Source organism: Pseudomonas sp. C32, from assembly GCF_030417915.1.
In the GTDB taxonomy this organism is placed as follows: Bacteria; Pseudomonadota; Gammaproteobacteria; order Pseudomonadales; family Pseudomonadaceae; genus Aquipseudomonas.
Map to the genome: position 1 here is coordinate 1 of NZ_JAUHUK010000031.1, position 50,045 is coordinate 50,045.

Here is a 50,045-nt window from a genome sequence, read left to right on the forward strand (position 1 = left end):
AAAAAAAAGCCCGATCTCGCTAAAGCGTTCAATCGGGCGGGAGCACTCAGGAGCAACAAGTGCGAAGGGAGGTTCGATGCGCGTGCAGCCTTGAAGGGTTGCGCCAGGTCACTAGACCATGCAGCGATTATCTGGCGATTAACGGGTCAGGCCACCTGGGCAAGCTTGGCGTTCGCCTGGTTCAGGCCTTTCTCCTGGAAGTCGCCACCCAGGTTCATGCCTTCGGCGTGAATGAACGTCACGTCGTGAATCCCGATGAAGCCCATGACCTGGCGCAGATACGGTTCCTGGTGATCGGCCGTGCTGCCGGCATAGATCCCGCCACGAGCCGTCAACACATAGGCGCGCTTGCCGCTGAGCAGGCCTTGGGGACCGGTTTCGGTGTACTTGAAGGTCACACCGGCACGCAGCACGTGGTCGAGCCAGGCTTTCAGGGTGCTGGGAATCGCAAAGTTGTACATCGGCGCAGCCATCACCAGCACATCGGCGGCGAGCAATTCATCGGTCAAGTGGTTGGAGCGTTCCAGAGAGACCTGTTCGATGTCATTGCGCTGCTCGGCGGGCTTCATCCAGCCACCCAGCAGGTTGATGTCCAGGTGCGGTACCGGATTGACGGCCAGGTCACGCACTGTGATCTGGTCGTTCGGGTGGGAGGCTTGCCACTGCTTGATGAAGGTCTGGGTCAGCTGACGGGAAACCGAGTCTTGCTGACGGGCACTGCTTTCGATGATCAGAACGCGGGACATTGGATGTAGCCTCCATCTGAGAATGCTGTAGGTCGATGGAGTGAAGGTTAAACAGAGTCGTATCGATGAAAAAGCGCAAATAACTGCTATAACCCATCAATAAATTCGTTTATAAGAAAACCCTGTCCTCTGCCCTTTGCAGGAGCGAGCTTGCTCGCGAGGGTGTAGCAGACACGGTGATATCGATTAACCACCGCATCGCGAGCGAGCTCCCGCACAGGGCTCTATTTCGGGGCGCAGGTCAGCTCGATACGCAGTTTGATGATGTTGCGGCTGAATTTGGCGGTGGCGGATTTATGTTTGCCGGCCGGGACCTCGAATTTACGTGTGCGCGGAGCTTCCGGACCATTACTGAAAACTGCCTTGCAGCTCGCATCGACATCGCCGTAGTTGGCCACTCGAATGGAGCCAATATCGCTATCGGTATCGAAGGTTTCGAAGTCGATTTTCATGTCGTTGAGGTTTTTCTTCACATCGATCGGATAGGCAAACGCGGTCAGCGGCAACATCGCCAGCAGCACACAACAGATTTTCTTCATTCGGCAGCCTCCAGTAAGGGCTGCCAGCTTAGGACAAGAGGAGCTCAACATGAAAGCGCCCCGCGTGACCCTTGATCAATGGCGAACGCTTCAGGCCGTGGTCGATCACGGCGGCTTCGCCCAGGCCGCCGAGGCGCTGCACCGTTCGCAATCGTCGGTCAGCTACACCGTGGCGCGCATGCAGGATCAGCTCGGCGTGCCGCTGTTGCGCATCGATGGGCGCAAAGCGGTACTGACCGAGGCCGGCGGCGTGTTGTTGCGCCGCTCCCGGCAACTGGTGAAACAGGCCAGTCAGCTGGAGGACCTCGCCCACCACATGGAGCAAGGCTGGGAGGCCGAAGTGCGTCTGGTGGTCGATGCCGCCTACCCGAGCGCCCGCCTCGTGCGCGCGCTGACGGCCTTCATGCCGCAAAGCCGTGGCTGCCGCGTGCGTCTGCGTGAAGAAGTGCTGTCGGGCGTGGAGGAAGTGCTGCTCGAAGGCGTGGCCGACCTGGCCATCACGGGTTTCAGCATTCCCGGTTATCTGGGTGCGGAATTGAGCGACGTCGAATTCGTGGCGGTGGCCCACCCGGAGCATCCCCTGCACCGCCTCAACCGCGAGCTGAATTTCCAGGACCTGGAAAGCCAGATGCAAGTGGTGATCCGCGACTCGGGCCGCCAGCAACCTCGGGACGTCGGCTGGCTCGGTGCCGAACAGCGCTGGACCGTCGGCAGCCTGGCCACCGCCGCGACGTTCGTCAGCAGCGGTCTGGGGTTTGCCTGGCTGCCTCGGCACATGATCGAGCGGGAACTCAAGGAAGGGACGCTCAAGCTGCTACCGTTGGATCAGGGCGGAAGCCGCAACCCGAGCTTCTACCTGTATTCAAACAAGGACAAACCGCTGGGGCCGGCCACGCAAATTCTCATCGAACTGCTGCGCACCTTCGACACCGCGCCGCTGGATGCACCGTTTGCCGCCCCTGAACAAGCCTGACACGGAGTGTATGCATGGCCTATTTCGAACACGAAGGTTGCAACCTGCACTATGAGGAATACGGCCACGGCGCGCCGCTGCTGCTGGTCCATGGGCTGGGTTCCAGCACGCTGGACTGGGAAAAACAGATCCCGGCGCTTTCAAGCCGCTATCGGGTCATCGTCCCGGATGTACGCGGCCACGGTCGCTCGGACAAACCCCGGGAGCGCTACAGCATTGCCGGGTTCAGCGCAGATATGATCGCGCTGATGGAGCATCTGAACCTTGGTCCGACACATTATGTAGGCTTGTCGATGGGTGGCATGATCGGCTTTCAACTGGGCGCGGATCAGCCGCAACTGCTCAAAAGCCTGTGCATCGTCAACAGCGCGCCCGAGGTCAAACTGCGCACCCGCGACGACTACTGGCAGTGGTTCAAGCGCTGGAGCCTTATGCATGTGCTGAGCCTGGGCACCATCGGCAAAGCACTGGGCAGCAAGCTGTTCCCGAAACCCGAGCAGGCCGATTTGCGACAAAAGATGGCCGAACGCTGGGCAAAAAACGACAAACATGCTTATCTCGCCAGCTTCAATGCCATCGTGGGCTGGGGGGTTCAGGAACGACTTTCGAAGGTATCCTGTCCAACGCTCATCGTCAGCGCCGACCGTGATTACACACCGGTTTCGCTGAAGGAAAACTACGTAAAACTGCTGCCTGATGCGCGGCTGGCGGTGATCGCCGATTCACGCCACGCCACACCATTGGATCAGCCGGAAGCATTCAACCAGACGCTGCTCGAGTTCCTCACCGCAGTCGACACCACCACTCAGGATCATTGACCCATGCTGAAAAAAATCGCCCTCGCCGCTGGCTCCGTTCTGTTTGCCGCCAACCTGATGGCCGCGACGCCTGCAACAGCGCCGCACGTTCTGCTGGAGACCACCAACGGCCAGATCGAAATCGAACTGGACGCGGTCAAGGCCCCGATCAGTACCAAGAACTTCCTTGAGTACGTCGACAAAGGCTTCTACAACAACACGATTTTCCACCGTGTGATCCCGGGCTTCATGGTCCAGGGCGGCGGTTTCACGCAACAGATGCAGCAAAAAGACACCAACGCACCGATCAAGAACGAATCGAAAAACGGCCTGCACAACGTGCGCGGCACCTTGTCCATGGCCCGTACCTCGGTGCCTGATTCGGCCACCAGCCAGTTCTTCATCAACGTCAAGGACAACGACTTCCTCGACCAGGGTGATGGCTACGCGGTATTCGGCAAAGTGGTCAAAGGCATGGACGTGGTGGACATCATCGTCAACTCGCCAACCACCACGCGTGGCGGCATGAAAGACGTACCGGCCGACCCGGTATTCATCAAGTCGGCCAAGCGCATCGACTGAGACTAAGCTGGACAAGGACGTCCGAGCCGTTGCCGGTGCTGCCGGCAACGCTCAAACCGTTTAAAGGAGAGCCCCTTTGTGGGCGAAAAAACAATGCTTTATCGCCGCTTTGAAAAACTGATCGATATTTTCCGTGATGCACCGACGGCGTCCCCGCCGGACCGGGTCTTCCCTTTTTATACCTATTACCTCAAGCAGGTGTGGCCAAGCTTTGCCGCCCTGTTGATCGTCGGACTGTTCGGTGCCTTGATCGAAGTGGCGCTGTTCAGCTACCTGAGCCGCATCATCGACCTGGCCCAGGGCGAGCCGAACGTCAATCTGTTCAAGGAGCATGGCCTGGAACTGGCGTGGATGGTGGTCGTGGCACTGGTCCTGCGCCCGATTTTTGTCGGCCTGCATGACCTGCTGGTGCACCAGACCCTGAGCCCCAGCATGACCAGCATGATCCGCTGGCAGAACCACAGCTACGTGCTCAAACAGAGCCTGAACTTTTTCCAGAACGACTTCGCCGGGCGCATCGCCCAACGCATCATGCAGACCGGCAACTCACTGCGCGATTCCGCCGTGCAGGCCGTGGACGCACTGTGGCATGTGCTCATCTACGCCATCAGCTCGCTGGTGCTGTTCGCCGAAGCCGACTGGCGCCTGATGATCCCGTTGCTGACGTGGATCATCGCCTTCATCGGCGCGCTCTATTACTTCGTGCCACGGGTCAAGGACCGCTCGGTGCTGGCGTCCGACGCGCGCTCCAAACTCATGGGACGGATTGTCGACGGCTACACCAACATCACGACCCTGAAGCTGTTCGCCCACACCAATTTCGAACAGCAATACGCCCGCGAAGCCATCAGGGAACAAACCGAGAAAGCCCAAATGGCCGGCCGTGTCGTCACCAGCATGGACGTGGTCATCACCAGCATCAACGGCCTGCTGATCGTCTGCACCACCGGTCTGGCCCTGTGGCTGTGGACGCAGTCGCTGATCACCGTGGGCGCGATTGCCCTGGCCACGGGCCTGGTGATCCGGATCGTCAACATGTCCGGCTGGATCATGTGGGTGGTGACCGGCATTTTCGAAAACATCGGCATGGTCCAGGACGGCTTGCAGAGCATTTCGCAACCGGTGTCCGTCACCGACCGCGATCAAGCCAAACCCTTGGCCGTGGCCCGTGGTGAAGTGCGCTTCGAACACGTGGATTTCCACTACGGCAAGCAGAGCGGGATCATTGGTGGTCTCAACCTGAACATCAAACCCGGCGAAAAAATCGGCCTGATCGGTCCGTCCGGCGCGGGCAAATCGACCTTGGTGAACCTGCTGTTGCGCCTCTATGACGTTGAAGGCGGACGCATCCTCATCGATGGCCAGAACATTGCCGACGTCAGCCAGGAAAGCCTGCGCGAACGCATCGGCATGATCACCCAGGACACGTCGCTGCTGCACCGCTCGATCCGCGACAACTTGCTGTACGGCAAACCCGATGCCACCGACGCCGAACTCTGGGAAGCCGTGCATAAAGCCCGGGCCGACGGGTTCATCCCGTCGCTGTCGGACGCCGAAGGCCGTACCGGTTTCGATGCCCACGTCGGTGAGCGCGGGGTGAAACTTTCCGGCGGTCAGCGCCAGCGCATCGCCATCGCCCGGGTGCTGCTCAAGGATGCGCCCATCCTGATCATGGACGAGGCGACCTCGGCGCTGGATTCGGAAGTTGAAGCGGCGATCCAGGAAAGCCTCGAAACCCTGATGCAGGGCAAAACCGTGATCGCCATCGCCCACCGTCTCTCGACCATCGCCCGGATGGATCGGTTGGTGGTACTGGAAAACGGCAAGATCGCAGAGACCGGCAGCCACGCCGAACTGCTGGCCCACGGCGGTTTGTATGCACGGTTGTGGCAACACCAGACGGGTGGGTTTGTCGGGATCGACTGATCCAGCGAGCACCACGCTTTCCCTGTAGGAGCGAGCTTGCTCGCGATGATGGAGTGTCGGTCGACATCAGTTCGTCTGATTCACCGCCATCGCGAGCACCCTCGCTCGCTCCCACAGGGGAGCCAGTAAAGACAATCGTGCACAAAAAAAACCGCCAGAACCTGTCAAAAACGGGCTCTCGCAGTTCTTAGCACGTGGAAATCTCAAAAAACCGTGCTGTACTCACTTCAACGTTCTGGAGATGGTTCTGCGGTCCATCGGCTGGATGCACAAGGCAGCATAATTTCGATAAGGCACTTTCTCATGTCTCTGTTCAAACGTTCCGCTACAGAGTTGGTAGGTACATTCTGGCTGGTGCTGGGTGGTTGCGGCAGTGCGGTGCTGGCCGCGGCTTTTCCGGACGTGGGGATCGGCCTGCTGGGGGTTTCCTTCGCGTTCGGCCTGACCGTGCTGACCATGGCGTTTGCCATCGGCCATATCTCCGGTTGCCACCTCAACCCGGCGGTGTCGTTGGGCCTGGTGGTCGGCGGACGTTTTCCGGCCAAAGAACTGCCCGCCTACATCATCGCCCAGGTGATTGGCGCAGTGATCGCAGCGGCCCTGTTGTACTTCATTGCCAGTGGCAAACCCGGTTTTGAACTGGCCTCGGGCCTGGCGTCCAACGGCTACGGCGAACACTCGCCTGGCGGATACTCGATGGCGGCGGGGTTTGTCACTGAACTGGTGATGACCGCGATGTTCATCCTGATCATCCTCGGTGCCACCGACAAACGCGCCCCGGCAGGACTGGCTCCGATTGCCATCGGCCTGGGCCTGACCCTGATTCACCTGATCTCGATCCCGGTGACCAACACCTCAGTCAACCCGGCGCGCAGCACCGGCCCGGCACTGATCGTCGGCGGTTGGGCGATCCAACAACTCTGGTTGTTCTGGGTCGCGCCGTTGCTCGGTGCGGTGGTCGGCGGTGTGCTTTATCGCTGGCTGGGTAAAGAAGAGAACTGACCGGTAACTGGATCAGCCTTGCCGATAAGGCAGGGCTGATCTCGCTTCTTCTGCGTAACCCAGTACGCCAAGCCGCTCCTGTTCCAGAAAATCCTTCACCGCCGCTTTCAAACCCGGATGCCGCACGTAGTGCCAGGAATGCGTAATGACGGGCTCGAAGCCGCGAATCAACTTGTGCTCCCCTTGCGCCCCGGCATCAAAGCGCTGGAAACCGTTGGCAATCGCATAGTCCATACCCTGATAGAAACAGGTCTCGAAATGCAGGCGATCGTACTCCGCCAGGCATCCCCAGTAGCGTCCGTAAAAGCTGTCGCCCCCCACCAGACTGAACGCCATCGCCACCGGGCGTGAGCCTTGCCTGGCCAGCACCACACGAATCGATTCCGGCATGCGCTCGGCCAACAGGCTGAAAAAGTCGCGGGTCAGATAAGGTGCTTGCCGACGCACCGCGTACGTATTGGCGTAACAGGCGTAAACAAAATCCCACTGCGCCTCGCTCAGTTCTCGGCCTTCGAGCCATTCAAAATCGATGCCCTGCCCCGCTACCTGCTCGCGTTCCTTGCGCATCTGTTTGCGCTTGCGCGAACTCAATACATCGAGAAAATCCTGAAAATCCCGATAACCGCGGTTCTGCCAGTGGTACTGGCAGCCGATGCGCTGCAGCCAACCTGGCTGTTCACTCAAGGCAGCGTCGGTGAACGGGTCGGTGAAATTGATGTGGGCGCTGGAGAGTTGTTCGATTTCGAGGTAGCCCGGCAGGCTTTTGAGTAGTTCAAAACCGTCCTCAATAGTGGCCGCCAGCAAACGCGGCCCACTCACCGGACTGAACGGTACGGCGCTCAGAAACTTGGGGTAGTAGTCGATGCCGGCACGTTCACAGGCATCGGCCCAGGCGTGATCGAACACGTATTCGCCGTAAGAGTGCCATTTACGGTAACCGGGCAGCGCGGCGATCAGGCGATCACCTTCTATGTGCAGCAAATGCTCGGGCTGCCAACCGGAATGGGGACCGACACTGCCACTGTCTTCGAGTGCGCTCAGAAAGGCATGGCGCAGAAAAGGCTGCGTCTCGGGCACCAGCGCATCCCACGTCTGCGGGGCGATTTCTGACAGTTTTTGCAGGCGTTGCAACGGCATCACCGTCCTCACTCTTTTATGGCGTGAAAGCCTCGCGAGTATCGCTTATCGCTCCCCTTTTCACACGGGCATTCGGCCGACAAGGCTCTAACTCAATAGTTCAGGGTGACTTCGTATCGTCACCGACATGACATCACATTGCCACTGCCTTGTAATAAACCATCGCGATACTGGCGCCAGTTTTTAGAGCGTCGGGTTCTAACCCGGCCACTGTTTTCCGTCCATCAATGGTCGGTTGTGCCCTGGATGGCTCAGTCATCCACTCTCATCTTCGGAGATTGATATGCGTCTTGCTTCCACGAAAACTGCGGCGGCCCTCTGCGGCAGCCTGATGCTGGCCATGAGTGTTTCGGCCAACGCCGCAGTCGACGCCAAACTGCTCGACATGCTCAAGGCTAACGGCTCGATTACCAACGCGCAGTACAGCGAACTGCAGGCCGAACTGGCCCGGGATCAGAAAGATCAGCAAATTGCCCGTCAGGCTCAACAAGAGACCAACGAGCAAATCACCGCGACCGCGAAGAAAACCGAAGCCCTGAGCACCTTCGACCAGAAACTGGCGTGGGCTGCCAAGACCCAATTCAAGGGCGACATGCGTTTCCGTCAGGAATCTATCGAGAACAACGACGCGCCCAACAACAAAGACAAGAACCGTCAGCGTATTCGTGCCCGCCTGGGTGCCTACAGCGAAATCAACCCGCAAGTCGACACCGGTATTCGTATTGCCACTGGCAGCAACGACGACGCTCGCTCCACCAACCAGGACTTGGACAACTACTTTAACAAGAAGGAGATTTGGCTGGACCTGGGTTACATCGACTACCACCCCGACGCCATCAAGAACCTGCACCTCGTTGGCGGCAAGATGCCGCAGCAATGGGTGAGCATGGGCGACATCATCTGGGATAGCGACGTCAACCCGGAAGGACTGGCAGTCACTTACAAGTACCCGCTGGGCGGCAGCACCGAGCTGTTCGGTAGCGCTGGTCACTACACCCTCAAGGACAACGTCGACGGCGAAGGCGTGCAATTCAAAAATGACCTGCGTCTTTACGCAGGTCAGTTGGGTGGGCGCTTCGCTCTCACTGACAACCTGAAAATGACCCTGGGCGGCAGTCTCTACGCCTACGACAACGATGAAGACAGCGCTTGCCCTACCTCCGGCAGCACCACTGCGCCGTGTGCGCTGGCCGTCAATGGCAACAGCCCGGGCGAAGAATTCAACTTGTACGAAGGTTTCGGTCAGTTGGACATCGGCGGTCTGCCAATGCCGCTGTCGCTGTACGGTCAGTACGTCAACAACACCGACGCCAGTAATGACCAGGACACTGCTTGGTTGGCCGGGGTCAAGACCAAGTTCTACGGCGTTGCACTGGACTACAACTACCGTGATGTACAACGTAACGCGGTGGTCGGCGCCTTCACCGACTCTGACTTCGCCTACGGTTACACTGGTTCGCGCGGCAGCAAGTTGAAAGCGAGCTACGAGTTGGACAAGAACTTCACCCTCGGCGCCACGTACTTCATGGCTAACTCTGACTACACCAACGCCAGCACCAACAAGAAAGATTCTGACATCAACACCCTGCAACTGGATGCTGAAGCGAAGTTCTGATTCACCGCGCCATACGACTCCAGCAAGGATGCCTGAGCCCGTTTTACAGCCTCGCGTTGATGTATCGGTCCCCATCATCCGCCGATACTTCAACGCTGGGCTTTTTGTTTTTCAAAGCCTGGAAAACCGGACATTTGTGGCGAGCGAGCTTGCTCGCGCTGGACTGCGAAGCGGTCCCGAAAGCAGCCATCGCAGACTGTCGGACACACCGCACCGCTGTATTGCGACGACTGCGTCGTCGAACGGGGGCAAGCCCCCTCGCCACAAAACTCTCACCGCCACAAAACACGCGATCTTTTCAGTTACAGCAACACAATCAACGCTTGCGCAGCAACACGCTACCAATCGAATACCCGGCGCCGAACGAGCTCAGTACCGCCAGCGAGCCGGCAGCCAGATCGTCCTGGTTCTTGTGGAATGCAATCACGGAGCCTGCGGAGCTGGTGTTGGCGTACGTGTCGAGAATCACCGGCGCTTCCTGTTCGGTCGCATCGCGGCCGAGCAGTTTCTTGACGATCAGGTGGTTCATGCTCAGGTTGGCCTGGTGCAGCCAGAAGCGCGTCACGTCGCTGATGTTGAGCTGGTTTTCTTCCAGGTGCGTAGCGATCAGCTCGGCCACCATCGGGCAAACATCGCGGAACACCTTGCGGCCTTCCTGCACGAACAATTTGTCCTTGGCACCGATGCCCTCTTCCGCCGCGCGGTTGAGGAAGCCGAAGTTGTTGCGGATGTTGTTGGAGAACTTGGTCAGCAATTTGGTGCTGACGATGTCGAACTGGTGCTTGGACGTCGCCAGATCGGCACGTTCGATGATCACGGCGGTGGCGGCGTCACCGAAGATGAAGTGGCTGTCGCGGTCGCGGAAGTTCAGGTGACCGGTGCAGACTTCCGGGTTGACCATCAGGATCGCCCGGGCCTGGCCCAGTTGCACGCTGTTGGCAGCGGTCTGGATGCCGAAGGTCGCCGAGGAGCACGCCACGTTCATGTCGAAACCGAAACCCTGGATGCCCAGCGCTTCCTGGACTTCGATGGCAATGGCCGGGTAGGCGCGTTGCAGGTTGGAGCAGGCGACGATCACGCCGTCGATGTCCGCGGCGGTCTTGCCGGCGCGTTGCAGGGCTTGCTCGGCAGCGCCGATGGCCATCTGGCAAAGCACCGACCATTCGTCGTTGGAACGCTCCGGCAAGCGCGGTGCCATGCGTTGCGGATCGAGGATGCCTTCCTTGTCCATGACAAAGCGGCTCTTGATGCCGGACGCTTTTTCGATGAAGGCTGCGCTGGATTCGGTCAACGCGTCGACTTCACCGCGCGCAATGGCGTCGGCGTTATCGGCGTTGAATTGCGCCACATAAGTATTGAAAGACTGCACCAGCTCTTCGTTGGAGATGCTGTTGGCCGGGGTGTACAGGCCGGTGCCGCTGATGACGACGTTATGCATGGTCGTGTCTCTAATAATCTGTTCAGGCAGAAAGCATTGGCACCGACGTACCAACACACAAGGGGTCTATTCCCATCCGGGGAGGCAAACCTGGCATCACTTTATCCGTCCTGCTCACGGCGCGAAGGCTCAAAACCGCGGGGTCGGCATTTATAGGCGCGAAGTTTGCCATAAACCTTGGGTTTTCGCCCTATTTGCGAGATGACTTGACCTCAAACGGCGTTTCGGAATGGGGATGACCTGTAGGAGCCGGCTTGCTGGCGAAAGCGCCTTGAAGAACGCCATCGCCAGCAAGCCGGCTCCTACAGGGGGCCGTTTCAGGGTTCGACCTGGGTCCACTGCTTGTTCAGGCGCTTGTCGGAGATCGGGACCTTGGTCCCCAATTGCTGGGCGAACAATGAAACCCGGTACTCCTCGAGCCACCAGCGATACAGCTCCAGCTGCGGATCGCGCTTGCCTTCCTGGGCATGCTTGTTGGCGCGGGTCTGGTATTGCGTCCACAGGCCGGACAATTCGCCGCTCCAGACCCGATCCCGCTGTACCTGGGCGCCGATTTTTTCGAAGCGTTGTTCGATCGCCTTGAGATAACGCGGCAGTTCCTTGAGCCACTGCATCGGCGTTTCCCGGACAAACCCCGGGTACACCAGATGACTGAGCTGTTGCTTGATGTCGTTCAGGGCCACGGCTTGGGCGAGGTCGATCTTGCCCTTGAAGCGTTTTTGCAGGCCATGCCAGAGCTTGAGGATTTCCAGGGTCAACTTCGCCACGCGCTCGGAGTGCTCGGTCCAGGCGCCACGCTTGCGCTCGGCCAGCGATGCCAGACCGGCGCCGTCACGGGGTAACGGGTCTTCGCCCTCGAGAATGCAGCTGTCGAGGCTGGCTAGCAGAATGTCTTCCACCAGCGCATCGACACGGCCCATGTCGCGGTACAGCAGGCCCAGCTCGGTCAAGCCCGGCAACTTGCCGCGCAGGAACTTGGCGGGTTCAGCCAGTTGCTGCATCAGCAGGCGTTGCAAGGCGCGGCGATGCTGGAACTCGGCTTCGGCCGGGGTCGAGAAGCGCCCTTCCTTGACCGTGCCACCCTCTTCCACCAAGGCAGGGTAAACCGTCATCGACAGCCCGGCGATCTTCTGCTGGGTTTTCTCGGCCACGGCAGCGAACACTTTCGGCTCGACCGGTTGCTGGTTTTTTGCGGTTTGCGGTACGGCCAATGCCGCCTGGCTGGCTTCGGCAAAACGCGCCGTCAGTTCAGCCAGATCGCGACCTTCGCCGAGGAATTTGCCCTGGGCGTCGACGATTTCCAGGTTCATCCGCAGATGGCTTTCGACCTGCTGCGCCGCTTCGCTCCAGGCTTCGTCGCTGACGCGGGCGCCGGTCATGCGCAACAGTTCACGGCCCAACGCCTGGGGCAGCGAGCCCTCGGCAAACGTCATGCGCTGCAACGCCGCTTTGACGAAGTCCGGCACCGGCACAAAATTCTTGCGCAAGGCCTTGGGCAGGTTGCGCACCAGGGCAATGCACTTGGCTTCGATCAAACCCGGCACCAGCCATTCCAGGCGCTCCGGTGGCAGCATCGGCAACAGCGGCGCCGGCACACGCAGGGTCACGCCATCCCGTGGATGGTTCGGTTCGAAGTGGTAGCTCAGCGCCAGTTCCAGATCGCCGATGTGCAGCGTGTCCGGGTAATGCTGGGCGGTGACTTCACTGGCTTCGCGGGCCAGCACGTCTTCTTCGCGCATGATCAGCAGTTGCGGATCTTTCTGGCTGTTGATCCGGTACCAACTGTCGAAAGTCGCGGTCTGGTGGATCTCTGCCGGCAATCTCGCGTCGTAGAAGGCGTACAGGGTTTCTTCGTCGGCCAGAATGTCGCGGCGACGGGCCTTGGCTTCCAGTTCGTCGAGTTGTTCCAGTAACTGTTTGTTGGCCGTCAGGCATTTGGCTTTTGACTGAATCTCGCCGCGCACCAGCGCTTCGCGGATGAACAATTCGCGGGACACCACCGGATCGACCGGACCGTAATGCACCGGACGACGACCGACCACTATCAAGCCGAACAAGGTGATCTGCTCGAACGCTACGACCTGACCACGCTTCTTCTCCCAATGGGGTTCGAAGTGGTTTTTCTTGATCAGGTGCCCGGCCAGCGGCTCGATCCAGTCGGCATCGATCTTGGCGACCATGCGTGCGTAGAGCTTGGTGGTTTCCACCAGTTCGGCGGTCATCAGCCATTGCGGGCGCTTCTTGCCGATGCCCGACGACGGGTGAATCCAGAAACGTCGCTGACGGGCGCCAAGGTAATCGCCGTCTTCGGTCTTCTGGCCGATCTGGCTGAGCAGGCCCACCAATACCGCTTTGTGCAGTTTCGGGTAATCGGCCGGCTCTTTATTGAGGCTCAACTGCATGTCGCGGCAGATCAGGCTCAACTGGCGATGGGAGTCACGCCATTCACGCAAGCGCAGGTAATTGAGGAAATTCTTGCGGCACCAATTGCGCAGTGGACTGGCCGTCAGCGCCTGGCGCTGCTCTTCAAAACCACGCCACAGATTGACCAGCCCGGCGAAATCCGAATCGGTGTCTTTCCATTGAGCATGGGCCTGATCCGCTGCTTGCTGGCGTTCCGGCGGACGCTCGCGCGGGTCCTGAATCGACATGGCGCTGGCGACGATCAGCACTTCCTGCAAGCTGCCAAGCTTGGCCGCTTCAATCAGCATGCGCCCCATGCGCGGGTCCACCGGCAGCCGCGCCAACTGACGACCGAGCGGGGTAAGCTGGCTGTTGCGGTCGACTGCCGAGAGTTCCTGCAGCAGGTTGTAACCGTCGCTGATGGCCTTGCCATCCGGCGGCTCGATAAACGGAAACGCGGTGACCTCGCCGAGACGCAGGTGCAGCATCTGCAAAATAACGGCGGCGAGGTTGGTACGCAGGATTTCCGGATCGGTAAATTCCGGGCGCCCGAGGAAATCTTCTTCGCTGTAGAGGCGGATGCAAATGCCCGGTTCGACGCGCCCGCATCGACCCTTACGCTGGTTGGCGCTGGCCTGGGAAACCGCTTCGATGGGCAGGCGCTGAACCTTGGCGCGGTAGCTGTAGCGACTGATGCGTGCGGTGCCGCTGTCGATCACGTAACGGATGCCCGGTACGGTCAGCGAGGTTTCCGCGACGTTGGTCGCCAGCACCACGCGACGCCCTGGGTGTGACTGGAAAATCCGCTGTTGTTCGGCCGGCGACAAGCGCGCGTACAACGGCAGAATTTCGGTGTGCTTGAGCTGGGCCTTGCGCAGCATGTCGGCGGCGTCGCGAATCTCGCGCTCACCGGGCAGGAACACCAGCACGTCACCGGGACTGCGGCGTTCGCCGCGCTCAAACGCGGCGATTTCGTCGAGGGTGGCGAGGATCGCCTGATCCACCGTCAGGTCATCCTCGACGCGGTTACCTTCTTCGTCCTGCTCCAGCGTCAGCGGGCGATACCAGGTGTCCACAGGGAATGTACGCCCGGACACTTCAACGATTGGCGCGTCGTCGAAATGCTTGGAGAAGCGCTCCAGGTCGATGGTTGCCGAAGTGATGATGACTTTCAGGTCCGGACGACGCGGCAGCAGGGTTTTCAGGTAACCGAGCAGGAAATCGATGTTGAGGCTGCGTTCGTGGGCTTCGTCGACGATGATCGTGTCGTAGCGTTCCAGATACCGGTCGTTCTGGGTTTCCGCGAGCAAGATGCCGTCGGTCATCAGTTTGATCAGGGTATTGGAATCGCTCTGGTCCTCGAACCGCACCTGATAGCCGACCAATGCGCCCAACGGCGTGCCCAGCTCTTCGGCAACGCGACTGGCCACGCTGCGCGCCGCGATCCGGCGTGGTTGGGTGTGACCGATCAGGCCATGCTGGCCGCGACCGATTTCCAGGCAGATTTTCGGCAACTGGGTGGTTTTACCCGAGCCGGTTTCGCCAGCGATGATCAGCACCTGGTGCTTTTCCAGTGCCTTTTTGATTTCGTCGCGCTTGGCGGCAATCGGCAAACTGTCGTCGTAACGAATCAGCGGCAGGCTGGCGCGGCGGGCCAGCACCTGATCACAGGACACCTGCATCCGCGCCACCCACTGGGCCAGCTTGGCCTCGTCGGGTTTCTTGCGCAGCTCAAGCAACTGCCGCCGCAGCCGGTGGCGGTCGGCGAGCATGGCGTGATCGAGGTTTTTCAGCAGTTTGTCGATGGAGGGCGATTCGTCGGTCATCGGGTATGCAATTCGGTCGTCTAGTGGCGCAGGGTGCGGATTGTCGCAGATTTAAAGGATGAACGAGATCCCTTGTAGGAGCCGGCTTGCTGGCGAAGGCGTCCGCACTGGCGATGCAAGGCTCAGGATGGCCTTCGTCGGCAAGCCGGCTCCTACAGGGGGGTGGGGTTATTCGGTATCGTGGCCCTTGCGCCGATACGGGAACACATCAATCACCTTCCCCGCCCGAATCGCCTCTTGCAGGCTTTTCCAGTAATCGGCGTTGTACAACTCGCCATGCAGTTGATCGAACAGCTTGCGCTGGCCGAAATCGGCAAACAGGAACGGCGGGAACTCTTCGGGGAACACGTCCAGCGGCCCGATCGAATACCACGGCTCGGAGGCCATTTCGTCTTCCGGGGTGCGCGGTAGCGGGATGTGGCGGAAGTTGGCTTCGGTCAGGAAGCAGATCTCGTCGTAGTCGTAGAACACCACCCGACCGTGACGGGTGACGCCGAAGTTCTTCAGCAGCATGTCACCGGGAAAGATGTTTGCCGCCGCCAGTTGCTTGATCGCCAGACCATAATCCTCCAGCGCTTCACGCACCTGCGCCTCGTTGGCGTTTTCCAGGTACAGGTTAAGCGGAGTCATGCGTCGTTCGGTCCAGCAGTGACGGATCAGCACCGTGTCGCCTTCCACCGACACCGTGGACGCCGCGACTTCCAGCAATTCTTCGAGGCACGCCGGATCGAACTTGCTCAACGGAAAACGGAAGTCGGCGAACTCCTGGGTATCGGCCATGCGCCCAACGCGGTCGACGCTTTTTACCAGCCGGTACTTCTCGATCACCGTGGCACGGTCGACGTTTTTCGACGGCGAGAAACGGTCTTTGATGATTTTGAACACGGTGTTGAAACCCGGCAGGGTGAACACGCTCATCACCATGCCACGCACACCGGGGGCCATGATGAACTGGTCATCGGTGTTGGCCAGGTGATTGATCAGCGCCCGGTAGAACTCGGACTTGCCGTGCTTGTAGAAGCCGATCGAGGTGTACAGCTCGGCGATGTGCTTGCCCGGCAGGATGCGCTTGAGAAAGCCGATGAACTCCGCCGGCACCGGCACATCCACCATGAAATACGAACGGGTGAACGAGAAGATGATCGACACGTCCGCTTCGTCGGTGATCAACGCATCGATCTGAATGCCGCGACCTTCGAGGTGCAGCAGCGGAATCGCCAGCGGCCATTGCTCGTCGGCGGTGTAGATGCGCCCCACCAGGTACGCGCCTTTATTGCGGTAGAGCACCGAGGAAAACAGTTCGACGCTCAGCTCCGGGTCCTTGCACACCCAGTCCGGCAGGTTCTCGCGCAGCTGCGCTTCCAGGCGCGTCAAGTCACCGGACAGGTCGGCGTACTCCTCGCTGAAACGGTAATCGGCAAAGATGCTCGCTAGCATGCCGGACAACTGGCCCTGGGGTTTGTAGGTGCGGGTTTGCGCAGCGCGGGCCCGACGCAGGCTCGGCCGGGTGGTATGGATAAACATGCAGCCGTCGCTGATCAGGTCGTGGCTGAACAGCCCGCAGAAGATCGAGTTGTACCAGGTCTCGGACAATTCATCGTCGAAACGCAGGTCGATCAGGCTGATGTAGGCGCTTTTCACCAGCGGCCAGCAGCTGACGTCCAGCGTGTCTGCGTCAAACGCAGTGCGCAGTTTCTCCACCGTTTCGCTGACTTTATCTTCGTACAGATTGATCCGCGCCGCCGACGCCGTTTGCGTTTCCTGCCACTTGGCTTGTTCGAAACGCGCCCGGGCGCCATCGGTGATCTGGCGAAAATGCTCGCGGTAATCGTCAAAGCCATCGAGGATCAAGCGGGCGATATCGGCGGCTGGCCATTGCTGCGGCATGGGTGAGACCTCTGCGGGAATTCGTGAGCCCTGAGCTTAGCCAGTGAACCGGGTGCAGGAGAAGCGTAATTTTACCGGGGAATTAAATGCCCGTTTTCCGGTTGCCACGGACAAGGCTGTCAGCAACACTCTCGCCCTCATCAAGGAAGGAACGCGCTGTGAACCCCGTCGATATTTTCCGTTTACTGTCCCTGGCGGCCATTTGGGGTGCGAGTTTTCTGTTCATGCGCATCATCGCTCCGGTGATTGGCAGCATTCCGACCGCTTTTTTCCGTGTATCGATCGCCGCAGCCGGACTGCTGGTGATTCTTGGGCTGATGCGCATCAGTTGGGATTTCAAGGGCAAACTCAAAACCGTGATGCTGCTCGGGGTGATCAACTCCGGGATTCCGGCGACGCTCTATTCGGTGGCCGCGCAGGTGCTGCCGGCTGGTTACTCGTCGATTTTCAATGCCACGACCCCCTTGATGGGCGTGCTGATCGGCGGCCTGTTTTTCCATGAAAGGCTCACCGGCGCCAAACTCGGCGGCGTGTGCCTGGGGCTGTTCGGCGTGGGCGTGCTGACCCGTGCCGGCCCGGTGGCGTTCGATATGGAGCTGCTGATGGGTGCCGTCGCCTGCCTGCTCGCGACCACTTGCTACGGATTTGCGGGGTTTCTGGCCCGCCGCTGGCTCGATCAGGCCGGAGGTCTCGACAGCCGTTTGTCGGCACTGGGCAGCATGCTCGGCGCGACGTTGTTCCTGTTGCCGCTGTTCGGCTACAGCGTGATCAGCCAGCCACCCGCAAGCTGGGGCGGCTGGAGCGTGTGGCTGTCGTTGCTGGGGTTGGGCCTGGGATGCACGGCGTTTGCGTACATTGTTTACTTCCGGCTCCTGAGCTCGATTGGTCCGGTGAAGTCGATGACCACAACCTTTTTGATCCCGCTGTTCGGTGTGTTGTGGGGGGCGATGTTTCTCGATGAGCCGCTGTCGATGGCGCATGTCTATGGCGGGTTGTTGATTGCGCTGGCGTTGTGGCTGGTGTTGAAGCCGGCTGCTGTGAAAGTGGCTGAGGTGACTGCCAAGTAGTTCGGTGGTGCTGCTGATGACGCCATCGCCGGCAAGCCAGCTCCTACAAGGACGCGTATAACCCTGTAGGAGCTGGCTTGCCAGCGATGGCGTCAGATCAGACACCAACAATCACAAAGCTGACTGAGTGACCTCCCCATCCACCAACCGCCGAATCCCCAACGGATTACTGTTCTGCAACGCTTCTGGCAACAACGCATCCGGGTAATTCTGGAAGCACACCGGCCGCAGGAAACGATCAATCGCCAGGGTCCCGACGGACGTGCCACGCGAATCCGACGTCGCCGGATACGGCCCGCCATGCACCATCGCCTCGCAGACTTCGACTCCGGTCGGATAGCCATTAAGCAAGATCCGTCCAACTTTCTCTTGCAGCATTTCAGCCAGCCAACGGTACTCCAGCAACTCATCGGCCTCGCCGATCAGCGTCGCCGTCAATTGCCCACGCAACCCCTGCAACGCCGCCGTGAGCTGCGCCCGGTCCTCGACTTCGATAACGATGGTGGCCGGCCCGAACACTTCCTCCTGCAACAGCTCATCACCCTTGAGCAACAAACCGACATCGGCCTTGAACACCTGCGGCTGCGCCTGATTGCCCAGTTGTGGCTTACCCGCCAAATGGGTCAGACCCGGATGCTCGTGCAATTCCCCCAAGCCTCGGCTGTAGCTGGCCAGGGTTCCGGCATTGAGCATGGTTTGTGGCGGTTGCTGGTTCATGCTCGCGCAAAAGGTTTCCAGAAAGGTGCTGAATTGCGGCGAGCGCAAACCGATGACCAGGCCGGGATTGGTGCAGAACTGACCGCACCCCATCGTGACCGAACCGGCCAGTTGCGCTGCGATCTGCTCACCGCGCACCGCCAACGCCTCGGGCAACAGGAACACCGGATTGATACTCGACATCTCGGCGAACACCGGGATTGGCTGCGACCGAGTCGCGGCCATTTGGCTCAAAGCATTGCCGCCCTTGAGCGAACCGGTAAAACCCACGGCCTGAATAGCCGGGTGCTTGACCAGCCACTCGCCGACACCGCCGCCGTAGATCATGTTGAACACGCCCGCTGGCATTTCCGTGCGCTCGGCGGCGCGAATGATTGCGTCTGCCACCCATTCGGCCGTCGCCATGTGCCCGCTGTGAGCCTTGAACACCACCGGGCAACCGGCAGCCAGTGCCGAAGCGGTATCGCCACCGGCGGTGGAGAATGCCAGCGGAAAGTTGCTGGCACCGAACACCGCCACCGGCCCGAGCGCGATGCGGTACTGGCGCAGATCAGGACGCGGCAATGGTTGGCGATCCGGCAACGCCCGGTCGATGCGCGCACCGTAAAAGTCGCCGCGGCGCAGTACTTTGGCGAACAGACGCAGCTGGCCGCTGGTTCGCCCCCGTTCACCTTGAATACGCCCGGCTGGCAGCGCGGTTTCGCGACACACGGTGGCAACGAACTCATCGCCCAATGCATCGATTTCATCGGCAATGGCATCGAGGAAAGTGGCGCGTTTTTCCGCGCTCAGGTTGCGGTAGATCGGGTACGCCGCGGCAGCGGCATCGGCAGCGGCATTCACTTCGGCTGCGGATGCCTGAAAGAAGTGTCCGGGGAGCGGATCGCCCGTCGTTGCATCGAAACTTTGCAGTTGCGTCGTGCCATTGGCACTGCGGCGACCGCCGATGTAGTTGTGTCCGAGTAACGTGGTCATGTCGAATTCCTTGATCAATTGCCAACCTGTAGGAGCCGGCTTGCTGGCGATAGCGGTGTGTCAGGCGCTATCAATGTTGATTGATGCGCCGCTATCGCCAGCAAGCCGGCTCCTACAGGATCAGAGTGTGCGCACCTGGCCGATGGCTAACGGCTGGGCGCTCTCGCCGATGCCGTTGACCAACGGCGCACCGAACGCGTCGAGGCTGATCTGGAAGCGATCCCCCGGCTGGGTTTTCACGCCGTCGGCAAACGACAGCGTGGCGGTGCCGAAGTAATGCACATGGACATCGCCGGGACGCAAAAACTGCGCGTATTTGAAGTGGTGAAATTCAAGGTTGGCCAAGCTGTGGCACATGTTGTCCTCGCCGCTGAGAAACTCCTTTTCCCAGATCGTTTCGCCGTTGCGCTTGATCCGGCTGGTGCCGACTAAATGCCTGGGCAACTCGCCGACACGCAGCTCCGGACCGTAGGAACAACTGCGCAGTTTTGAATGGGCGAGGTACAGGTAATTGCGCCGCTCCATGACATGGTCGGAGAACTCGTTCCCCAGCGCATAACCGACGCGATACGGCTGGCCATCGTCGCCAATCACGTAGAGGCCGGTCAGCTCCGGTTCTTCACCGGCGTCCTCGGCAAACGGCGGCACCGGGAAGTCCGCACCGGGGCGCACGACAATGCTGCCATCGCCTTTGTAGAACCATTCCGGTTGCGCGCCGACCTGCCCCGCTTCTGGCTTGCCGCCCTCAAGGCCCCACTTGAAGATGCGCATGGTGTCGGTCATGCCGGCTTCGACGGCGCCGTCCTGCTGGTGCATCTTGTCTCGAGTCGCGGCGCTGCCCAGATGCGTCAGGCCGGTGCCGCTGATCAGGCAATGAGCCGGGTCTTCGTGATCCAGCGGTGGCAGGACTTTGCGCTGCTGCAACAGAGTGGCGTAATCCGGGCCGGGGTCTGTGCCGCGCAAGGCGACTTCTTCCTGCAGATTGCGTTGGCTGCGGATCGCCGCCAGCGCCAGTTCTCGAGTGCTGCGGGTGTCGCGCACGACCAGAATCTGCGCGCCGGCGACCAGCCCGACCTGACGCTCGCCGTCAGTGTTTTCAAATTGAATCAGGTGCATGTTGTGTCTCCGACAAGTCAGCCGGGCGCCGCCCGAAAGCGGCGCCTGAAGGTCATTCGATGATGTTGAAATCGCTCAGGTACTCATCGGAGATTTCCAGGCCCAGGCCCGGTTTGTTGTCATCGAGCTGGATGTAGCCGTTGACCGGTTGCGGCTCGCCCTTGAACACGTAGTAGAAGAGCTCGTTGCCGACCTCGACGTCGAACACCGGGAAGAACTCGGCCATCGGCGAGGCGGTGGTGGACATGGTCAGGTGGTAATTGTGCATCTGCCCGGCGTGGGGGATGACCGGCACCGACCAGGCCTCGGCCATGGCGTTGATCTTGCGCGCAGCGGTGATGCCGCCGACGCGGTTGGTGTCGTACTGGATCACGTCGACGGCGCGGCGTTCCAGCAGGTCCTTGAAGCCGTAGGAGGTGAACTCGTGTTCGCCGCCGGAGATCGGCATGATCCCCATTTTTTTCAGCTCGATGTAGCCTTCGATGTCGTCGGCGATCACCGGTTCTTCGAGCCAGCGCGGTTCGAATTCGGCCAGTTTCGGCAACATGCGGCGCGCGTATTCCAGGGTCCAGCCCATGTAGCATTCGAGCATGATGTCGACATCGGGGCCGGCCAGCTGACGCAGGGCGCGCACCTGTTCGATGTTGCGGCGCATGCCCGCAGGGCCGTCTTTCGGGCCGTAGCCGAAGCGCATTTTCAGCGCGGTGAAACCCTGGTTCAGGTAGCCCTGGGCTTCTTCGAGGAACAGGTCGAGGTTGTCGTTGGCGTAGAGCTTGGACGCGTAGGTCCAGATCTTTTCCTTGGTGCGCCCGCCCAGCAACTTGAACACCGGTTTGTTCACCGCCTTGCCCATGATGTCCCAGATGGCAATGTCGATGGCCGAGATCGCGGCCATGCCGATGCCTTTGCGGCCCCAGGCGTGGCTCTGGCGGTACATTTTCTGCCAGATGTATTCGTTGTCGAACGGGTCTTCGCCAATCGCTATCGGCGCCAGATAGGTGTCGATGATTTCCTTGGCCACGCGTGGTGCCAGGGCGCAGTTACCGATGCCGACAAGACCGGTGTCGGTCTCGACTTCCACCACCAGCCAGCCGTGGAAACGGAACGAGCCCATGGCATCGCCGCGCTCGAACAGGATGTCGCTGGCGTTGGTGCAGAAGTGCGCTTGAGGGGGAACGACTTTGCCTTTCCACTCGAAAACGCGGGTACGGATCGCTTTGATTTTCATGAATACAGTTCCTTGGGCTACCGGCCTTCTTGTCATTGTGGGTCGTGTGCGCAGAGCCTCTGGATAGTTGGGCTTTGGCATTCGATGGACCGACTTTAGCCAGCGCCCGGGGGCTGCGGATAATCACTTATGCGTATCCGGCGATAACCTGGGGTGATAGGAAAAAGCAGTTACCCCGTAGATCGAGTTATCGGGGCAATACCTAAACCTGTAGGAGCTGACTTGCCAGCGATAGCGGCCCGACAGTCACTTCAAGGGTGTCTGTCAGGCCGTCATCGCTGGCAAGCCAGCTCCTGCAAGGGGTTGCGTGGGTCTGAAAGTCAGTAGCGGTTGCCACCCATCCGGCAAGCAATCTCGAACGCCTGGCGAATCGCGCCCACATTCGCCGTGCCCTGCCCCGCGATATCAAACGCCGTGCCGTGAGCCGGAGTAGTGATCGGGATCGGCAGACCGCCCTGCACCGTCACGCCGCGAGAGAACCCCATCAACTTGATCGCGATCTGGCCCTGGTCGTGATACATCGTGACGACCGCGTCGAAAGCACTGGCATCGCCCTGGACCTTGAGGAAAATCGTATCCGCCGGATACGGCCCTTGCGCCGCAATCCCCAGCGCCTGAGCCGAGCGCACGGCCGGGCCGATAATGTCCAGTTCTTCGCGGCCGAACGAGCCGTTATCGCCGTTATGCGGATTCAATCCACACACGCCGATGCGCGGTTTTTCCAGACCGTTGCGCTTGAGCGCGGTGTCGATCAACTGGATCGCTTCGACCACCCGCTTTTCGCTGAGCAGCCCCGGCACATCCTTCAAGGCCACATGGGACGTCACCCGTGAAGTCCACAGATTGTCGAGCACGTTGAATTCGCAGAACGGTCCGTGGAAATCCAGCAGCTCGGCGAACCAGTGCAACTCATCGCTGTGGGCCATGCCGGCCATGTGCAGCGAAGTCTTGTTCAACGGCCCGAACAGCACCGCGTCAGTCGTGCCGGCCTCGGTCAGGCGTAAAGCGACTTCCAGGGTATCGAGGCTGTAGCGACCGCCGACGACGCTGGCTTCACTGCGCGGGAACTCACCAACGGCATCGCCGCGAAAGTCGTAGAACAGGGGCGTGTCATCAATAAAGGAAAGTTGCTCCAGCGAATCCACGCGTCGATACGGAAATTCCATCCCGGCGATGCGCATGCCGCGGCGCATTTCCGCTTCGTCGGCGATCAGGATCACGTTGGCCTTGCTGCGCACGTCGGGCTCACCGAGCAAACGTGCGATCAATTCCGGACCGATGCCCGCGGGGTCTCCCAGGACCATCGCGATGGTGGATTTTTTCATGCTTCACTCCTCAAGGGTTCAGGCTGCGCCCGGTCAATGGCGCAAGGCTCGCAGCGATAAACGCGCTGCGCGTTGCTGTAGAACAGTCGCTCCTGATCGGCCCAAGGCAGATCGGCGACGATGGATTTGAAACCGCTGTAGATGTCATCGAACGAGCCGCACAGGCTGTCGACCGGAAAGTTGCTGGCGAACATCGCCCGGTGGCTGCCGAACATGGCGATGACTTCGCGCACGATCCACGTGTTGTCCTTGGCGCGCCAACGCTGGCCGCCCTGGCCCAGTCCGGAAATCTTCACCACGACGTTCGGCCATTGCGCCAGCCGCGCCATCGCCAGGCGCCAACCGGCGAGGCCTTCGGCGCTGCGGTCATTGGGCAACCCGGCATGGTTGAGAATCAGCGTGATGCCAGGGAAATCCCGAGCCAGGCGTTCGGCCTCGTGCAGGTTCCACCAAGGCGTCTGCAAATCGAAATGCAGGCCCAGGCCTTCCAGCGCGGCGTAGCTGCGACGCCAGTGCTCATCGCTCATCAAACTGCGCATGTGTCCCACCTGCGACGCCGTGGTCGGCCCGCCCGGTTTGTGGCGCACGCTGCGCACATGCTTGAAGCGCGCCTGCTCGGTGAGCACGTCGATGGCGTCCGGGTGATCGAGCCAGGCTTGCGCGACGACAGCATTCGGCACGCCGTAGCGGGCGGCGAGTTGCTCGATGAAACGGGTTTCGCCAATCGGATCCTCAGGGTTCCATTCGGTCTCGACGTACACCGTTTGCACGACGTTGTGCGGACCTGCATCGGCGAAATAATCCTCAGGGAAATATCGGCGTTTGATCGCGGTGTAATCGCCGTAGCGAAACGGGATGCTGGCCTCGGGCGCGAGCCACGGATGGTCGTTGACGGTCGGATCCCAGAAATGATGATGAGCGTCGATGATCGGGCCGTTCCAGGCTTTTTTCAGTAAGGGCTCAGTCATGACGCACCTCGTCGAGGCTGATGAACAACGTCGCCAGCACAAACACTGCCGAACACGCCGCGAAGAACCCGAGCACCGGGGCAAAACCACCGGTCGCTTGCAGAATTACCCCCACCAGAATCGGCACCGCAATACCGCCGGTGCTGCCGGCCATGTTCATCACACCGCCGATCAGGCCGACCCGCGCCGGGGCTGCCAGCAGCGCCGGGAAGCTCCAGTAGAGGCTGCCCCACATCAGGAAAAACGCAGTCATGGCCAACAACGCCACGGCCGCGTAGGGATTGGTCAGTGTTGGCAGCATCAGGAACGCACCCAGTGCGACCAGCCCGGAAAACGCCAGCAGGCTCTTGACCGTGACACCGCGGCTGACACCTTTGCGGATCAAACCGTCGCACAGGAAACCACCGGTCAACGAACCCAGCGCACCGCAGATGAAAATCACAAACGTCGCGGCACCAATGCCCTTGATATCAAAGCCGCGAGCCTGAGACAGATAACTCGGCCCCCAGGTCAGCAGACCGAAATACACCATCGCCCAACTGGCCCGTCCGATCAGCAAACCGCTCAGGGAACGGGCGGCGATGCCCAGTCCTTTGACCGGAACCCGCGCTGCTTCGGCGGCCGGGGTTGCACGACCGGCGTTGATTTTTTCCAGCTCCGCGTCGTTGACTTGCGGGTGGCTGGCCGGGTCATCCCGCAGATAACGCCGGGCCACCCACGCCAGCACCAACGTGGCAATGCCGGCGATCACAAAGGCCAGGCGCCAGGAGTCCAGCGACGCGATCAGGTACGCAATGATCAACCCGCCCAGCGCCACACCCAACGGGCTGCCACTGTCCATCAACACCGCGCCACGACTGCGTTCGCTCGGGGCCAGCCACAAGGAAATCAGCTTGCCACCCGACGGGAACAACGGCGCTTCCGCCGCACCCAGTGCCACCCGCGCAAATAACAGCGACAAGCCGCCGGTAGCAAAGGCCGCCAGCACCTGGAAGGTTCCCCACAATCCCGTCGACCAGCTGATGACCCGATGCGGGCCGAAGCGATCGATCAACCAGCCGCCGGGAATCTGCAACAACGCATAGGCCCAGAAGAAGCTGCTGAGGATGAGCCCCTGCAGACTTGGTGACAGGGAGAACTCATGGGCGATGGTCGGCATCGCGATAGACAGCGACACCCGGTCGATCAGGTTGACCATGGTCAGCGCGAAGATGATCGCGAAGATTTTCCAGCGCACACCGCTGGCTTTGGCACTGGCTTGCGCGGGCGCAGCGGTCTGCTTCTGGACACCTGCGTCGGGCAGGCTCAGGGAAGCACTGGATCGAGCCATGGTGCGTACCTCGTTTTATTATTTTTGTGGAGATGCAAACGTCGATCTGTAGGAGCCGGCTTGCTGGCGAAAGCGGTGTGTCAGTCGCAATCAATGTTGATGCGCCATGATCGCCAGCAAGCCGGCTCCTACGGGATTGGCGTTGTGACGTTGTTGAACACTATCGAAGGCTCACTGATAACCGTCTAATCAAAACTTGAAATCAGGTGATAGCCACGGGTTATGTCATGTCGTGCTTTCAATGACCTTTCAACTCAGATCCTTGTAGGAGCAGGCTCGCTCCCATTGCTATAACCCCAGGCTATCGGTGTATGTATTGTTTTGACTAGACGCCACGCCTGGACCTTCACACACTCAGGCCAGGCTTGCAGCTTTCGAGCGCAGACAAGTCACTACTCATAACAACTACAAAAACGAGGCCCTTCCATCATGCGAAATGCATTCGTCCGTCGCACATCCCGTCTGTTTCTCGGTTGTACACTGGTCGCCGCCGGCGCCCTTCCCGCGCTGGCTCACGCCTGGCAACCGGACAAAAATGTCGAAATCGTTGTCGCCGGTGGCCCCGGAGGCGGTACTGACCAACTCGGTCGCCTGATCCAGTCGATCATCACCACGCACAAGCTGCTCGACGTCAATACCATCGTCCTCAACAAGGGTGGCGGCAACGGTGCCGAAGCCTTCCTCGACATGAAAATGAACAAGGGCGATGCCGAGAAACTGGTGATCGGCACGAACAACATCTACCTGTTGCCGCTGGTCTCCAAGCTCGGCTACCAATGGCAGGAGCTGACGCCGATTGCCGCCGTGGCCGAAGATGACTTCATCCTCTGGAGCTACAAAGGCGCGCCGTGGAAAGACGCGAAAAGCTTCTACGAAGCGGTCAAGGCTGACCCATCGAACCTGCGCATGGGTGGCAGCCAGTCCAAGGACGTCGACCAGACCCTGACCCTGCTGCTCAACCAGACCAACAACAGCAAACTGGTGTACATCCCGTTCAAGAGCGGCAGCGAGGCCGCGACCCAACTGGCCGGCAAACACATCGCCGCCAACGTCAACAACCCCAGCGAAAGCATCAGCCAGTGGCGTGGTGATCAGGTCGAGCCGCTCTGCGTGTTTAGTAAAGAACGCATGAGCTACACCGAAAAAGTCGCCGGCGACAAAGCCTGGGCCGACGTGCCGACCTGCCATGAACAGGGCCTTGGGATCGATCAGTATCGCTTCCCGCGCACCGTGTTCATGCCCGGCGATATCAGCGCCGAACAACGGGCGTTCTATGTCGAGCTGATGCGCAAAGTTACCGAAACGCCGGAGTTCAAGGCCTACGTGAAACAGAACGCGCTGGTGCCGACCTTCCTTGAGGGCGAGCCACTGACCGCCTACATCGAAAAAGACACCGCCCGCGTCACCCCGGTGTTCAAAGAAGCCGGCTGGCTGAAAAACTAAGTTGTCGCGGCCGCTCGCCTGCGGGCGAGCGTCTCCTGCTGGAGGTGTTTCATGTCCCATTCTTCGGATTCACCGGCGCTGGTCGGCACCCGTTGGGTCGAACTCGGCCTGACGCTGTTCACCACCCTGATCGGCGCCGTGGTGATGTTCGGCAGTGTCGAACAAGGCATCGGCTGGGGTGATGCCGGCCCCGAGCCGGGTTACTTCCCCTTTTATATCGGCCTGCTGCTGAGCGCCGCGAGCGTGGGCAACGCCGTTCTGACGCTGGTGCGCTGGCAGGCCATGAGCGTGGCTTTTGTCAGTCGCGACGCGTTCAGGCAAGTGTTGTCGGTGTTCATTCCAATTGCACTGTTCGTCGGCGCCATGCCGTTCACCGGCATCTACGTGGCCTCGGCGTGTTTCATCGCCTGGTTCATGTGGCGTGACAAGGTTCGCGTCAAGCCGTACGGCAAGTTGATGATCGGATGCGTATCGCTCGGCGCGGTGCTCGCCAGCTACCTGATTTTCGCGTTGTGGTTCAAGGTGCCGCTGGATGCCGGCCCAATGGGCGACTGGATTGCCCTGGCCGGGAGAAATTTCAAATGAGCGAGTTCGATTCCCTGCTGCAAGGCATGAACCTGATCCTCACCCCAGGCCACATCGGCTTGATGGTGATCGGCGTGCTGCTGGGCATTCTGGTCGGCGTTTTGCCCGGCCTCGGCGCCCCCAATGGCGTGGCGTTGCTGCTGCCGCTGACGTTCACCATGTCGCCGGTGTCGGCGATCATTCTGCTGTCGTGCATGTATTGGGGCGCGCTGTTCGGCGGTTCGATCACCTCGATCCTGTTCAACATACCCGGCGAGCCCTCATCGGTGGCCACCACGTTCGACGGCTACCCCATGGCCCGCGAAGGCCGCGCTGCCGAGGCGTTGACCGCCGCGTTCAGTTCGGCCCTGATCGGCGCGTTGTGCGGGGTGCTGCTGTTGACCTTTCTGTCGACCAAGATCGCGGCGTTCGCCATGTCGTTCAGTTCACCGGAGTTCTTTGCGGTGTACCTGTTGGCGTTCTGCACCTTCATCGGCATGAGCAAGAACCCGCCGCTGAAAACCGTGGTGGCGATGATGATCGGTTTCGCCATGGCGGCGGTCGGCATGGACACCGTTTCCGGCAACCTGCGCCTGACTTTCGACCAACCGATCCTGATGACCGGTATCAGTTTCGAGGTCGCGGTGATCGGCCTGTTCGGCATCGGCGAAATCCTCTGCACGGTCGAAGAAGGTCTGGTGTTCCGTGGGGAGCACGCGCGCATCACGCCGATGGTGATTTTGCGCACCTGGGCAAAGCTGCCGCGCTACTGGTGGACAATCGTGCGCAGTACGCTGGTCGGTTGCTGGATGGGCATCACACCTGGCGGCCCAACCGCTGCGTCCTTCATGAGCTACAGCCTCGCGCGGCGCTTCTCGAAGAACCGTGACAATTTCGGCAAAGGTGAAATCGAAGGCGTGATCGCCCCGGAAACCGCCGACCACGCCGCTGGCACCAGCGCACTGTTGCCAATGCTGACCCTCGGCATTCCGGGTTCGGCCACTGCCGCGGTCATGCTCGGCGGCTTGATGATCTGGGGGCTGCATCCCGGGCCGACGCTGTTCGTCGAGCAACACGACTTTGTCTGGGGCCTGATCGCCAGCATGTACCTGGGTAACGTGGTGAGCCTGATCGTGGTGTTGGCCACCGTGCCGCTGTTCGCTTCGATCCTGCGCATACCGTTCTCGATCATCGCGCCGATTATCATCATGGTCTGCGCCATCGGCGCGTACTCGGTGCACAACTCGTTCTTCGATGTGGTCCTGATGCTGGGCTTCGGTGCGCTGGGTTACCTGTTCAAGAAACTCGGCTATCCGATTGCGCCGCTGGTGCTGGCGGCTGTGTTGGGAGACAAAGCGGAAGACGCCTTCCGTCAGTCGATGCTGTTCTCTGACGGGCAACTGGGGATTTTCTGGTCCAACCCACTGGTGGGCAGCCTGACCACGGCAGCCCTGCTGATGCTGTTCTGGCCGTTGATTTCCAAGGCCTTGGGCCTCTTGATCGGCCTGCGCAAACCTCACGTCGCCAAGCCAAAATCGGTGCTGTGACACAGCAATGCTGGCAACGCCTGACATTTGTTGTCAGGCTTGCCGCAGACTTTCTTGCGAGCACGGCCCATGACCCGAATTCCTGTTGCCAATGTCATCCATAGTCGTCTGCGTTTGCGCCAATTGCGGCTGATGCTGGCGTTGCAGGAATTCGGTTCATTGCGCCGCGCTGCCGACCACATCGGCATGACCCAACCAGCGGCGACCAAGATGCTTCACGAAGCCGAGGACTTGCTCGGCGTCGAACTCTTCGAACGCCTGCCCCGGGGCATGCGCTCTACCCCGTTCGGGGAAACCGTCATCTATTACGCGCGCATGGTCTTCGCTGAATTGAGCGGCATGCGTGAAGAACTGGTCGCCCTCGAATCCGGCAACCTGGGCCGGGTCGCGGTCGGCGCCATTCCGGCACTCGCCTCAGGGTTGTTGACCCGCACCATCGCCACCTTGAAAAAAAGCCACCCGCGCTTGTCCATGAGCATCCAGGTCGATACCAGCGACGTGCTGGTACAGGCGCTGTTGCAGGATCAACTGGACATCGTGTTGGGGCGAATTCCCGCAGGTGCCCGCGCCGAAGAATTGCTCTTTGACAGCCTCGGCGAAGAAGCCCTGTGCGTGATTGCCGGTGCGCAACATCCACTGGCCAAAGCCACGCAACTGAGCTGGGCCGAATTGCAGAACATGACCTGGGTGCTGCAACAACACCCAAGTCCGATGCGCGCAATCATCAATCAGGTGTTTCACAACGCCCGCGTCGACATCCCGAGCAGCATCGTTGAAACCACATCGATCATGACCTTGCTGTCTTTGATTCAACAAACCGACATGCTCGGTGTAACGCCGGTGTCAGTGGTCGAGGACTATCCCGGCCGGGATCTGCTGGCGGTGTTGCCGATCAAATTCGAAGCGCGACTTCCGCCTTATGGGTTAATCACCCGCCGACATCGTATTCAGTCTTCGGCGATGCAGGCGTTCATGAATTCGGTGCGGGCTGAGCATACTCAGGTTAAATAAAAAATCGCTCCCAGAGCGCGGTTTCTTCATCAGAATCACCCAAACAGCCAATACCCCAACAACGTCAGCACCACGACCGCCAACACCGGAACGCCTTTGCGACAAAGGATAGGTCCACCTACAACTACCCGACATCGCCAACCACGGGAATAACCCGCCTGACCCGACATTCAGTCTTAACAGTTACGCAACAAAGCCGTTGCTAACATGAAGCACCTGAACGCTCGCTGACCTTGAATCTCCTTGATGAAGAGGCGGTTGCCCCGCCCCTTCATTGTCCTGCACCCGACTGTTACTGCTGGTTCTCCTGATCGGTAAACAGATCGCTGAAGAGCATGCTCGACAGATAACGTTCGCCCGAATCCGGCAGGATGACCACGATGGTCTTGCCCTGCATTTCCGGGGTTTCGGCCAACCGCACCGCTACCGCCATTGCTGCACCGCAGGAGATGCCGCACAAAATCCCTTCTTCCTGCATCAACCTCAGGGCCATCGCCTTGGACTCATCGTCGCTGACCAACTCGACACGGTCGACCATCGACAAGTCCAGGTTCTTCGGCACAAATCCGGCACCGATGCCCTGGATCTTGTGCGGGCTCGGTTTGATTTCCTCTCCCGCCAGCGCTTGGGTAATCACCGGGGAGACCACCGGTTCTACCGCCACCGAAATAATCGGTTTGCCCTGGGTATTCTTGATATACCGCGAAACACCCGTGATCGTTCCGCCCGTTCCGACGCCAGCGACCAGCACGTCGACAGCGCCATCGGTATCGTTCCAGATTTCCGGGCCGGTGGTCTTTTCGTGGATGGCCGGGTTGGCCGGGTTGTCGAACTGCGCAGGCATGAAATATCTGGACGGATCGCCGGCAACGATTTCGCCCGCTTTCTCGATGGCGCCTTTCATGCCCTTGGCGGGCTCAGTCAGCACAAGTTCGGCGCCCAGGGCCTTGAGCACTTTGCGCCGTTCGATACTCATGGACGCGGGCATGGTCAGCATCAATTTGTAGCCACGGGCAGCGGCCACGAAGGCCAGGCCGATGCCGGTGTTGCCGGAGGTCGGTTCGACGATGGTCATGCCCGGCTTGAGTTTACCGCTGCTTTCGGCGTCCCAGATCATGTTCGCGCCGATCCGGCACTTGACCGAGTAACCCGGGTTACGACCTTCGATTTTGGCCAGGATAGTGACGCCACGCGGGGCGATTCGGTTGATCTGCACCAGCGGTGTATTGCCGATGGAGTGGGCGTTGTCAGCAAAAATTCGGCTCATGGCTGTGTCCTTGACTCATGACTTCAACATTAAAAACAGGGCATCAAGGTAAGCCTCTTGCACGTAGGCGTCCAGTCAGGTCGAACGTCCGCTTACCCGCGCAGTCAACCGCATTACATCGCCAGAGATTTGCCATCATGAAACGTCGATACAGCTGGCCCCTGTGGACCTTCGCCGCCCTCGTCGTGCTGTTGGTTACCCTGCACTTCACCCTGCCTTATCTGGTGCGTGATTATCTCAATGAGCGGCTGGCTGACATGGGCGACTACCGTGGCCAGGTGATCGATGTGGACCTGGCCCTGTGGCGCGGCGCTTACAAAATCAATGGCCTGAGAATCGTCAAGGTCAATGGCAAGGTGCCGGTGCCCTTCGTCAATGCGCCGTTGATCGACCTCTCTGTCAGTTGGCACTCCTTGTGGTACGACCGCGCGGTCGTCGCTCAAGTGCATTTTTTTGACCCCGAAATAAACTTCGTCGATGGCGGGGCCAACAAGAAAAACTCACAGACCGGTGAAGGCACTGACTGGCGGGCTCAATTGGGTAAATTACTGCCCATTACCCTGGACGAAGTGCGGATTTACGATGGCCGAATCACCTTTCGTAATTTCAATTCCAAACCGCCGGTCAACATGAATGCCACAAAGGTAAACGCCAGCATCTTCAACCTGACCAACGTGGTGGACAAAAAAGGCAAACGCGACGCGCGCTTCGAAGGCAAAGCACTGCTGCTGGGCCACGCCCCTCTGGAAACCACGGCAACGTTTGATCCCCTGAGCGACTTCCAGGATTTCGAATTCCGGATGAGAGCCACGGACATCCAGCTCAAACGCTTGAACGACTTCGCAGCGGCGTACGGCAAGTTCGACTTCAACGCCGGTCATGGCGATGTGGTGATAGAAGCCAAGGCCGAGAAGGGGCGCCTCACCGGCTATATAAAGCCGTTGCTGCGCGATGTTGACGTGTTCAATTGGCAGCAGGATGTGGAAAACAAGGACAAGGGCCTGTTTCGCTCCATATGGGAAGCCTTGGTCGGCGGCACTGAGAACGTGTTGAAAAATCAGGGCAAAAACCAGTTCGCAACGCGCGTCGAACTCAAAGGCAATGTGCATCAACGGGATATCAGCGGATTCCAGGCGTTTTTACAGATTTTGCGCAATGGTTTCGTCCAGGCCTTCAACGCACGGTACGAACGGCCAAAGCCGGAATCCGGTTAACGTTTACGCGTGACGGTGTATCGACCTGTTTCCTCCGCCGCCCTGGACGGGTTCGATTGCTGTTGCAGAAAATCCCAACCCAGACAGGCCAGGGCCAAAGAACGCGGCACCGTTTCGCGACCACTGCTGTAGCGACTGATACTGCGGGTGCTGACCCCCAGAGCCTCGGCGGCCTGATTGAGCGGTAACCCGGTGCGTGCACGCCAGTCGATAAAGATACGGGTATTTTCATCCGCTGCGTTTTGCGCCAGGGCATCCAGATACAAGGTGTCGGCGCCAATCTGGATATCCGGCTCGAGCCATTCGACACACCAACCGTCATCACCGAGGGTGACGGCCTGGCTACACGCCGAGACTGAGTCAAGATGTGACGCCCCATTCAGAGACTGAATAAGCCGTCTGCGTTCACAGTCGACGGGGCGCCGCGTTATAGTCGGGGCTGACCATTTTTATTGCGCCCCGCCCTGCCTCGCTCAGGTCGGCGTTACCGTTCGAGGATTAGCAGATGAAGTTCGAAGGCACCCAGGCCTACGTCGCCACCGATGACCTGAAGCTGGCGGTCAACGCCGCCATCACCCTGGAGCGGCCATTGCTGGTCAAGGGCGAACCGGGCACCGGCAAGACCATGCTCGCCGAGCAACTGGCCGAATCCTTTGGCGCCAAGCTGATCACCTGGCACATCAAGTCGACCACCAAGGCCCATCAAGGCCTGTACGAGTACGACGCGGTCAGCCGCTTGCGCGACTCGCAACTGGGCACGGAAAAAGTCCACGACGTTCGCAACTACCTGAAAAAGGGCAAGCTGTGGGAGGCTTTCGAGTCCGAAGAGCGTGTGATCCTGCTGATCGACGAAATCGACAAGGCCGACATCGAGTTCCCGAACGACCTGCTGCAAGAACTCGACAAGATGGAGTTCTACGTTTACGAGATCGACGAGACCATCAAGGCCAAGAAACGCCCGATCATCATCATTACCTCCAACAACGAGAAAGAGCTGCCGGACGCCTTCCTGCGCCGCTGCTTCTTCCACTACATCGCCTTCCCTGACCGCACCACCCTGCAAAAAATCGTCGACGTCCACTACCCGGACATCAAGAAAGACCTGGTCAGCGAAGCGCTGGACGTGTTCTTCGACGTGCGCAAGGTGCCGGGCCTGAAGAAGAAGCCGTCGACCTCCGAACTGGTGGACTGGCTGAAGCTGCTGATGGCCGACAACATCGGCGAAGCCGTACTGCGCGAACGTGATCCGACCAAGGCCATCCCGCCGCTGGCCGGCGCTTTGGTGAAGAACGAACAGGACGTGCAATTGCTTGAGCGTCTGGCGTTCATGAGCCGTCGTGGCAGTCGATAAGGGCCAACGCCATGTTGCTCAACCTGTTCAATGAAATGCGCGCAGCCAAGGTGCCGGTCTCGGTGCGTGAACTGCTGGACCTGATCAACGCGTTGAAACAGCGCGTGACGTTCGCCGACATGGACGAGTTTTACTACTTGGCCCGGGCGATCCTGGTGAAGGACGAAAAGCATTTCGACAAGTTCGACCGCGCCTTCGGTGCTTACTTCAATGGCCTGGAAAAACTCGACGACCACTTGCAGGCGCTGATCCCTGAGGACTGGCTGCGCAAGGAATTCGAGCGCTCGCTGACCGACGAAGAGCGGGCGGCGATCCAGTCCCTCGGTGGCCTGGACAAACTGATCGAAGAGTTCAAGAAACGCCTGGAAGAACAGAAAGAACGCCATGCCGGCGGCAACAAGTGGATCGGCACTGGCGGCACGAGCCCGTTTGGTTCTGGCGGTTTCAACCCCGAAGGCATTCGGGTCGGCGACGCCGGCAAGCGCCAGGGTAAAGCGGTCAAGGTCTGGGACCAGCGCGAGTACAAGAACCTCGACGATTCGGTGGAACTGGGCACGCGCAACATCAAGGTCGCGCTGCGCCGTTTGCGCAAGTTCGCCCGTCAGGGTGCGGCGGAAGAACTCGATATCGATGGCACCATCGACCACACCGCCAAGGATGCCGGCTTGCTGAACATCCAGATGCGTCCGGAGCGACGCAACACGGTCAAGTTGTTGCTGCTGTTCGACATCGGCGGCTCGATGGACGCGCACGTGAAGATCTGCGAAGAGCTGTTCTCGGCCTGCAAGACCGAGTTCAAGCACCTGGAGTACTTCTACTTCCACAACTTCATTTATGAATCGGTGTGGAAGAACAACATGCGCCGCACTTCCGAGCGCACGTCGACCATGGACCTGCTGCACAAGTACGGCGCCGACTACAAAGTGATCTTCATCGGCGACGCCGCCATGGCGCCGTATGAAATCACCCAGCCCGGCGGCAGCGTCGAGCACTGGAACGAAGAAGCCGGTTACGTGTGGATGCAGCGCTTCAAGGAGAAGTACAAGAAACTCATCTGGATCAACCCGTACCCGAAGGACACGTGGAGCTATACCTCGTCGACCAACATCGTGCGGGATTTGATCGACGACCAGATGTATCCGCTGACCCTTCGGGGGTTGGAGGAAGGGATGCGGTTTTTGTCCAAATAAGGCGTTTCACCTGTGGCGAGGGGGCTTGCCCCCGTTGAGTTGCGAAGCGACCCCAAATCTGCAATCGCGATGTATCAGATACACCGCATGCAATGGTTTTACGACTGCTGCGCAGCCGAACGGGGGCAAGCCCCCTCGCCACAGTTAAAAGCGCCGTAAATACTCAACGTATTCGCGATGCGCCACTTCCTGCACCACCGGCCGCAACCGCACCTGCGCACCCGGCAGACACTGCGCCAGCCGCGCCAATGCCAACGGCGTCAACGCCCCCAATCGCGGATAACCGCCAATGGTCTGCCGATCATTGAGCAGCACAATCGGCTGCCCGTCCGGTGGCACCTGGACCGCGCCCAATGGAATGCCTTCGGAAATCATCTGTTTGCCCTGGTACTGCAACGCCGTGCCCAACAGGCGAATGCCCATCCGGTCGGCTCGGCTGTCGAGGGTCCAGCTAGTGTTGAAAGCGTCGAACAGGCTTTGCCCGCTGAACTCGCCGATCTGTGCGCCAAGGACCAGATCCAGAGGTGCATTCAGGGTCAGATCGGGTTGCTGGTCCGCCGTGAGCTCACGCAGCAACATCAGCGAATTGCCCGAATAGCGCAAACTCGCGCCGTTGCTCAGCGCACGGCCCATGCCATCCAGTCCACCGAGTTCTTCACGGACCACCGTCGCGCTGCTGCCCAACACCTTTGGCGCGTCAAACCCACCCGGCGCCGCCAGATAGGCGCGAGCGCCGAGCAACGGCTGGGTGAATTGCAAACGCTGCCCCTTGAGCAGCCGGAAACTGCGCCAAGGCGCCAAAGCCTCGCCATCCACTCGAGCCCCCAAATCCGCACCGGCCAGCGCCAGCACGCAATCGTCTTCGGCCACTACAGTGAATCCGCCGAGGGTGATCTCGATCACCGCCGCGTCCAGCCCGTTACCCAACAGCCAGTTGGCCCAGGACATCGAACGCCAATCGGCCGCACCGCCCTGGGTCACGCCCAAATGCCGCACACCGAATCGACCGGCATCCTGCAACAGGCACAACGGCGTGCTCGTCTCAATCGTCAAACGGCTCATGCCAAGGCCTCCAGCGGTGTGTCATCACCGCCCAGGTTGATGAACTCGGCATGGCCGATCGCTTCGAACCGCACGGTATCGCCCGGTTGCATCAGGCTGTAGCCGTCACGATGTCGATCAAACAATTTGGCTGGTGTACGACCGATCAGGTTCCAGCCACCCGGCGATACCACCGGATAGGCGGCCGTCTGCCGTTCGGCGATACCGACACTGCCCGCCGCGACTTTCTTGCGGGGTGTGTTCAGGCGCGGGGCGGCGAGCACTTCTTCCACCAGGCCCATGAAGGCAAATCCCGGGGCAAACCCCAGCGCGAACACTTGATATTCATGCGCGCTGTGGCGGCGGATCACCTCCTCTACCGCCAGCCCGCTGCGTTGCGACAACAGGCTCAATTCCGGGCCGACGCTCAAGTCGTACCACACCGGCAATACATGGCAGGTGCCACGAGTGCGCGCGTTGGGCGTCAGGTCGATCAACGCTTCGGCAATCAACTCCCGTGCCTGGTTCGGGCTCAACGCGGTCAGGTCGTAATGCACCATCAACGTTGTGTAGGACGGCACCAGGTCGATCAAATGCTCAGCGAACGCCGCGCGCAGGCTTTCACTGGCGGCGAGCATCCACGGCATGTTGGCTTCGGCGATCTCGTCGAACAGACGCACCATCAGGCAATCGAGGGCGACCACTTCTACCCGCAGTTTCATGATGCGGTCTGCCGGTACAGGGCTTCACGGATGCGTTGCACGGCGGCGACCGAGTGGGCGTTGTCGCCGTGTACGCAGAGGGTGTTGGCCTGCAAATGCAACGCGCTGCCGTCAATGGCGGTGAGCGGGTCGCCGCGGGCAATCGTCAGCGCCTGTTCGATGATGTGCTCCGGGTCGTGATGCACGGCGCCCGGGGTTTGTCGCGAAACCAGCCTGCCGGCGCTGTCGTAGGCGCGGTCGGCAAAGGCTTCGAACCACAGGGTCACGCCGTACTCGTCGCCCAACTGCTGGGCGGCGCTGTTGTCTTTGGTCGCCATCAACATCAGCGGCAGGCTGCGGTCGTAGGACGCCACGGCTTGCAGCACCGCACGCAATTGGGCCGGGTTGGCCATCATGTCGTTGTACATCGCGCCATGAGGTTTGACGTAGCTCACCCGCCCACCCTGAGCGCGGCAGATGCCATCGAGTGCGCCGATCTGGTAGTGCAGAATGTCTTGAAGTTCCTGGGTGGCATAGGCCATGGAGCGACGGCCGAAACCGACCAGATCCTGATAGGCCGGATGCGCGCCGATCTGCACCCCATGGCTGAGAGCCAGGCTGACGGTCTTGCGCATGATGCTCGGGTCGCCGGCATGGAAACCGCAAGCGATGTTGGCGCAATCGATGAAGGGCATGACCTCGGCGTCCAGACCCATGGTCCAGCTGCCGAAGCTCTCGCCGATGTCGCAGTTCAGTAGCAGGCGGCTCACGATGAACACTCCTGTAGGCTTTATTCTTTTTAGCTGCGGGACATTTCTGATCCCGCAGGTTATCAGTTACTGCGCATCCAGTTGTTTGCCACGGGTTTCCGGCAGGCTCAGGGCCGCGAGGATCACCACGCCGTAGGACACCGCCGCAAAGGCACCGATGCCTACACTCAACGGAACGGTCTGGCTGAGCAGACCGATCAGCAGCGGAAACAACGCCGCCAGCGCACGGCCGATGTTGTAGCAAAAACCCTGGCCCGAACCGCGAATCCGTGTAGGGAACAACTCGGTCAGGAACGCGCCCATGCCGCTGAAAATCCCCGAGGCGAAGAAGCCCAACGGGAAGCCCAGCCACAGCATCACGCCGTTGCTGACCGACAGTTGCGTGTACAGCAGGACGATGGTGAAGGAACCGACCGCGAACAGGATGAAGTTCTTTTTTCGTCCGAGGATGTCAGTCAAATAAGCGCTGATGACATAGCCGACGTAGGAACCGATGATCACCATCGCCAGATAACCGCCGGTGCCGAGTACGCTCAACCCGCGTTCGTTCTTCAGAAAAGTCGGCAGCCAGGACGTGATGGCGTAGTAGCCGCCCAATGCACCGGTAGTCAGCAGCGAAGCGCGAATGGTGGTGAACAGCATGTCGGGGGCGAAGATCTCGTAGAACTTCGACGGATTGCTCGGCTCCTGTTTAGCCTTGGCCTCACGGTAGATTTCCGGGTCTTTCACCAACCGGCGAACGAAAATCACGAAAATCGCCGGCACGATGCCAAGGAGGAACAGTGCACGCCAGGCGTCTTCCGGCGGCAATACCGAGAACAGCAGCGCATACAGAATTGCCGTCAGGCCCCAGCCCAGCGCCCACCCGGATTGCACCATGCCCACAGCCTTGCCGCGGTCCTTGGCACGAATGACTTCGCCGATCAGCACTGCACCGGCCGTCCACTCGCCACCGAAACCAAAGCCCATCAACGTGCGCGCAATCAGCAGTTGCTCGTAGTTTTGCGCGAAGCCGCAGAGGAAGGTGAAGAAGGCAAACCACAACACCGTCAGTTGCAAGGTGCGAACACGACCGATGCGGTCGGAGAGAATCCCCGCTACCCAGCCACCGATGGCCGAGGCGATCAGGGTGCTGGTATGAATCAGCCCGGCCTGCCCGGTGGTGATGCCCCACATCGCAATCAGGGTCGGCACCACGAAGCTGAGCATTTGAGTGTCCATGCCATCCAGGCCATAGCCGATCTTGCAGCTCCAGAAGGTGCGACGTTCTTGCTGATTGATGTTTCGATACCAGTCGAAAGGTCCCGGCCGGGCCGTTGCTTTCGGGATGGCGGTGCTGTCGGGCGCACTCATGGCAAATCTCCGCGCTGATTTTATTGGTATTGTTCTGAGCCCCGACGACGCCTATCGTGGGAACCGGATGCGCCGATTTTTGGTCGCACACCCCTGCTGCGTCCAACTAATAAAAACCCGCCTTAGCCATAAGAAATCTTTATCCCATGAACCTGAAGTTTCTCGAGACCTTCGTCTGGGTCGCCCGACTCAAGAGCTTTCGCCTCACGGCCGACAAGCTCTTCACCACCCAGGCGTCGATTTCCAGCCGTATTGCCGTGCTGGAAAGCGAGCTGGGGGTGAAGCTGTTTCTGCGTGATTCGCGCGGCGTCAGCCTGACGCCCGAAGGCTTGAAAGTGCTCGACTATGCCGAGCAGATGATGGACACCATGCAGGCGCTCAAACAATCGATCGAAACCCGTTCGAGCAAGGCCGGACGTGTGCGCATCGGTGTGATGGACACCGTGATCCACACCTGGCTCAGCCCCTTGGTGGCGCAGATGACTGATCACTACCCGCGGGTGGAAATCGAGCTGGTGGCCGATACCTCGCTCAACCTCTGCGATCAGCTGCAAAAAGGCTTTCTCGATGTGATCCTGCAAACCGACCTGCTGCGTCATGAGAGCGTGCGCAGCCTGGAACTGGCGAGCCACCCGATGGGCTGGATCGTTGCCAGCAATTCCATCTACAACCGTGAGTATTCAGGCATCGCCGATCTGGCGAACGAACGGATCATCACCTATTCGAAAAACTCCCATCCGCATCAGGAAGTGCTCAGCCTGATGCAAGCCAATGGCGTGATGGCGCCTCGATTGAACTGCGTGAATTCGGTGTCGGCGATTACCCGCTTGTTACGCGACGGCTTTGGCATCGGCGCGTTGCCACCGGTGCTGGTGGCCGAAGAACTGGCGCGCGGCGAATTGACCTTGCTCGACATCGAACAACGTCCGCCGAACTTGCAGGTTGTGGTGTCGTGGCGGGTGGGCGTGGAGTGGGTCGAAGAGATTGTGGCGTTGTGTCAGCAGGTGCTGGAGGGGTATGCGCGGAAGGTGGGTGAGGGCTACATCGTTTTAAATCGCTGAAGATCAAAAGATCGCAGCCTTCGGCAGCTCCTACAGATGAGCGCGCTGCCGAAGGCTGCGATCTTTTCTTACAAACCGCGCAAATCCCGTTCTTCAATCGGCCGGCTCTGGCGCAGGCGTTTGCCGCCCAGCACCACCCAGTCGATCAGACGGAACAGGCATTCAATCCCGAACGACAGCAGCAACGCGCCGCTCATGCCCCAGATCATCGCCTCAGGCGTCAGCAGGATCTGATAGCTGTAGCCATTCCAGGTTTCCTTGCGAATGTCCGGATCGGCGGCCAGCACCACTTGCAGGAAGCGGATGTACCACGGGCCTTGCATCGCCTGAAACTGCTTGTCCAGCGCCACCTGGCGGGTCAACAGGTTGCTCAGGCTGTCGGCATCGCTGCGAAAGATCGGGTCTTCACTGGCGCGATAATGGGCAACCAAGGCCAGCATATCGCCCTTGAAAAACTGATTGGCGGTGCCCTGAAACCCACTCAGGCTGGTTTGCGCCTCAATCAGATGCGCCTCGACCCGCTTGGCATAATCGTTGATGAACCCCGGCACCTGGACACCGATCAACAGGCCCGCCGCAAACAACACCAGTCGTAGATAACTGAGCAACATGGGGAACAATCCTTAAAGGGTCTGGCCCTGGCTGACGCATTCGCCGCGTCGCCACAGGCTCCATTGACCCGGTTCGTAACGGGTCCAGGTTTCGTTTTCGGTCAACGGCTCGGTGGCGATCACGGTGACCACGTCATTGGGTGTGGTTTCGGCCTGAAAATCGACGATCACGTCGACATCTTTCAAGCGCGCCGGACCGAATGGAGCACGCCGGGTGATCTGTGCCAGCTTGGTAGAGCAGTAGCAGAACAGCCAGTCGCCATCACTGAGCAGGCAGTTGAACACGCCTTTGCTGCGGTATTCGGCGCAAGCGGCCACCAGGTCCGGCAGCAGCGTTTCGACCTCAACCGGCTCAGGGAACGCCGCCCGCACGCGGTTGAGCAAATCACAGAACGCCGCCTCGCTGTCGGTATCACCGACGGGGCGGTAGAAACTGGCCGTTGGCTGAAAGTCTGCCAATTGGCCGTTATGCGCGAAACACCAATTGCGTCCCCACAGTTCACGGACAAACGGATGGGTGTTGGACAGGCAGACCTTGCCGACGTTGGCCTGGCGGATGTGTCCGATGACCACTTCGCTCTTGATCGGATAACGCTGCACCAGGTTGGCGACTTCCGATTCGCTGCTCGCAGCCGGGTCCTGGAACAGGCGCAGCCCGCGACCTTCATAGAAAGCGATACCCCAGCCATCACGATGCGGGCCAGTGCGCCCGCCGCGCTGCATCAGCCCGGTGAAGCTGAAGACAATATCGGTCGGGACATTGGCGCTCATGCCCAATAACTCACACATGCTCGGGATTCTCGCTCAATGACAGGGCCGGGGTTACAGACGGGGTTCGACGCGCATCCGCTGGGGATTGCTCGGCACAGGCGGACGACCGTAGCGATCATCGCCGGCACCGCCGAAAGGATGATCCTCCTCCGACTCGTCGGCACGGGCAGCCGCTTTGGCGGCGGCAGCCTGCTCCTTGCGAGCGCTGGAGGCACGTTCGATAGGGAAGCGGATCGCCACCATCACCAGATAGAGACCAAAGGCGATCATGCCGTACATGAACAGATCGGAAATCGCCCGCCAGGCGTTGTTGCCGACCTTGAACAACAGGTCCAGGGCGGTAATGGCGATGGCCGGTGCAACTTTATCCTTCACCGGGTCAATGATGGTCGGGCTGAACAGCAGCACCACCACCAGCAGCCGCAGCGGCTCGCGCAGCCAACGCCACATCCAGTGGGTAATGCGCATCCACACCAACAGGCAGCCCAAAGCGGCAAAGGCGTAGAGGCCCCAAGCGATCAGATAGTCGTTCTCGGTCATGGTGTCCATGGCAAGGCAGGCAAAGAGGCGCTTATGATAACGGCTTTTCGCCCATCAGGCTGCATCAATGCCTGACAGTTAAGCCGGCCCGCTCCCACAGGTTGCCAAGCCCCCTATTCCGTACTGTTCGAGAGTCCTTCATGCCTCTATCCGCCAACATTCACGACGCCCCGATCGCCCACAGGGCTGAAGGTCCCGACCCGTATGCCTGGCTGCAAGAACGCGACACCGCGGCCGTGCTCGATTACCTCAAGGCTGAAAACAGCTATCAGGAAGCACAAACCGCCGATCAGGCCGGGTTGCGCGAAACGCTGTTCGAGGAAATCAAAGGCCGGATTCTCGAGACGGACCTGTCCCTGCCTTCGCCGTGGGGACCGTATCTGTATTACACGCGCACCACGGCAGGCGACGAATATGCCCGACACTACCGCTGCCCGCGTCCGGCCGATGACAGCCTGACCCTCGACGAAAACCAGGAACAACTGCTGCTGGACCCGAACGTGCTGGCCAACGGCGGCTTCTTTTCCCTTGGCGCGTTCAGCATCAGCCCGGACCATCAGCGTCTGGCCTACAGCATCGACGCCACGGGTGATGAGATTTACACGCTGTTCGTGAAGGAACTGTCCGACGGGCGTGTCAGCGAACTGGAGTTCCAGGATTGCGACGGCAGCATGACCTGGGCCAACGACAGCCTGACGCTGTTTTTCGGTGAACTGGACGACACTCACCGCCCGCACAAGCTGTACCGCTACCGTCTGGACGGCACGGCGGCCGAAGAAGTGTTCCATGAGCCGGACGGGCGCTTCTTCATGCATTGCTACCGCTCAAGCTCCGAACAGCAATTGCTGCTGTCCGTGGGCAGCAAGACCACCAGCGAAGCCTGGGTCCTCGACGCCAACCAGCCGCAGCAAGCCTTTACCTGCATCGCGCCACGGGTCGAGGATCATGAATATGACGTCGACCACGGTATGCTCGATGGTCAATGGACCTGGTTCATTCGCACCAACCGCGATGGCATCAACTTTGCCCTGTACACGGCTGTCGATACCGGCAGTGCGCCGTTCGAGGCCGACTGGCAAATCCTGATTGCCCACAGCGACAGCGTGATGATCGACGGTATCAGCCTGAACACCGGCGCCATGACCCTGAGTCTGCGGATCGGCGGCCTGCCGGTGATTGAAGTTCACCCACAAGGTTTGTCGCCCTATCGCGTGCAATTGCCGGACGCGGCCTACAGCCTGCACGTGCAAAACAGCCTGGAGTTCGTCAGCGACCGGATTCGCCTGCGCTACGAAGCGTTGAACCGTCCGGCGCAAATCCGCCAGCTTGAACTGGCGACCGGCGAGCAGAAAGTCCTCAAGCAAACCCCGGTGCTTGGCCCGTTCGATGCCGATGCCTATGTCAGCCAGCGCCTGTGGGCGACCGCGCCGGACGGTACACAAGTGCCGATCAGCCTGGTGATCAAACGCGAAAACCTCGGCAAACCGGTTCCACTGTATTTGTATGGTTACGGCGCCTACGGCGAGAGCCTCGACCCTTGGTTCTCCCACGCACGCCTGAGCCTGTTGGATCGCGGCATGGCGTTTGCCATTGCGCACGTGCGCGGCGGTGGCGAACTGGGGGAAGCCTGGTATCGCGCCGGCAAGCAGGAGCACAAGCACAACACGTTCAGCGACTTCATTGCCTGTGCCGAACACCTGATCGCCAATGGCTTCACCACCGCGCCACAACTGGCGATCAGCGGCGGCAGCGCTGGTGGACTGCTGATCGGCGCGGTACTCAACCAACGGCCGGAGCTGTTTGGTGCGGCCATTGCCGAAGTGCCGTTCGTCGACGTGCTTAACACCATGCTCGACCCGGACCTGCCGTTGACCGTAACGGAATACGACGAGTGGGGTAATCCCGAAGAGCCGGACGTCTATGATCGGATCAAGGCCTATGCCCCGTACGAAAACGTCACCGCACAAGCCTATCCGGCGACGCTGGTCATTGCCGGCTACAACGATAGCCGCGTTCAATACTGGGAAGCGGCCAAATGGGTGGCGAAGTTGCGCGCGAGCAAAACCGACAACAATCCCCTGCTGCTCAAGACTGAACTCGGTGCCGGGCATGGCGGGATGAGCGGGCGTTATCAGGGATTGCGTGACGTAGCACTCGAATACGCCTTTTTGTTCAAGGTTTTGGGTATTGCCTGAGGAACTTGGGCCGATGAACCGGTCTTAATTCCGCACACCGAATGCCGATACAACACCTGCTCGCTTCCACAGGGGATTTACGGTGATTTCAAATTCGAGTCGGCAACACACACAAAAGACCATGACGACATGTCAGAACCAACCTTTCTAAACAACGAAATTCGCGACTGGCTGATGGACTGCGGCCTGTTCAATCAACTGCTGCCAGCGGACTTTGCCGCAGCATCGGGCTATTTCAGCATCAGCACCATTGCCCAGGGCGAACAGATTTTCCAGGAGGGCGATGCCGGCAGCTTCATGTGCATCATCCACACCGGCCAGGTCTCGGTGCAGAAAACCACCGCTGACGGGCAACGAGTAACCATCGCTACATTGCGCAGCGGTCGCTCGTTCGGCGAAATGGCCGTCCTCGACGGCGAACGGCGCTCGGCCAGTTGCGTGGCGGCGAGCAATTGTCAGCTGCTCAATCTGGGTAAGGACTCGCTGGAAAAAATGCTCAATGACGCACCGAAAATCGCTGCCAAGATCATCCGCGCCCTCGCCGTTTCGCTGTCCAAACGCTTGCGCATGGCCGATGGGCAATTGCTCTCCCAGCAGGTCTAACCGCCCGGTGACTTGGGTTTCGGTGGGTTAGGCTCCAGCCCCGGCAGTGGCTGGTCCTTGGTCGGCGGGCTCGGCTTGTTGATGGGCACCAACGGCGGACCACTGCTACCCGGGCCGACCCTGGGCAATGGCGCCGGGCTGATTTGCGGATAGGGCGTGGGCGTCGCGGTACCCGGTGAGCCGGGCATCGCAGCGGGACTGATGGGCGTGGCCTGCAACGGTTGGGCCTGTGCTGCAGTTATCGCGAGCGCGGCCAGGGCAATGACCGTTAGAATGGTGCGCTTCATCAATGGCTCCGTTAGCCTTGTTGTCATAAACAGGCTACTCCCAACTGCGTCTGTTTGCCCCTCCGAGTTCTGCCAATTTTCTTCAAGTGAGCCCCATGAAACGTTTCGTTCTGCTCGACACCACCCCCATCCCGGAAAACGGCGGAGCCCTGTGCCTGTTCGAATACGGTGAGGATTTCGTCATCAAGATCCAGGGCGGTGACGGCGGGCAATTGATGAACACCCGCATGCACGGCTCCGAGGATGCCCTGGCCGAGATCCCTTGCCGCAAGGTCGCCGGTCTGCCGAATTCACGTGTATTGATCGGTGGCCTGGGCATGGGCTTCACCCTCGCCTCGGCCCTCAAGCACCTGGGCAAGACCGCCGAAGTGGTGGTCGCTGAGCTGGTCCCTGGCGTTGTGGAGTGGAACCGTGGTCCGCTCGGCGAGAAAGCGGGAAACCCGCTTCAAGACCCGCGCACCGTGATCCGCATGGAAGACGTGGCCAAGGTCCTGCAAGCCGAGCCGCAGGGTTTCGATGCGATCATGCTCGATGTCGACAACGGCCCCGAAGGCCTGACCCAGAAAGCCAACAGCTGGCTGTATTCCGCCGGCGGCCTGAGCGCCTGTGCCAAAGCCCTGCGCCCCAAAGGCGTGCTGGCGGTCTGGTCGGCCAGTGCGGACCGGCAGTTTTCCGACAAGCTGAAAAAGGCCGGTTTCAAGGCCGAGGAAGTGCAGGTCTTCGCCCACGGCAACAAAGGCACTCGCCACACCATCTGGATTGCCGAGAAGCTCAAGGGCTGAGCTAAACTGGCTGCATAACCGTCATTAGTCTTTCTACAAAGGTGAACCCATGAGTTCGTCCACCCCAACCAACACGTCGAAACTGGACCGTATCCTCGCCGACAACCAGCGCGACAAGGAAATGGGTTACCGCGACAAGGCCCTGAAAATGTACCCGCACGTGTGCGGCCGCTGCGCCCGTGAGTTCTCCGGCAAGCGCCTGAGCGAACTGACCGTGCATCACCGCGACCACAACCACGACAACAACCCGCAGGACGGTTCGAACTGGGAGCTGTTGTGCCTGTACTGTCACGACAACGAACACTCGCGCTACACAGACCAACAGTATTTCGATGAAGGCTCGCTGAGCACACCGAAAATCGCCAAGGCGACGCATAACCCGTTTGCGGCGCTGGCTGGCCTGATGAAGAAAGACGACTGAAAATCCTCAGCGCCTGGAATGGCCCCATCGCGGGCAAGCCCGCTCCCACAGTGATTGATGGTGACCACAAATGTGGTGTACACCACAGCACCCTGTGGGAGCGGGCTTGCCCGCGATTTCGATAGCCCGGACACCACCAATCTCAAACTGAACACCCCTGCCCCATTCCCCGTATAATCGCGCTTTTTTCCCGAAAGGCACCCCGCTCGTGGCAGACAAACGGTACAGCTGCATTGGTTTGTATAACCCCAAATCACCGGAGAACGTCGGTTCGGTGATGCGCGCCGCTGGCTGTTATGGCGTGGCGTCGGTGTTCTACACCGGCAAACGCTATGAACGCGCCGCCGATTTCGTCACCGATACCAAGCGTGTCCACTACGACATCCCGCTGATCGGCATCGACGACCTGAAAAAAATCCTGCCGCTGAACTGCGTGCCGGTCGCCGTGGAGCTGGTCGAGGGCGCCCGCCCGCTGCCGGAGTACACCCACCCGGACCGCGCGCTGTACATCTTCGGTCCTGAAGACGGTTCGCTGGATCAAGAGATTCGCGACTGGTGCGAAGACGTGGTCTACATCCCGACCACCGGTTGCATGAACCTGGCTGCCACGGTCAACGTCGTGCTTTATGACCGCATGGCCAAAGGGCTCAACACCCGCTCGGGGCCAAAATTCCGCTGAGCCACCGCACATTCGATGGAACAAGCGACAGGCCCCGGCAGTCAGCTTAACTATCGAGACTGAAGCTGCCCTTCCCTGCCTGGAGATAGATCATGAGCGAACTCAAACGCGTCGAGCGTATCGAATCCACCCCGTTCCAGACTCCTTCCGAACAGAACGTCCAGGGCTGGGAGCGCATCGGCTCGATAGCGGGTGGCGTGGTGATGGTGGGCAAGGGCCTGCGTCGCGGCGGGATCTTTGGTTTGATTCAAGTGGCCATCGGCGGTGTTGCCCTGGCCCGTGGTATCACCGGCCACAGTTCGGCAAAAAGCCTGCTGGAGAAAAGCCGACAGGACATGGACAACGTACGGGCGAAAATCCAGCGGGCGGGTGAAGAGCTGAAGACGCTGAAGGCCAATGCCGAGGCAGCAACCAAAACCGCGACGGTTACGGGCAATGATTCATTGAATTCGCCAAAAACCGGCGTTTGATGATTCAAAGTAAAAGATCGCAGCCTGCGGCAGCTCGTGTGTGCGCGCCCTGCAGGAGCTGCCGCAGGCTGCGATCTTTTGATCCCTACTGAAGCAACCCGGTATCAAGGACCTTCGAAGCGTCGCCAATAACACTCTCCGACAGCTGCACAAACGCCTTGGTATCGATGCTCTCCAGCCGTATCGCCCCGCGCAACACATCATCCAGCGAGCGCTTGTTGCGCGTCTTCAGGCGAATCTCGCGATCCAGTTCCTGCAGCATCACCACCGCCCTGGCTACCTGCGCCGGGCTGGCCTGCTCACCGCGCAAGGTCGTGACCTTCTCGCCGCTCTTGAGCAGTTTTTCATGCAGGCTCTCGAACCGCTCATCGCTCATCCCTCCCGCCCGACGCACCCACTCAATCGCGTAATACTCGGCAAGTCCTTCACTGATCCAGTCACTGCGCTGTTTGTCGTTGATTCGCCCGAACACCTGGGCCAGCTCCCGCACCAGCGCACTGGTGCCGCTTTCACTGACCAGCGGCAGACGACTGTTGAGGTAGATCGACTCGTGCCCGGCCAGGCTGCCGCGCCACATGGGATCACTGGCGCCGACAATCAGCAGCTTGGCGGGATGATGAGGGAACACGGCTTGCACTTGCGGCCAGACGAACGTCAACAGCGTCAGCACATCCATTCGGCGCATGCCCTGCCCCTGCGGGGAGCTGACCGTGACTTCCGTTTCCCCCAGACGCGTACGGCGACTGCCCAAGTGGCCAGCGAGCATCCAGCCTGTGGGTCTATCGAACAGTCGGGATGGGTTATCGATACGGAATTTGTTTTTGCCGATCCGCGGCCACGCAGTTTCGACGCTCTTCCAGCCGCCGGGCAGCTCGAACTCAAGACGTGACACCAATTCGACGCCGTCCTGCTGATCGAGCCGGGCGGCGGGCACCAGATCGTCGCCGCGCATCAATGCCCAGTTCGGCGTCATGCGCGTATCGAAACTGCCGCTCTTGCGGCCATGGCTAATGCGAACGCGATAGGTCAGGCTGGCCTTGTCGGCGGCCGGTCGCCAAACACCGCGAGCCTGCTTGCCGGGGCTCAGTTGCCATTGTCCGTCAGCCTTGAAATCGCTGTAGTGAGTGCCGTCGCCGAGGTCGAAATCCAGACTGCGCACCGCTGCCCCCTGGGCCAGGGTCAGACGCACTTCGGCCTGGTCGCTTTGCGGCAACAGGCGCACGTGATAATCCAGATCAACCTTCTGAGCCGCCCACACGGGCGAGCCCAGGGCCAGACACCCAACCGTCAACGCCAGCCGCCATCCCACAGCCATACACACTCCTTCGTGAAACGTCAGATCCGTGGGCGATCAGCCTGCCCGGAAAATCAGATGTTCTTCCCAATCATCTTCCGGCACGCTGCCTTCGGCGAGCATGCGCCCTGACTGGGAAATGCGTTCGTGGTGCACCGCGTCGCGATCACCGCACACCAGGTGATGCCACAGCGGCAGGTCCTTGCCTTCGCTGACCAGGCGATAGCCGCAGGTCGGCGGCAGCCACTTGAACTCATCAGCCTTGCCCGGAGTGAGCTGGATACAGTCCGGCACCGAATCACGACGATTCGGGTAGTCGGTGCACTGGCAGGTTTTCAGGTCCAGCAGTTTGCAGGCAATGCGCGTGTAATAGACGCTGTTGTCATCTTCGTCTTCCAGCTTTTGCAGGCAGCACAGGCCACAACCATCGCACAGCGATTCCCATTCCTCCTGATCAAGTTGATCGAGGGTTTTGCGTATCCAGAACGGTTCTACTTTGGCAGCCATGGTTCGAGCGTCGACATCAGGTGGTGAAAAGGCCGCCAGTCTAGTGCCCGCAGGCCTTGCGGCCAAGCATTGGCGACTGCCGGTAGAACGTGCTTGTCAGTTTTAGCGCCGCCAAGTAGGGTTTTGCGTCGCCCACACCTTCAAACGTAGCAAGGAATCTATTGATGAGTGCCAACCCACGCGTTGCCGAGTACGCCATTCACCCGCAGTTCACCGATCGTTGGTCGCCCCGCGCCTTCACCGGTGAAGCCATTTGCGAAGAAACCCTGCTGAGCTTTTTCGAAGCCGCGCGCTGGGCGCCGTCGGCGTACAACTCGCAGCCATGGCGGTTTCTCTATGCGCGTCGCGATACACCGAACTGGGAGCGTTACCTGGGCCTGCTCAACGAGTTCAACCGCAGCTGGGCGCAGCATGCCTCGGCATTGGTGATCGTGATCTCGAAAACCACCTTTACCGCACCTGGCGCCACCGAAGAAACCCCGGCGCTGTGGCACACCTTCGACACCGGTTCGGCCTGGGGTCATCTGGCGCTGCAAGCGAGCATCAGCGGCTGGCACACCCACGGCATGGCCGGTTTCGATCAGGAGCTGACCCGCAAAGAACTGAACATTCCTGAAGGTTACGCACTGCACGCGGCCGTGGCCGTTGGCAAGCTGGGCGACAAGGCCAGCCTGGCGGAATACCTGCAGGCCCGTGAAGCGCCGAGCCCGCGCCGTCCGTTGAGCGAATTGGCAGCGGAAGGTGAATTCACCCTCTAACCCACACGACAAAACCC

General features: G+C 60.1%; 45 protein-coding genes and 1 pseudogene. 22 read left to right on the forward strand and 24 right to left on the reverse strand.

Translation table 11 applies throughout. The features are described from left to right. Nucleotides 1-146 precede the first annotated feature (146 nt). Together QYH43_RS25400 and QYH43_RS25405 are read right to left on the reverse strand one after the other, a co-directional pair. A complete protein-coding gene (locus QYH43_RS25400; protein WP_095058945.1) occupies nt 147-746 on the reverse strand; it encodes an FMN-dependent NADH-azoreductase in 600 nt (199 codons plus the stop codon). A 224-nt stretch (nt 747-970) separates the two neighbouring features. Beyond that, nucleotides 971-1,285, reverse strand: a complete 315-nt coding sequence (locus QYH43_RS25405) for a 3-phosphoglycerate kinase (RefSeq protein ID WP_301158365.1) — start codon at nt 1,283-1,285, stop codon at nt 971-973. A gap of 49 nt (nt 1,286-1,334) precedes the next feature. Between QYH43_RS25405 and QYH43_RS25410 the strand changes: the two genes are divergently transcribed. From QYH43_RS25410 to aqpZ, 5 genes are all read left to right on the forward strand, one after another. Then, nucleotides 1,335-2,258 (forward strand): LysR family transcriptional regulator, encoded by a 924-nt coding sequence (locus QYH43_RS25410; RefSeq protein WP_095058943.1) that lies wholly within the window; start codon nt 1,335-1,337, stop codon nt 2,256-2,258. A gap of 14 nt (nt 2,259-2,272) precedes the next feature. After that, nucleotides 2,273-3,076, forward strand: a complete 804-nt coding sequence (locus QYH43_RS25415) for an alpha/beta hydrolase (RefSeq protein WP_095058942.1) — start codon at nt 2,273-2,275, stop codon at nt 3,074-3,076. Between the two features lie 3 nt (nt 3,077-3,079). Beyond that, nucleotides 3,080-3,637, forward strand: coding sequence for a peptidylprolyl isomerase (locus QYH43_RS25420; protein ID WP_095058941.1), 558 nt, complete (start codon nt 3,080-3,082; stop codon nt 3,635-3,637). A gap of 93 nt (nt 3,638-3,730) precedes the next feature. Next, entirely contained in the window at nt 3,731-5,563 is a 1,833-nt protein-coding gene (locus QYH43_RS25425; RefSeq protein ID WP_095152169.1) for an ABC transporter ATP-binding protein, read from the forward strand. A 303-nt stretch (nt 5,564-5,866) separates the two neighbouring features. Next, nucleotides 5,867-6,565 (forward strand): aquaporin Z, encoded by a 699-nt coding sequence (aqpZ, locus tag QYH43_RS25430; protein ID WP_095060688.1) that lies wholly within the window; start codon nt 5,867-5,869, stop codon nt 6,563-6,565. Between the two features lie 12 nt (nt 6,566-6,577). On the opposite strand, the gene QYH43_RS25435 is transcribed toward aqpZ, so the two are convergent. After that, entirely contained in the window at nt 6,578-7,702 is a 1,125-nt protein-coding gene (locus tag QYH43_RS25435; protein ID WP_301158366.1) for a GNAT family N-acetyltransferase, read from the reverse strand. A gap of 283 nt (nt 7,703-7,985) precedes the next feature. On the opposite strand from QYH43_RS25435, the gene QYH43_RS25440 reads away from it, so the two are divergent. Then, nucleotides 7,986-9,317, forward strand: a complete 1,332-nt coding sequence (locus tag QYH43_RS25440) for a putative porin (RefSeq protein ID WP_095060684.1) — start codon at nt 7,986-7,988, stop codon at nt 9,315-9,317. Between the two features lie 316 nt (nt 9,318-9,633). On the opposite strand, the gene QYH43_RS25445 is transcribed toward QYH43_RS25440, so the two are convergent. The 3 genes from QYH43_RS25445 to aceK all read right to left on the reverse strand — a co-directional run bounded on the left by QYH43_RS25445 (nt 9,634) and on the right by aceK (nt 16,871). Continuing rightward, nucleotides 9,634-10,755 carry a beta-ketoacyl-ACP synthase III gene (locus tag QYH43_RS25445; RefSeq protein ID WP_301158367.1) on the reverse strand — a complete coding sequence of 374 codons (1,122 nt, stop codon included), beginning with the start codon at nt 10,753-10,755 and terminating at the stop codon, nt 9,634-9,636. 317 nt (nt 10,756-11,072) lie between these two features. Then, nucleotides 11,073-14,984, reverse strand: coding sequence for an ATP-dependent RNA helicase HrpA (gene hrpA / locus QYH43_RS25450; RefSeq protein ID WP_301158368.1), 3,912 nt, complete (start codon nt 14,982-14,984; stop codon nt 11,073-11,075). A gap of 168 nt (nt 14,985-15,152) precedes the next feature. Further along, entirely contained in the window at nt 15,153-16,871 is a 1,719-nt protein-coding gene (aceK, locus tag QYH43_RS25455; RefSeq protein ID WP_095060678.1) for a bifunctional isocitrate dehydrogenase kinase/phosphatase, read from the reverse strand. A gap of 158 nt (nt 16,872-17,029) precedes the next feature. Between aceK and QYH43_RS25460 the strand changes: the two genes are divergently transcribed. After that, the gene (locus tag QYH43_RS25460) at nt 17,030-17,938 is read left to right on the forward strand and encodes a DMT family transporter (RefSeq protein WP_301158369.1); all 909 of its coding nucleotides are present in this window, start codon (nt 17,030-17,032) and stop codon (nt 17,936-17,938) included. 111 nt (nt 17,939-18,049) lie between these two features. On the opposite strand, the gene QYH43_RS25465 is transcribed toward QYH43_RS25460, so the two are convergent. From QYH43_RS25465 to QYH43_RS25490, 6 genes are all read right to left on the reverse strand, one after another. Further along, a complete protein-coding gene (locus QYH43_RS25465; protein ID WP_301158370.1) occupies nt 18,050-19,630 on the reverse strand; it encodes an aldehyde dehydrogenase (NADP(+)) in 1,581 nt (526 codons plus the stop codon). A gap of 120 nt (nt 19,631-19,750) precedes the next feature. Then, nucleotides 19,751-20,746 (reverse strand): AraD1 family protein, encoded by a 996-nt coding sequence (araD1, locus tag QYH43_RS25470; RefSeq protein WP_095152166.1) that lies wholly within the window; start codon nt 20,744-20,746, stop codon nt 19,751-19,753. 52 nt (nt 20,747-20,798) lie between these two features. After that, nucleotides 20,799-21,974: an L-rhamnonate dehydratase gene (locus tag QYH43_RS25475; protein ID WP_095060670.1), complete on the reverse strand. Its 1,176-nt coding sequence runs from the start codon at nt 21,972-21,974 to the stop codon at nt 20,799-20,801. A 320-nt stretch (nt 21,975-22,294) separates the two neighbouring features. Next, on the reverse strand, nt 22,295-23,299 hold the full coding sequence (locus tag QYH43_RS25480) for a 4-hydroxythreonine-4-phosphate dehydrogenase PdxA (protein WP_301158371.1): 1,005 nt from the start codon (nt 23,297-23,299) through the stop codon (nt 22,295-22,297). Next, nucleotides 23,296-24,252: an amidohydrolase gene (locus QYH43_RS25485; RefSeq protein WP_301158389.1), complete on the reverse strand. Its 957-nt coding sequence runs from the start codon at nt 24,250-24,252 to the stop codon at nt 23,296-23,298. The genes QYH43_RS25480 and QYH43_RS25485 overlap by 4 nt, the downstream gene beginning before the upstream one ends. Before the next feature lie 7 nt (nt 24,253-24,259). Next, complete coding sequence (locus QYH43_RS25490; protein WP_301158373.1) at nt 24,260-25,597, reverse strand: MFS transporter; 1,338 nt, start codon at nt 25,595-25,597, stop codon at nt 24,260-24,262. A gap of 429 nt (nt 25,598-26,026) precedes the next feature. Here QYH43_RS25490 and QYH43_RS25495 point away from each other — a divergent pair, with 429 nt between their 5' ends. The 4 genes from QYH43_RS25495 to QYH43_RS25510 all read left to right on the forward strand — a co-directional run bounded on the left by QYH43_RS25495 (nt 26,027) and on the right by QYH43_RS25510 (nt 30,162). Further along, nucleotides 26,027-27,040 carry a tripartite tricarboxylate transporter substrate binding protein gene (locus QYH43_RS25495; RefSeq protein ID WP_095060665.1) on the forward strand — a complete coding sequence of 338 codons (1,014 nt, stop codon included), beginning with the start codon at nt 26,027-26,029 and terminating at the stop codon, nt 27,038-27,040. Between the two features lie 51 nt (nt 27,041-27,091). Continuing rightward, nucleotides 27,092-27,625 carry a tripartite tricarboxylate transporter TctB family protein gene (locus QYH43_RS25500; protein ID WP_301158374.1) on the forward strand — a complete coding sequence of 178 codons (534 nt, stop codon included), beginning with the start codon at nt 27,092-27,094 and terminating at the stop codon, nt 27,623-27,625. Further along, the gene (locus tag QYH43_RS25505) at nt 27,622-29,151 is read left to right on the forward strand and encodes a tripartite tricarboxylate transporter permease (RefSeq protein ID WP_095060662.1); all 1,530 of its coding nucleotides are present in this window, start codon (nt 27,622-27,624) and stop codon (nt 29,149-29,151) included. Before QYH43_RS25500 ends, QYH43_RS25505 begins: the two co-directional genes overlap by 4 nt. A 69-nt stretch (nt 29,152-29,220) precedes the next feature. Beyond that, the gene (locus QYH43_RS25510) at nt 29,221-30,162 is read left to right on the forward strand and encodes a LysR family transcriptional regulator (protein ID WP_095060661.1); all 942 of its coding nucleotides are present in this window, start codon (nt 29,221-29,223) and stop codon (nt 30,160-30,162) included. A 292-nt stretch (nt 30,163-30,454) separates the two neighbouring features. On the opposite strand, the gene cysK is transcribed toward QYH43_RS25510, so the two are convergent. After that, complete coding sequence (gene cysK, locus QYH43_RS25515) at nt 30,455-31,429, reverse strand: cysteine synthase A (RefSeq protein ID WP_301158375.1); 975 nt, start codon at nt 31,427-31,429, stop codon at nt 30,455-30,457. A gap of 137 nt (nt 31,430-31,566) precedes the next feature. Here cysK and QYH43_RS25520 point away from each other — a divergent pair, with 137 nt between their 5' ends. Further along, nucleotides 31,567-32,643 (forward strand): DUF748 domain-containing protein, encoded by a 1,077-nt coding sequence (locus QYH43_RS25520; protein WP_095060659.1) that lies wholly within the window; start codon nt 31,567-31,569, stop codon nt 32,641-32,643. Here QYH43_RS25520 and QYH43_RS25525 read toward each other — a convergent pair. Next, nucleotides 32,640-32,972 (reverse strand): annotated as a pseudogene (locus QYH43_RS25525) (helix-turn-helix domain-containing protein); the annotation flags it as partial. The gene QYH43_RS25520 and the pseudogene QYH43_RS25525 sit on opposite strands and share 4 nt — an antisense overlap. 176 nt (nt 32,973-33,148) lie before the next feature. Here QYH43_RS25525 and QYH43_RS25530 point away from each other — a divergent pair. Together QYH43_RS25530 and QYH43_RS25535 are read left to right on the forward strand one after the other, a co-directional pair. Then, nucleotides 33,149-33,994, forward strand: coding sequence for a MoxR family ATPase (locus tag QYH43_RS25530; protein ID WP_034150015.1), 846 nt, complete (start codon nt 33,149-33,151; stop codon nt 33,992-33,994). A gap of 11 nt (nt 33,995-34,005) precedes the next feature. After that, nucleotides 34,006-35,184: a VWA domain-containing protein gene (locus QYH43_RS25535; RefSeq protein WP_301158376.1), complete on the forward strand. Its 1,179-nt coding sequence runs from the start codon at nt 34,006-34,008 to the stop codon at nt 35,182-35,184. A 144-nt stretch (nt 35,185-35,328) separates the two neighbouring features. Here the strand turns inward: QYH43_RS25535 and QYH43_RS25540 are convergent, their stop codons facing one another. The 4 genes from QYH43_RS25540 to QYH43_RS25555 all read right to left on the reverse strand — a co-directional run bounded on the left by QYH43_RS25540 (nt 35,329) and on the right by QYH43_RS25555 (nt 39,049). Next, complete coding sequence (locus tag QYH43_RS25540; protein WP_301158377.1) at nt 35,329-36,246, reverse strand: biotin-dependent carboxyltransferase family protein; 918 nt, start codon at nt 36,244-36,246, stop codon at nt 35,329-35,331. Beyond that, nucleotides 36,243-36,947, reverse strand: a complete 705-nt coding sequence (locus tag QYH43_RS25545; protein WP_301158378.1) for an allophanate hydrolase subunit 1 — start codon at nt 36,945-36,947, stop codon at nt 36,243-36,245. Before QYH43_RS25545 ends, QYH43_RS25540 begins: the two co-directional genes overlap by 4 nt. Further along, complete coding sequence (locus tag QYH43_RS25550; RefSeq protein WP_301158379.1) at nt 36,944-37,696, reverse strand: 5-oxoprolinase subunit PxpA; 753 nt, start codon at nt 37,694-37,696, stop codon at nt 36,944-36,946. The genes QYH43_RS25545 and QYH43_RS25550 overlap by 4 nt, the downstream gene beginning before the upstream one ends. 66 nt (nt 37,697-37,762) lie before the next feature. Beyond that, a complete protein-coding gene (locus QYH43_RS25555) occupies nt 37,763-39,049 on the reverse strand; it encodes an MFS transporter (protein WP_095060653.1) in 1,287 nt (428 codons plus the stop codon). 146 nt (nt 39,050-39,195) lie between these two features. On the opposite strand from QYH43_RS25555, the gene QYH43_RS25560 reads away from it, so the two are divergent. Continuing rightward, a complete protein-coding gene (locus QYH43_RS25560) occupies nt 39,196-40,110 on the forward strand; it encodes a LysR family transcriptional regulator (RefSeq protein ID WP_095060651.1) in 915 nt (304 codons plus the stop codon). 68 nt (nt 40,111-40,178) lie between these two features. Here QYH43_RS25560 and QYH43_RS25565 read toward each other — a convergent pair whose 3' ends face one another. From QYH43_RS25565 to QYH43_RS25575, 3 genes are read right to left on the reverse strand one after another with little or no spacing between them, the layout of a single operon-like run. Continuing rightward, nucleotides 40,179-40,721: a DUF2937 family protein gene (locus QYH43_RS25565; protein WP_301158380.1), complete on the reverse strand. Its 543-nt coding sequence runs from the start codon at nt 40,719-40,721 to the stop codon at nt 40,179-40,181. A gap of 12 nt (nt 40,722-40,733) precedes the next feature. Further along, nucleotides 40,734-41,510 carry a class II glutamine amidotransferase gene (locus QYH43_RS25570; RefSeq protein WP_301158381.1) on the reverse strand — a complete coding sequence of 259 codons (777 nt, stop codon included), beginning with the start codon at nt 41,508-41,510 and terminating at the stop codon, nt 40,734-40,736. Between the two features lie 33 nt (nt 41,511-41,543). Then, on the reverse strand, nt 41,544-42,041 hold the full coding sequence (locus tag QYH43_RS25575; protein ID WP_301158382.1) for an MFS transporter: 498 nt from the start codon (nt 42,039-42,041) through the stop codon (nt 41,544-41,546). Between the two features lie 131 nt (nt 42,042-42,172). On the opposite strand from QYH43_RS25575, the gene QYH43_RS25580 reads away from it, so the two are divergent. Continuing rightward, a complete protein-coding gene (locus QYH43_RS25580) occupies nt 42,173-44,227 on the forward strand; it encodes a S9 family peptidase (RefSeq protein WP_301158383.1) in 2,055 nt (684 codons plus the stop codon). A 129-nt stretch (nt 44,228-44,356) separates the two neighbouring features. Beyond that, nucleotides 44,357-44,830, forward strand: coding sequence for a Crp/Fnr family transcriptional regulator (locus QYH43_RS25585; protein ID WP_095060642.1), 474 nt, complete (start codon nt 44,357-44,359; stop codon nt 44,828-44,830). Here QYH43_RS25585 and QYH43_RS25590 read toward each other — a convergent pair. Beyond that, on the reverse strand, nt 44,827-45,117 hold the full coding sequence (locus QYH43_RS25590) for a hypothetical protein (RefSeq protein WP_301158385.1): 291 nt from the start codon (nt 45,115-45,117) through the stop codon (nt 44,827-44,829). The genes QYH43_RS25585 and QYH43_RS25590 overlap by 4 nt on opposite strands. Before the next feature lie 95 nt (nt 45,118-45,212). Here QYH43_RS25590 and QYH43_RS25595 point away from each other — a divergent pair, with 95 nt between their 5' ends. The 4 genes from QYH43_RS25595 to QYH43_RS25610 all read left to right on the forward strand — a co-directional run bounded on the left by QYH43_RS25595 (nt 45,213) and on the right by QYH43_RS25610 (nt 47,469). Further along, the gene (locus QYH43_RS25595) at nt 45,213-45,899 is read left to right on the forward strand and encodes a spermidine synthase (protein WP_301158386.1); all 687 of its coding nucleotides are present in this window, start codon (nt 45,213-45,215) and stop codon (nt 45,897-45,899) included. Between the two features lie 49 nt (nt 45,900-45,948). Continuing rightward, complete coding sequence (locus tag QYH43_RS25600; protein ID WP_017336997.1) at nt 45,949-46,320, forward strand: YajD family HNH nuclease; 372 nt, start codon at nt 45,949-45,951, stop codon at nt 46,318-46,320. A gap of 208 nt (nt 46,321-46,528) precedes the next feature. After that, nucleotides 46,529-46,999: an RNA methyltransferase gene (locus tag QYH43_RS25605; RefSeq protein WP_095060636.1), complete on the forward strand. Its 471-nt coding sequence runs from the start codon at nt 46,529-46,531 to the stop codon at nt 46,997-46,999. A gap of 92 nt (nt 47,000-47,091) precedes the next feature. Next, nucleotides 47,092-47,469: a DUF2892 domain-containing protein gene (locus QYH43_RS25610; protein WP_095060634.1), complete on the forward strand. Its 378-nt coding sequence runs from the start codon at nt 47,092-47,094 to the stop codon at nt 47,467-47,469. An 85-nt stretch (nt 47,470-47,554) separates the two neighbouring features. On the opposite strand, the gene QYH43_RS25615 is transcribed toward QYH43_RS25610, so the two are convergent. Next, nucleotides 47,555-48,784: a hypothetical protein gene (locus QYH43_RS25615; RefSeq protein WP_301158388.1), complete on the reverse strand. Its 1,230-nt coding sequence runs from the start codon at nt 48,782-48,784 to the stop codon at nt 47,555-47,557. A gap of 36 nt (nt 48,785-48,820) precedes the next feature. Further along, nucleotides 48,821-49,270: a YcgN family cysteine cluster protein gene (locus QYH43_RS25620; RefSeq protein ID WP_095060630.1), complete on the reverse strand. Its 450-nt coding sequence runs from the start codon at nt 49,268-49,270 to the stop codon at nt 48,821-48,823. A gap of 164 nt (nt 49,271-49,434) precedes the next feature. On the opposite strand from QYH43_RS25620, the gene QYH43_RS25625 reads away from it, so the two are divergent. Beyond that, nucleotides 49,435-50,028, forward strand: a complete 594-nt coding sequence (locus tag QYH43_RS25625; RefSeq protein WP_095060628.1) for a nitroreductase family protein — start codon at nt 49,435-49,437, stop codon at nt 50,026-50,028. The last annotated feature ends 17 nt before the right edge of the window (nt 50,029-50,045 follow it).

What these genes read in the sequence shown, in the direction of transcription:
- QYH43_RS25490 (WP_301158373.1), bottom strand. Translation starts at nt 25,597, where the DNA reads ATGGCTCGATCCAGTGCTTCCCTGAGCCTGCCCGACGCAGGTGTCCAG.
- QYH43_RS25625 (WP_095060628.1), top strand. Translation starts at nt 49,435, where the DNA reads ATGAGTGCCAACCCACGCGTTGCCGAGTACGCCATTCACCCGCAGTTC.
- aqpZ (WP_095060688.1), top strand. Translation starts at nt 5,867, where the DNA reads ATGTCTCTGTTCAAACGTTCCGCTACAGAGTTGGTAGGTACATTCTGG.
- QYH43_RS25475 (WP_095060670.1), bottom strand. Translation starts at nt 21,974, where the DNA reads ATGAAAATCAAAGCGATCCGTACCCGCGTTTTCGAGTGGAAAGGCAAA.
- cysK (WP_301158375.1), bottom strand. Translation starts at nt 31,429, where the DNA reads ATGAGCCGAATTTTTGCTGACAACGCCCACTCCATCGGCAATACACCG.
- QYH43_RS25570 (WP_301158381.1), bottom strand. Translation starts at nt 41,510, where the DNA reads ATGTGTGAGTTATTGGGCATGAGCGCCAATGTCCCGACCGATATTGTC.
- QYH43_RS25415 (WP_095058942.1), top strand. Translation starts at nt 2,273, where the DNA reads ATGGCCTATTTCGAACACGAAGGTTGCAACCTGCACTATGAGGAATAC.
- QYH43_RS25495 (WP_095060665.1), top strand. Translation starts at nt 26,027, where the DNA reads ATGCGAAATGCATTCGTCCGTCGCACATCCCGTCTGTTTCTCGGTTGT.
- QYH43_RS25500 (WP_301158374.1), top strand. Translation starts at nt 27,092, where the DNA reads ATGTCCCATTCTTCGGATTCACCGGCGCTGGTCGGCACCCGTTGGGTC.
- QYH43_RS25425 (WP_095152169.1), top strand. Translation starts at nt 3,731, where the DNA reads ATGCTTTATCGCCGCTTTGAAAAACTGATCGATATTTTCCGTGATGCA.
- araD1 (WP_095152166.1), bottom strand. Translation starts at nt 20,746, where the DNA reads ATGCACCTGATTCAATTTGAAAACACTGACGGCGAGCGTCAGGTCGGG.
- QYH43_RS25410 (WP_095058943.1), top strand. Translation starts at nt 1,335, where the DNA reads ATGAAAGCGCCCCGCGTGACCCTTGATCAATGGCGAACGCTTCAGGCC.
- QYH43_RS25595 (WP_301158386.1), top strand. Translation starts at nt 45,213, where the DNA reads ATGAAACGTTTCGTTCTGCTCGACACCACCCCCATCCCGGAAAACGGC.
- QYH43_RS25405 (WP_301158365.1), bottom strand. Translation starts at nt 1,285, where the DNA reads ATGAAGAAAATCTGTTGTGTGCTGCTGGCGATGTTGCCGCTGACCGCG.
- hrpA (WP_301158368.1), bottom strand. Translation starts at nt 14,984, where the DNA reads ATGACCGACGAATCGCCCTCCATCGACAAACTGCTGAAAAACCTCGAT.
- QYH43_RS25575 (WP_301158382.1), bottom strand. Translation starts at nt 42,041, where the DNA reads ATGGACACCATGACCGAGAACGACTATCTGATCGCTTGGGGCCTCTAC.
- QYH43_RS25505 (WP_095060662.1), top strand. Translation starts at nt 27,622, where the DNA reads ATGAGCGAGTTCGATTCCCTGCTGCAAGGCATGAACCTGATCCTCACC.
- QYH43_RS25480 (WP_301158371.1), bottom strand. Translation starts at nt 23,299, where the DNA reads ATGAAAAAATCCACCATCGCGATGGTCCTGGGAGACCCCGCGGGCATC.
- QYH43_RS25400 (WP_095058945.1), bottom strand. Translation starts at nt 746, where the DNA reads ATGTCCCGCGTTCTGATCATCGAAAGCAGTGCCCGTCAGCAAGACTCG.
- QYH43_RS25435 (WP_301158366.1), bottom strand. Translation starts at nt 7,702, where the DNA reads ATGCCGTTGCAACGCCTGCAAAAACTGTCAGAAATCGCCCCGCAGACG.
- QYH43_RS25580 (WP_301158383.1), top strand. Translation starts at nt 42,173, where the DNA reads ATGCCTCTATCCGCCAACATTCACGACGCCCCGATCGCCCACAGGGCT.
- QYH43_RS25440 (WP_095060684.1), top strand. Translation starts at nt 7,986, where the DNA reads ATGCGTCTTGCTTCCACGAAAACTGCGGCGGCCCTCTGCGGCAGCCTG.
- QYH43_RS25445 (WP_301158367.1), bottom strand. Translation starts at nt 10,755, where the DNA reads ATGCATAACGTCGTCATCAGCGGCACCGGCCTGTACACCCCGGCCAAC.
- aceK (WP_095060678.1), bottom strand. Translation starts at nt 16,871, where the DNA reads ATGCCGCAGCAATGGCCAGCCGCCGATATCGCCCGCTTGATCCTCGAT.
- QYH43_RS25565 (WP_301158380.1), bottom strand. Translation starts at nt 40,721, where the DNA reads ATGTTGCTCAGTTATCTACGACTGGTGTTGTTTGCGGCGGGCCTGTTG.
- QYH43_RS25545 (WP_301158378.1), bottom strand. Translation starts at nt 36,947, where the DNA reads ATGAAACTGCGGGTAGAAGTGGTCGCCCTCGATTGCCTGATGGTGCGT.
- QYH43_RS25465 (WP_301158370.1), bottom strand. Translation starts at nt 19,630, where the DNA reads ATGACCACGTTACTCGGACACAACTACATCGGCGGTCGCCGCAGTGCC.
- QYH43_RS25620 (WP_095060630.1), bottom strand. Translation starts at nt 49,270, where the DNA reads ATGGCTGCCAAAGTAGAACCGTTCTGGATACGCAAAACCCTCGATCAA.
- QYH43_RS25540 (WP_301158377.1), bottom strand. Translation starts at nt 36,246, where the DNA reads ATGAGCCGTTTGACGATTGAGACGAGCACGCCGTTGTGCCTGTTGCAG.
- QYH43_RS25610 (WP_095060634.1), top strand. Translation starts at nt 47,092, where the DNA reads ATGAGCGAACTCAAACGCGTCGAGCGTATCGAATCCACCCCGTTCCAG.
- QYH43_RS25510 (WP_095060661.1), top strand. Translation starts at nt 29,221, where the DNA reads ATGACCCGAATTCCTGTTGCCAATGTCATCCATAGTCGTCTGCGTTTG.
- QYH43_RS25530 (WP_034150015.1), top strand. Translation starts at nt 33,149, where the DNA reads ATGAAGTTCGAAGGCACCCAGGCCTACGTCGCCACCGATGACCTGAAG.
- QYH43_RS25560 (WP_095060651.1), top strand. Translation starts at nt 39,196, where the DNA reads ATGAACCTGAAGTTTCTCGAGACCTTCGTCTGGGTCGCCCGACTCAAG.
- QYH43_RS25520 (WP_095060659.1), top strand. Translation starts at nt 31,567, where the DNA reads ATGAAACGTCGATACAGCTGGCCCCTGTGGACCTTCGCCGCCCTCGTC.
- QYH43_RS25555 (WP_095060653.1), bottom strand. Translation starts at nt 39,049, where the DNA reads ATGAGTGCGCCCGACAGCACCGCCATCCCGAAAGCAACGGCCCGGCCG.
- QYH43_RS25615 (WP_301158388.1), bottom strand. Translation starts at nt 48,784, where the DNA reads ATGGCTGTGGGATGGCGGCTGGCGTTGACGGTTGGGTGTCTGGCCCTG.
- QYH43_RS25585 (WP_095060642.1), top strand. Translation starts at nt 44,357, where the DNA reads ATGTCAGAACCAACCTTTCTAAACAACGAAATTCGCGACTGGCTGATG.
- QYH43_RS25590 (WP_301158385.1), bottom strand. Translation starts at nt 45,117, where the DNA reads ATGAAGCGCACCATTCTAACGGTCATTGCCCTGGCCGCGCTCGCGATA.
- QYH43_RS25600 (WP_017336997.1), top strand. Translation starts at nt 45,949, where the DNA reads ATGAGTTCGTCCACCCCAACCAACACGTCGAAACTGGACCGTATCCTC.
- QYH43_RS25535 (WP_301158376.1), top strand. Translation starts at nt 34,006, where the DNA reads ATGTTGCTCAACCTGTTCAATGAAATGCGCGCAGCCAAGGTGCCGGTC.
- QYH43_RS25420 (WP_095058941.1), top strand. Translation starts at nt 3,080, where the DNA reads ATGCTGAAAAAAATCGCCCTCGCCGCTGGCTCCGTTCTGTTTGCCGCC.